Annotated in this window: 46 protein-coding genes (1 of these 46 running past the window's edge); 23 read left to right on the forward strand and 23 right to left on the reverse strand. The window is 67.9% G+C overall.

The window, feature by feature from the left end:
* The 6 genes from PLE19_14395 to PLE19_14420 all read right to left on the reverse strand — a co-directional run.
* The coding region (locus PLE19_14395) for a DUF4175 family protein (protein ID HPD16140.1) at positions 1–1,629 on the reverse strand (1,629 nt) is incomplete at its 3' end.
* A 17-nt stretch (positions 1,630–1,646) separates the two neighbouring features.
* Positions 1,647–4,037 (reverse strand): VWA domain-containing protein, encoded by a 2,391-nt coding sequence (locus tag PLE19_14400; protein ID HPD16141.1) that lies wholly within the window; start codon positions 4,035–4,037, stop codon positions 1,647–1,649.
* A 10-nt stretch (positions 4,038–4,047) separates the two neighbouring features.
* Positions 4,048–6,258 carry a BatA domain-containing protein gene (locus tag PLE19_14405; protein HPD16142.1) on the reverse strand — a complete coding sequence of 737 codons (2,211 nt, stop codon included), beginning with the start codon at positions 6,256–6,258 and terminating at the stop codon, positions 4,048–4,050.
* A gap of 16 nt (positions 6,259–6,274) precedes the next feature.
* Positions 6,275–7,366, reverse strand: coding sequence for a hypothetical protein (locus PLE19_14410; GenBank protein HPD16143.1), 1,092 nt, complete (start codon positions 7,364–7,366; stop codon positions 6,275–6,277).
* A gap of 101 nt (positions 7,367–7,467) precedes the next feature.
* A complete protein-coding gene (locus PLE19_14415) occupies positions 7,468–8,382 on the reverse strand; it encodes a DUF58 domain-containing protein (protein ID HPD16144.1) in 915 nt (304 codons plus the stop codon).
* Positions 8,339–9,415: a MoxR family ATPase gene (locus tag PLE19_14420; GenBank protein HPD16145.1), complete on the reverse strand. Its 1,077-nt coding sequence runs from the start codon at positions 9,413–9,415 to the stop codon at positions 8,339–8,341. Before PLE19_14420 ends, PLE19_14415 begins: the two co-directional genes overlap by 44 nt.
* Before the next feature lie 271 nt (positions 9,416–9,686).
* On the opposite strand from PLE19_14420, the gene PLE19_14425 reads away from it, so the two are divergent.
* Positions 9,687–12,344: a right-handed parallel beta-helix repeat-containing protein gene (locus tag PLE19_14425; protein ID HPD16146.1), complete on the forward strand. Its 2,658-nt coding sequence runs from the start codon at positions 9,687–9,689 to the stop codon at positions 12,342–12,344.
* A 114-nt stretch (positions 12,345–12,458) separates the two neighbouring features.
* Positions 12,459–13,523: a hypothetical protein gene (locus PLE19_14430; protein ID HPD16147.1), complete on the forward strand. Its 1,065-nt coding sequence runs from the start codon at positions 12,459–12,461 to the stop codon at positions 13,521–13,523.
* A 19-nt stretch (positions 13,524–13,542) separates the two neighbouring features.
* Here PLE19_14430 and PLE19_14435 read toward each other — a convergent pair whose 3' ends face one another.
* The 9 genes from PLE19_14435 to PLE19_14475 all read right to left on the reverse strand — a co-directional run bounded on the left by PLE19_14435 (position 13,543) and on the right by PLE19_14475 (position 27,010).
* Positions 13,543–14,766, reverse strand: a complete 1,224-nt coding sequence (locus PLE19_14435) for a geranylgeranyl reductase family protein (GenBank protein HPD16148.1) — start codon at positions 14,764–14,766, stop codon at positions 13,543–13,545.
* The gene (locus PLE19_14440; GenBank protein HPD16149.1) at positions 14,763–16,211 is read right to left on the reverse strand and encodes a sulfatase-like hydrolase/transferase; all 1,449 of its coding nucleotides are present in this window, start codon (positions 16,209–16,211) and stop codon (positions 14,763–14,765) included. Before PLE19_14440 ends, PLE19_14435 begins: the two co-directional genes overlap by 4 nt.
* Positions 16,212–16,220: 9 nt before the next feature.
* Positions 16,221–17,711 carry a sulfatase gene (locus PLE19_14445; protein HPD16150.1) on the reverse strand — a complete coding sequence of 497 codons (1,491 nt, stop codon included), beginning with the start codon at positions 17,709–17,711 and terminating at the stop codon, positions 16,221–16,223.
* Between the two features lie 13 nt (positions 17,712–17,724).
* Positions 17,725–21,456, reverse strand: coding sequence for a hypothetical protein (locus PLE19_14450; GenBank protein ID HPD16151.1), 3,732 nt, complete (start codon positions 21,454–21,456; stop codon positions 17,725–17,727).
* Positions 21,457–21,568: 112 nt separating this feature from the next.
* Positions 21,569–22,183, reverse strand: coding sequence for a DUF1028 domain-containing protein (locus tag PLE19_14455; protein ID HPD16152.1), 615 nt, complete (start codon positions 22,181–22,183; stop codon positions 21,569–21,571).
* A 64-nt stretch (positions 22,184–22,247) separates the two neighbouring features.
* Positions 22,248–22,991: a hypothetical protein gene (locus PLE19_14460; protein ID HPD16153.1), complete on the reverse strand. Its 744-nt coding sequence runs from the start codon at positions 22,989–22,991 to the stop codon at positions 22,248–22,250.
* Positions 22,992–23,089: 98 nt separating this feature from the next.
* Complete coding sequence (locus PLE19_14465) at positions 23,090–23,446, reverse strand: cupin domain-containing protein (GenBank protein HPD16154.1); 357 nt, start codon at positions 23,444–23,446, stop codon at positions 23,090–23,092.
* A gap of 116 nt (positions 23,447–23,562) precedes the next feature.
* Positions 23,563–26,424, reverse strand: a complete 2,862-nt coding sequence (locus PLE19_14470; GenBank protein ID HPD16155.1) for a hypothetical protein — start codon at positions 26,422–26,424, stop codon at positions 23,563–23,565.
* 103 nt (positions 26,425–26,527) lie between these two features.
* Positions 26,528–27,010 (reverse strand): hypothetical protein, encoded by a 483-nt coding sequence (locus tag PLE19_14475; GenBank protein HPD16156.1) that lies wholly within the window; start codon positions 27,008–27,010, stop codon positions 26,528–26,530.
* A gap of 130 nt (positions 27,011–27,140) precedes the next feature.
* Between PLE19_14475 and PLE19_14480 the strand changes: the two genes are divergently transcribed.
* The 4 genes from PLE19_14480 to PLE19_14495 all read left to right on the forward strand — a co-directional run bounded on the left by PLE19_14480 (position 27,141) and on the right by PLE19_14495 (position 30,264).
* Positions 27,141–28,388, forward strand: a complete 1,248-nt coding sequence (locus tag PLE19_14480) for a Tm-1-like ATP-binding domain-containing protein (GenBank protein HPD16157.1) — start codon at positions 27,141–27,143, stop codon at positions 28,386–28,388.
* A gap of 91 nt (positions 28,389–28,479) precedes the next feature.
* Complete coding sequence (locus PLE19_14485; protein ID HPD16158.1) at positions 28,480–28,836, forward strand: hypothetical protein; 357 nt, start codon at positions 28,480–28,482, stop codon at positions 28,834–28,836.
* A gap of 1 nt (position 28,837) precedes the next feature.
* On the forward strand, positions 28,838–29,668 hold the full coding sequence (locus PLE19_14490; GenBank protein ID HPD16159.1) for a phosphoenolpyruvate hydrolase family protein: 831 nt from the start codon (positions 28,838–28,840) through the stop codon (positions 29,666–29,668).
* A 173-nt stretch (positions 29,669–29,841) separates the two neighbouring features.
* On the forward strand, positions 29,842–30,264 hold the full coding sequence (locus PLE19_14495; protein ID HPD16160.1) for a cupin domain-containing protein: 423 nt from the start codon (positions 29,842–29,844) through the stop codon (positions 30,262–30,264).
* 20 nt (positions 30,265–30,284) lie between these two features.
* On the opposite strand, the gene PLE19_14500 is transcribed toward PLE19_14495, so the two are convergent.
* The 3 genes from PLE19_14500 to PLE19_14510 all read right to left on the reverse strand — a co-directional run bounded on the left by PLE19_14500 (position 30,285) and on the right by PLE19_14510 (position 33,251).
* Positions 30,285–31,250, reverse strand: coding sequence for a DUF1080 domain-containing protein (locus PLE19_14500; GenBank protein ID HPD16161.1), 966 nt, complete (start codon positions 31,248–31,250; stop codon positions 30,285–30,287).
* A 63-nt stretch (positions 31,251–31,313) separates the two neighbouring features.
* Entirely contained in the window at positions 31,314–32,384 is a 1,071-nt protein-coding gene (locus tag PLE19_14505; protein ID HPD16162.1) for an aldo/keto reductase, read from the reverse strand.
* Between the two features lie 15 nt (positions 32,385–32,399).
* Complete coding sequence (locus PLE19_14510; GenBank protein HPD16163.1) at positions 32,400–33,251, reverse strand: sugar phosphate isomerase/epimerase family protein; 852 nt, start codon at positions 33,249–33,251, stop codon at positions 32,400–32,402.
* A gap of 1,316 nt (positions 33,252–34,567) precedes the next feature.
* Here PLE19_14510 and rny point away from each other — a divergent pair.
* The 16 genes from rny (at position 34,568) to PLE19_14590 (ending at position 52,362) form a co-directional block, all read left to right on the forward strand.
* Complete coding sequence (gene rny / locus PLE19_14515; protein ID HPD16164.1) at positions 34,568–36,121, forward strand: ribonuclease Y; 1,554 nt, start codon at positions 34,568–34,570, stop codon at positions 36,119–36,121.
* A gap of 53 nt (positions 36,122–36,174) precedes the next feature.
* A complete protein-coding gene (locus PLE19_14520) occupies positions 36,175–36,948 on the forward strand; it encodes a TIGR00282 family metallophosphoesterase (GenBank protein ID HPD16165.1) in 774 nt (257 codons plus the stop codon).
* Positions 36,949–36,964: 16 nt separating this feature from the next.
* On the forward strand, positions 36,965–38,209 hold the full coding sequence (xseA, locus tag PLE19_14525) for an exodeoxyribonuclease VII large subunit (protein HPD16166.1): 1,245 nt from the start codon (positions 36,965–36,967) through the stop codon (positions 38,207–38,209).
* 25 nt (positions 38,210–38,234) lie between these two features.
* A complete protein-coding gene (gene xseB, locus PLE19_14530) occupies positions 38,235–38,489 on the forward strand; it encodes an exodeoxyribonuclease VII small subunit (protein HPD16167.1) in 255 nt (84 codons plus the stop codon).
* Positions 38,486–39,370, forward strand: a complete 885-nt coding sequence (locus PLE19_14535; protein HPD16168.1) for a polyprenyl synthetase family protein — start codon at positions 38,486–38,488, stop codon at positions 39,368–39,370. The genes xseB and PLE19_14535 overlap by 4 nt, the downstream gene beginning before the upstream one ends.
* A 53-nt stretch (positions 39,371–39,423) precedes the next feature.
* On the forward strand, positions 39,424–41,376 hold the full coding sequence (gene dxs / locus PLE19_14540; GenBank protein ID HPD16169.1) for a 1-deoxy-D-xylulose-5-phosphate synthase: 1,953 nt from the start codon (positions 39,424–39,426) through the stop codon (positions 41,374–41,376).
* Positions 41,373–42,221: an NAD(+)/NADH kinase gene (locus tag PLE19_14545; protein HPD16170.1), complete on the forward strand. Its 849-nt coding sequence runs from the start codon at positions 41,373–41,375 to the stop codon at positions 42,219–42,221. The genes dxs and PLE19_14545 overlap by 4 nt, the downstream gene beginning before the upstream one ends.
* Positions 42,187–42,408 (forward strand): 4Fe-4S dicluster domain-containing protein, encoded by a 222-nt coding sequence (locus PLE19_14550; GenBank protein HPD16171.1) that lies wholly within the window; start codon positions 42,187–42,189, stop codon positions 42,406–42,408. Before PLE19_14545 ends, PLE19_14550 begins: the two co-directional genes overlap by 35 nt.
* A 39-nt stretch (positions 42,409–42,447) precedes the next feature.
* Entirely contained in the window at positions 42,448–43,197 is a 750-nt protein-coding gene (locus PLE19_14555; protein HPD16172.1) for a metallophosphoesterase family protein, read from the forward strand.
* Positions 43,198–43,237: 40 nt separating this feature from the next.
* The gene (gene vorB, locus PLE19_14560; protein HPD16173.1) at positions 43,238–44,314 is read left to right on the forward strand and encodes a 3-methyl-2-oxobutanoate dehydrogenase subunit VorB; all 1,077 of its coding nucleotides are present in this window, start codon (positions 43,238–43,240) and stop codon (positions 44,312–44,314) included.
* Positions 44,311–45,060 (forward strand): thiamine pyrophosphate-dependent enzyme, encoded by a 750-nt coding sequence (locus tag PLE19_14565; GenBank protein HPD16174.1) that lies wholly within the window; start codon positions 44,311–44,313, stop codon positions 45,058–45,060. The genes vorB and PLE19_14565 overlap by 4 nt, the downstream gene beginning before the upstream one ends.
* Before the next feature lie 48 nt (positions 45,061–45,108).
* Positions 45,109–45,666, forward strand: coding sequence for a 2-oxoacid:acceptor oxidoreductase family protein (locus tag PLE19_14570; GenBank protein HPD16175.1), 558 nt, complete (start codon positions 45,109–45,111; stop codon positions 45,664–45,666).
* Positions 45,667–45,675: 9 nt separating this feature from the next.
* Positions 45,676–46,836: a glycosyltransferase family 4 protein gene (locus tag PLE19_14575; GenBank protein HPD16176.1), complete on the forward strand. Its 1,161-nt coding sequence runs from the start codon at positions 45,676–45,678 to the stop codon at positions 46,834–46,836.
* Positions 46,823–49,207: a DUF2079 domain-containing protein gene (locus PLE19_14580; protein HPD16177.1), complete on the forward strand. Its 2,385-nt coding sequence runs from the start codon at positions 46,823–46,825 to the stop codon at positions 49,205–49,207. The genes PLE19_14575 and PLE19_14580 overlap by 14 nt, the downstream gene beginning before the upstream one ends.
* A 65-nt stretch (positions 49,208–49,272) precedes the next feature.
* Entirely contained in the window at positions 49,273–50,172 is a 900-nt protein-coding gene (locus PLE19_14585; GenBank protein HPD16178.1) for a DUF58 domain-containing protein, read from the forward strand.
* Complete coding sequence (locus tag PLE19_14590; GenBank protein HPD16179.1) at positions 50,173–52,362, forward strand: BatA domain-containing protein; 2,190 nt, start codon at positions 50,173–50,175, stop codon at positions 52,360–52,362.
* A gap of 18 nt (positions 52,363–52,380) precedes the next feature.
* On the opposite strand, the gene acpP is transcribed toward PLE19_14590, so the two are convergent.
* The 5 genes from acpP to nagB are packed head-to-tail and all read right to left on the reverse strand — an operon-like array spanning position 52,381 to position 56,953.
* On the reverse strand, positions 52,381–52,629 hold the full coding sequence (acpP, locus tag PLE19_14595; protein HPD16180.1) for an acyl carrier protein: 249 nt from the start codon (positions 52,627–52,629) through the stop codon (positions 52,381–52,383).
* 47 nt (positions 52,630–52,676) lie between these two features.
* Positions 52,677–53,963: a putative sugar nucleotidyl transferase gene (locus PLE19_14600; protein HPD16181.1), complete on the reverse strand. Its 1,287-nt coding sequence runs from the start codon at positions 53,961–53,963 to the stop codon at positions 52,677–52,679.
* Positions 53,960–55,168, reverse strand: a complete 1,209-nt coding sequence (locus PLE19_14605; protein HPD16182.1) for an acetate kinase — start codon at positions 55,166–55,168, stop codon at positions 53,960–53,962. The genes PLE19_14600 and PLE19_14605 overlap by 4 nt, the downstream gene beginning before the upstream one ends.
* A gap of 7 nt (positions 55,169–55,175) precedes the next feature.
* Entirely contained in the window at positions 55,176–56,174 is a 999-nt protein-coding gene (gene pta / locus PLE19_14610; protein HPD16183.1) for a phosphate acetyltransferase, read from the reverse strand.
* Between the two features lie 35 nt (positions 56,175–56,209).
* Entirely contained in the window at positions 56,210–56,953 is a 744-nt protein-coding gene (gene nagB, locus PLE19_14615) for a glucosamine-6-phosphate deaminase (GenBank protein ID HPD16184.1), read from the reverse strand.
* 161 nt (positions 56,954–57,114) lie between these two features.
* Here nagB and PLE19_14620 point away from each other — a divergent pair, with 161 nt between their 5' ends.
* Positions 57,115–57,671 carry the 5' portion of an alcohol dehydrogenase catalytic domain-containing protein gene (locus tag PLE19_14620; GenBank protein ID HPD16185.1) on the forward strand. It continues 490 nt past the right edge of the window, so only the first 557 of its 1,047 coding nucleotides appear in the window; its start codon is at positions 57,115–57,117; its stop codon lies beyond the right edge, outside the window.

The following is a 57,671-nucleotide window of genomic DNA, read 5'->3' on the forward strand; positions in this document are numbered from 1 at the left end:
GGTGGCCTCGGTTTCCTGCTGGTGCATGGTGCGAATGTCGCCGACGAGCTTGCGGCGGCGCTCGGCGAGGTAGCGCAGATACTCGTCCACGCTGACGATGTAGAGGCGGCGGCCCTGCGAGCGGCTCCTGAAGGCGCCATCGGCGCCGCTGTGGTTGTCGGCCACCTCGATGAGGTACGTCACCACGTCGCCCTCCTTGAGGGCGGGGATGCTCTGCTTGAGCACCCAGGTGGCCTCCTTCTCGACGAGACGGCCCTTGAGCGCACCGAGCGGGGCGCGCTGCTCCTCGCCGTCGTTGACGGTGTAGACGATGGCCGCGTCGGCCAGACCGTAGTCGTCGCGGGCCTGGAACTGGACGGTCAGGCTTTTGCGCGTGGTGGCCTTCTCGTCCTCGAGCGGGCGCAGGATCTCGACCTGCGGGGCGCTGTCGGGGATGACCTGGACGAAGTAGCGGACCTCGTCCTTGTACTCGTAGCCGTGCTCCTTCTCGCTCCAGTGGAACGAGTAGTCGAAGGATTCGGTGGCCACGGCCTCGAAGCGGGCGAGGCGCCCGCCGTCCTCGAGCTGCATGGGGATCGGCTGGGCGCCCTCGCGCAGCACGGCGGCGGAGGCGAGGGCCTGGTCGCAGCGCAGCTCCCAGAGGAGTCTGGTGCCCTCGGGGACCTCGAGGTTGAGGATGTCGAGCGTCTGAGGGGCGAGGCCGGTGTACGCGGGGTACTCGAGCCGCACGCTGGTGCCCACGATGCGCGGCGGGGGGACGACGGTGATCTGGTACTCCTCGGACGACACGTCGCCGAGCCGGATGCGGTAGCGGAAGGACTGATAGACCTCGCTGAACTCGTAGGAGTAGGTGTCGTCGGCAGCCTGGCTCCTGGGGAACGGGACGGTCTCCCAGGCGCCGGCCTCGGGGCGGACGTAGAGGGTGCCGTCGCGCGGGAGGAGCCCCGCGGCCCTGGCCTCGAGGGTCACTTTGGCGCCCTGCTGAATGGTCTGGCTGCCGGTGACGGCGAGCAGGCGGGTGCGTGTGGGGTAGCCGAGGCGGGCCTCGGGGTTGAGCAGGCGGTAGAAGAGCACGCGGAGGTGCTGGGACCAGTTGACGCTCACGACGCCGAAAAAGGCGACGACGAGGGCGGAGACGAGGAAGATGCGCTTGAGCTCGCGGTAGCTGATGATCTCGCGGAAATCAATCGGCTGCGTGTATTCGATGGTCTGGCGGCGCAGGGCGCGCACCAGGCTGGGCGAGATGTGGCTGCCCTCGGCGTGTCCCTCGCCGAACTGCACGAAGGAGACGAGGAGGCTCTGGAGCTCGGGGTGGCGGCGCTCGACCTGGAGGGCCGTGCGCACGGCGTCGTAGCGCCGCAGGTGGCGCAGCCAGTGATGCCACGCGACCCAACCGATGACGCCCACGTTCACCGCCACAAGGGCGAGCCGCCAATAGCCCGGCACACGGAACAGGAAGTCCACCAGGAGATCCAGCAGCACCATGGCCAGGGCCCAGAGCACGAGATAGCACAGGCCGCGGGTGTGGTGGAATCGGCGCTCCTTGCGCCAGGCGCGGTGGAGCTTGTCGGTGACGAAGTGCGCGCCGGGAAGCTCGGGCTCGGATTGTGCCGCGCTTATCGAGGCCATACTCTCACCATTCGACCTCAGATGAGGTCATACCTCCGTCTGAAGAACCATTCGGTCGCCGCGCACAGGAGGAGCAGGACGAAGATCGCGGGGAGGTCCCAGAGCTCCTTCTCGCGGCGGATGACGGTCGTCTGCACCTCCTGGCGCAAGGTATCGGGCAGCTCGGGCAGGTCGCGGATGGCGAAGTAGCGGCCGCCCGAGATCTCGGCGAGCTTCCGCAGGGCGTCCTCCTGCATCGCCGGCTCGAGCTGCTCGAGCGGCGTCGTGGCGACCTGGAGTTCCACGGTGTTCGAGTAGTCGCGGTCGGCGGGTGCCGTGCGCAGCAGGTAGCGGCCTTCGAGCTCGGGTGTGAAGAAGCCCTGGTAGAGGCCGGGCACGTCTTTCACAGGGTCGAGCTTGATCTGCGTGGTCTCGGCCTGGCCCTCGGGGCGCTCGACGTAGATGCTGTAGCTGGCGAGGTTGACCGGTTCGTACGCCTCGCTGAGCACGTTAGCATAGAGCTGCACGCGCTCGCCGGTGCGGAAGCTGCGGCGGCCGGTCTCGATCTGGATGCGCTTGTTCTCGCCGAGCAGGCGCGAGAGGGTGAGGAACTGGATCACCTGGCCCCAGTAGCGCGCGTGGTACTGGTCGCCCACCTTGAAGCGCACGCGCCAGAGCTGGTCGGTGCCGACGAACATGGCCTTGCCACGCCCGTAGCGCTGCCAGCAGATGAGCGGGTAGGGCTCGCGGCGACGCGGGGCGTCGGACAGCGTGGCGAGCACGGTGGCGGCGGGCTTGGCGCCGGCGAGGGCGGGCACCTGGTAGAGGGGGCGCACGTGCGCCCAGCGTGCCGTGTTGCGCTCCTCGGGCATCTCGAGAGTCACCACGGTCATCTCGTCGCCCTTCGAGGTGGGCGTGGGGTAGACCGTCTCGTCCACGGACTCCCAGGCTTCGGGCTGAAGGCGCACGGGCAGCACGCCCTCGATCGGTGTGCCAAGGTAGGTGGTGAGCGGGTTCTGATGCCCAGGCAGCACCAGCAGCGAGCCGCCGCGCTCGCGCACCAGTTGCTCCATGCGGGAGAGCTGCGCGGGGGTGAAGTACGAGGCCGGCACGTCGCCCAGGATCACGAGGTCGAAGACAAATGCCTCGCCGGCCACCTCGGGGAAGCGGTCGAGGTAACGCTCGGAGGCCTTGGCCAGATCGCGGTCGCCCTGGGTCATCAGGAACTTGACGTCGAGCCGATGGTCGCGGAGGAGCACGGCGCGCAGATAGCGGTACTCCCAGCGCGGCTTGCCCTCGACGTAGAGGACCTTGATCTTCTCGTCAATCACGCGGAGGTCGCGGGACAGCCGGTTGTTGTCGGCCACCACCTCGCCGGGGAGCGGGGCGGCTGCGACCTCGAGCTTCAGTGTGCCCGCCGTCTCGTCGGGGAGGAAACTCAACTCCTCGAACTGCGGCTCGCCGGTCAGCACGACGTCCTTGCGGGCGATCTCTTTGCCGTTGACCGTCACCGTGACGTCCACGTGTCGGTTCGTGAAGCCCTTCGAGGTGATGCGGAAGCGGACAGGCACGCGGTCCTTCGCGAAAACGGTGTCCTGCACCACCAGGCCCTCGAGGCGCACGTCGGGCGGGTCGGGCACGCCGATGCCCACGGGGAAGAGCGGAATGCCGCGGTCCTTCATCTTGCGGGCCACCTCGAGCGGCTCGAGGCCCTCGTTCGAGGCGCCATCGGTGAGCAGGACCACGCCGGCGATTGGCTGGCCGCTGTAGCGCGAGACCACATCGTCAATCGCCGTGCCGAGGCGGGTGGACTTGCCCTTGGGCTCGAGCTTGCGGAGCGAGGCAGCGAGCGCATCGCCCTCGCCACTGGTGGGCTGCACGGCGTCTCCGAAAGAGAAGTAGCGCAGGCGGAAGTCCCTTGCGAGTCTGGCGAAGATGTCGAGATGGGGATTCTCGAGGATGCCCTTGGCCAGATCGAGGCGGACCGCGGACGAGGCGTCGGCGCGGGTCCTGGCATCCATCACCTGCGGCACGGCCTTGTCGAAGGAGAGCCTGCCCAGGGCCATGGCGGCGTCTTCGAGTTCGCGCTCCTTCTTGCGTGCGTCGCGGATGGCCATGCTCTCCGAGTTGTCCACGAGCACGAGCAGGCTCTCGCGGAGCTTCACCGACATTTCCAGCCCGAACACGGGCTCGAAGAGCAGCAGGATGACGAGCGTGTAGAGGACCGCGCGCAGAGTGCCCAGGAAGATGCGCCGGCCGCGCGAGATGCCACGCTCGCGATAGTACAGCCAGACGGCGAACCCCACGGCCGCCAGGATGCAGGCGAGCACGATCACGCTGGGCCACGGGTGGCGCAGGAACCACTCGAAGTAGGTCACAGGCCCCACTTCCTCCAGGCCGAGCAGCTTGGTGAACCAGCGTCGGAGCATCCGGCTCTTCCTATCCCTTCACCTCGGCGGCCCGGCCGCCGAGCAGTTCGTCTTTGGTGGCCGCGCGGGCCGCCGCGCCGACCATGCGCCGCGAGAAATACCAGGCCAGGAACGACTCGAGGCCCAGCATCGCGAGGCCGAGGATCATCAGCGTGCGCCAAAGCTCGTGGCCCACACGCCCCGTCCTGATCGCCATTTCCAGGTCGTCGCCCCAGTCCACGAGGCGCACCGGCGTGCCCAGGAAGGCTTTGGCGAGATCGCGGCCGAGGAGGCTGCGAACGTCGCTCTCCGCGGGCTCGACGTTCACGGCGACGACGATCGGGGGCATGCCGGCGGCATAACGCGCCTCGTAGAAGCCGGGCAACTCGGGTCGCGCGAGCGTGATGGCGCGCTGGCCGTTCCGCTCGCTCACCTGGAGGGGGAAGTCCTTCCCGGCCGGGTCGCGGATGAGGACGTTCGCCTGCACGTTCGCCCTGGGCAGCGTGAGCGTGATCGGCTCGGCGATGGCGAACGAACGTTCGTGCTCCTGGCGTGAGAGGTAGGTCACAGCCTGGTGCAGCACGATGGGGTAAACGGGGTTGACCACGAAATTGGTCCAGTCGCGGTCGGCGGTGCTGGTGCACAGGAGCACGCGGCCGCGGCCGAGGCTCTTTTCGGCGAGCAGGGGGTCGTCGGTGCCCGCGAACTTGAGGATGGTGCGGCCGCCGTCGAGCAGTTCGGCCTTGACGTATTGGGTGAAGCGCGCGGCGCCCAGGAGCTCAGGCGGCAGGCCCTCGAGCGCGCTGGCCACGGGGTGGCCCGGCATCGCCACCTCGAGCGACACGCCGTCGGGCTCCTTCGGGCTGGCGAGCGCGGTGAGTCGGGCGGGGAGAAGCGACTTCTCGCCCAGGGCCATGCGCGCGTTGAAGAGGCGCGGAATGGTCTTGTCGCCCAGGAAGACGATGAGGCCGCCGCCCTGCTGCACGTAGGTGTGGAGCGCCGCGGCCTGGTCCTTACGGACGTCGGGCAGGTTGGCCAGGATGACGACTTGGTAGTCGGAGAGCCGCTCGGCGGGCAGGGAGAGCCAGGGGATGACTTTGACGGCGAGGGCCGCGGCGGCCGGCCCGCCGCGGCGCGGCGACAGGGCGGTGGCCAGGAAATCGGTCTCGCTCTTGTACGGCTCGTCGCTGGGCGCCCCGTCCACCGCGAGCACGCGCACTTGTTCGGCCACGTGGGTGACCGCGTAGCGCAGGTTGTCGGTCGTCAGCGGGTCGGGGCCGAGCTGGGCGGCGAGACGCGTGTCGCCCGCGGCGTCGAGGCGGGCGAAGAGCGGGATGGTCTTGGCCTGGCCCGCCGGGATACGGTCTATGACCCGCTGGTCTACCGCCTTGCCCTCGATGGTGAGGGTGACGCCCACGCGCTCCTGGGGCTGGCGGCCGAAGTTGGTCACCTCGGCCACGTAGCGGGCGATCGCGCCCCGACGCAACGTGCCCGAAGCCACGGCGAAGTGGGTGATCGCCAGGTTCTCGGCGCTGTCGCTGGCGACGGACAGCGCGAATATCCTGGCGACCTGGCTCATCTCGCGGAGCGAGATCTTCACCTTGTCGGAGAGCTCTTCCCACGAGGTCGCCTGCGCATCGGTGACGAGGTAGCACTCGCGCATGGGCGCGCGGACCTCCCGGACGAGTTTCTCGATCTCCTCCAGGCACAGCTCGAGGTTCAGGCGCTCCGGCACGGGCGCCGCCTCGGCGAGGGCGGCCTCCACGCGCGCGGCGTCGTACCCCACGTCGCGCAGCAGGATGCGCGGCGTGCTGCCCATCAGCACCAGGCTGACCGGGTCGCCCGGCTCCAACGTGCTCAGCACCTTGCGCACGCGCGTGAGCGCCCGCTCGAAGCGCGTGTTCACGCCAGGCCGGTGGGCCATGCTGAACGAGGCGTCCAAGGCGATGACCACGCCCACGCGCGCCTCGGCGCCGAACCACTTGGCCCCCGCCGTGGTGAGCGTGGGCCGGGCCATGGCGAGCGCCAAGAGCAGCACCGCCAGGCAGCGCAGCACGAGGACGAGGATGTCCTCGATCCGAATCTGCCGCGCGCGGATCACCAGAGCGCGCCGCAAGAGCTCCATCGCCGCCCAGTCAATCCGCTTGTGCCGGTACCGGTTCAGCAGATGGATCAGGATCGGCACGGCGATCGCCAGCGTGCCCCAGAGCATCGGTTTGTAGAGAAAGTCCAGAAAGCCCATACAGACCTCTATCCGGTCACTGTCCCACCACCATGGGGTCCCCGATCAGCACACCGCAGGGGAACCGCATGAGGGGGCCGAAATCCACCTCGACGGCCAACTCGGCGTCCGGCGGCACCTCGACGGCGACCGCCTCGCGCTTCGAGGCCGGCCCGATCTCGCGCTCGAGCAGCGTCTTGCCCGCCGCCACGAGCCGCAGCTTCACGTCGCCGCGCATCCCCTCAATCGGGGCCAGCGTGGCACGGAGCGTGAGGCGCGGCCCCTGAACCCTCGGCACCCGCCAGCTCGCCGAGCACTTCGGCTCGATGCGGATGCCGCGGATGGCCACCAACTCGCCCGGCCAGGCCCTCGAATCGCCCTGTGTCACGTACTCGAGGACCTCCGGCGGCACCCCCCTGGCCACCAGTGGCACCGCGTCCACCCTGGCCGGCGCCTGCTCGGCCACGTAGACGACCGATGCCGGGCGCCGTAGGACGGAGCGGAGCAGGCGATCAGGCACAGGGATGCGCCCGAGGACCGCGTGCTCCAACTCCAGGACGCCTTTGCCTGGCGTTGCCTTGCCGCGGAGGACCGAGCCATCCACCAGGCTCACCTCGTCCTCGGTGCCGGGCGAAGGCTTCGGCCCGCTCCTGAAGAGGTAACGGGCCAGGCCCTCGCGCGACAGCGTGAGCACGCCGAGGGGGCTGTCAATGGCCACCCGCTGCTCATCCACCCACATCAGGCGGCCGGGCACGGGCTCCCCCTTGACGCGGTAGAGCGTGCCCGGCTTGTCGGCGGCCTCGGGTGGCGGCAGCGCGGGCAGGAAGTCGAGCGCTCGCAGGGCCGCGACATCCAGCTCGCGCTCGCCCACGAGCGGGAGCCGAACCTTCAGCCTGCCTGCCGTGAGGCTGGCGACGTTGCACAGCCACACTTCGCCGCTCGCCATCCGCAGCGCCTCGGGTGGGCGGATCGAGCGCGTGTCGCTCGCTCGAATGACAAAGAGCACATCGCCCCAGGCGACAGGCTTGCCCGCTACCTGAAGCGCGCCGTCGGCGAACGCCACCTGGCCCTCGATGCGGTCGCCGGGCGTCTGCACCACGTCGGCCAGACCCGGCAGCGAAGCCACCATCAGGGCGGCCACAACCCCTCGGAGCCGGCTGCCACAGGTCCGACCTGTCGGACGCGTCGGACTCGTCGGACTCGTCTGGCTTGCCGGACCCATGGGCGCCGCTATCTCACATGCACGCTTCGAATCCGGCCGATGAGATACCCCGACAGCACGGCATCCACCGGGCGCGAGGTGTCCACCAGCGTGTAATCCACATGTGCCCGTTCGCAGGCCCGCCGAATCTCCTGGAGGAACTTGCGCAGTTCCTCCAGATAGGCCGCGCGAATACGCTTGGGCTGCGTGACGACCTCGCCGTCCTCCTCCAGGCCGATGAACTTGCACGAGCCGTCGTAAGGGAACTGGAGCTCGTGCGGGTCGAGCACGTGGAAGACGGCCACGTTGTGTCCCTTGAAGCGCAGGTGCTCGATGCCCTGCACGAACTCGGCCACGTGGTCGAACAGGTCGCTGAAGAGCATCACGAAGCCGCGCCTCGGAATGCGGTTGGCGAACTCGTGAAGGATCGCCGCCACGTTGGTGCGCGGCAGGCCCTCGACCTTCTCCAACTCCTCGGCAATCGTGCGCACGACGCCCATGGTGGTCTTGGGCTCGATGTAAGAGCGGAGTTGATTGTCGAACACCGCAAGGCCCGCCGAATCGCGCTGCCGCACACACAGGTAGGCCATGCTGGCGGCCATGAACTTGGCGTACTCCAGCTTCGTGACCGCGTGGGAGCCGAAGTGCATGGACGAGCTGGCGTCGAGCAGCAGGTTGGCCGTGAAGTTGGTCTCGGCCTCGAAGAGCTTCAGGTAGTAGCGCTCGGTGCGCGCGTAGACTCGCCAATCCAAATGTCGGGTCTCGTCGCCCGGCACATACTGGCGATGGTGCGAGAACTCCGTGGAGAAGCCCTTCAGCGGGCTCTTATGCATGCCGACATGCAGCCCCTCGACCACCTCGCGGGCCACCAGCTCCAACGGGCCGATCCGCTGGAGAGTCTCAGGATCGAGATACCGCAGCTTGTGCTGTCTTGGACTTGCCATCGTAGAGCCGCTCGTCTGCTGGGACGGCCTCGAGGAGTTTGTTCACGATGTCGTCGCTCTTGAGCCCTTCGGACTGGGCGGCGAAGTTGGGGATGATGCGATGACGCAGGATGGGCAGGGCGACGGCGCGCACGTCATCGGTCGAGGCCGCGAAGCGGCCGTGGAGGACAGCGCGGGCCTTGGCGGCGAGCACCAGGAAGATGCTGGCGCGCGGCCCCGCGCCCCAGGTGATCCAGTTGTGGATGAAGTCCGGCGCCTCGGGGTCGCTTGGGCGCGTGGCGCGGGCCAACTTGGCCGCATAGTTGCAGATGTGCGGGGCGGCCGGGACGCGGCGGACCAGACCCTGGAGCGCCAGAATCTCATCGCGCGAGATCACCTCGGCCAGTCGGTCGGGCATGGTGCCCGTCACCCGATCAATGATCGCGATCTCCTCGTCCCAGGTCGGGTAGTCCACCAGAATGTTGAAGAAGAAGCGGTCGAGCTGGGCCTCGGGCAGGGGATAGGTGCCTTCCTGCTCGATGGGGTTCTGCGTGGCCAGCACGAAGAAGGGGTCGGGAACCGGATAGTCCTCGCCGCCCATCGAGACCTTCTTCTCTTGCATGGACTCGAGCAGCGCGGCCTGCGTTTTGGGCGGCGTGCGGTTGATCTCATCGGCGAGGATGATGTTCGAGAAGATCGGGCCCTTCATGAACTTGAACGCGCGCTGGCCCGTCTGAGGGTCGTCCTGGAGAATCTCGGTGCCCGTGATGTCGCTCGGCATCAGGTCGGGCGTGAACTGGATGCGTCGGAACGACAGCGACAGGGTCTGGGCGAGCGAGCTGACGAGGAGCGTCTTCGCCAGACCCGGCACGCCCACCAGCAGGCAATGGCCGCGGCAGAAGATGGCGATCATCATCTCGTCAATCACCTGGTCAAGGCCGACGATGATCCGCCGAAGCTCGGCCAGAATCTTGTCGCGGCCAGCACGCAGATGCTCGACAGCCTTCTCGTCGTCCTGGGTGATGCCAACGTTCGGTGTTCCTGGCGCTGCCATGGCGTTCTCCTAGACAAGGTGACGCGCCACGATAGCAAGTCGGTGCCGGGGAGTCAAGCTCGATTCCGGGGCGCTTGCGCGCCCGCGTGCTTTGTGCTAGATCGCTCTCAGCGATTCGGCGTCTTTCGCATGACCAGCCGCCTGAAGGGGGCACTCCGGGCTCGGGGTGTCCCGGTTGTGAGTGCCGCCTCTGGACGGGCTTGCCGCTCCGCAAGGCACCACGCCGAATCGTCGAAAGCCACTTAGCCTCGCGCCCATGAAGGAGGCCCGCATGAAGACCATCTCGTTAGCTTGGATAATCCTGGCGACGACCCCGACCTTGGCGGTGACCCTGCACGTGTCGCCGGGCGGACGGCTCAAGTCCCTGGAGGAAGCCCGCGACGCGATCCGGGCGCGGCGGGCCGCAGGCGCGCTGGCCGAGCCGGTGCGCGTGGCCATTGCCGATGGCGAGTACGCGCTATCACGGCCCTTCGTGCTCACGCCGGAGGACAGCGGCTCCGAGTCATGCCCGATCACGTACGAGGCGGAGCGAGGGGCGAAGCCTGTGTTCACCGGGGGCCGCCGCATCACGGGCATCAAGGCAGGGCAGGACGGGCTGTGGAGCGCGCACGTGGCCGAGGTGAGGGACGGCAAGTGGTACTTCGAGCAACTCTGGGTGAACGGCCGCAGGGCCATCCGCGCCCGCTTGCCCAACAAGTTTTACTTCCACATGCTTCGCCCGCTCCCCACAGGCATTGACCCACAGACGGGGAGGGACGCGGACCTGTCGAAGCGGGCCTTCCTCGGGCGGCCGGCCGACCTCCAGCCGCTGTTCGCCATTCCCAAGGACCGCGTCCGCGATGTGACGCTCGTGGCCTACCACGCCTGGGAGACCTCGCGGCATCGCCTCGCGGCGGTGGACGAGAAGACTGGCGCCGTCATCACGACCGGGAATGCGCCCTGGAAGTTCCTCGATTGGGAGCACGCGCAGCGCTATCACCTGGAGAACTTCCGCGCGGCGCTCGACGAGCCTGGCGAGTGGTTCCTCGACCGCGACGGCACGCTCCTCTACAAGCCGCGGCCCGGTGAGGACCCTGCGACGGCGGAGGTGATCGCTCCCATCACCGAGACCTTCGTGAGATTCGCGGGCGAAGCCGCCCTCGGTCTCGCGGTGGAGCACGTGACGCTGCGCGGCCTGACGTTCCGCCATTCCCAGTACATCCTGCCACCGACCGGTCACGCCGACGCCCAAGCCGAGGTCACCGTGCCCGCGGTCATCATGGCCAACGGCGCCCGGCACATTGCAATCGAGGATTGCGAGATCAGCCGCATCGGCACCTACGCGGTCTGGTTCCACGACGGGTGCCGCGACTGCCGCGTTGTCCGCTGCCTCTTCGAGGACCTGGGCGCGGGCGGCGTGAAGATCGGCCACGGCTGGGAGCGGGACAACCCGGCCCCGCCCTATCTCACGAGCCACATCACCGTGGACAACTGCATCATTCGGGAAGGCGCCCGGATTCACACCGGTGCCCATGGCGTGTGGATCGGCCACAGCCCCGACAACCGCGTGACGCACAACGACATCGCCGACTTCTTCTACACCGGCATCTCGGTCGGCTGGCGCTGGGGCTACGCGCCCAGCGTCGCCAAGCGCAACACCATCGAGTTCAACCACATCCACCACCTCGGTTGGGGCGTGCTCTCCGACATGGGCGGCGTCTACACCCTCGGCCCCTCCGAGGGCACCACCGTTTCCAACAATCACATCCACGACGTCTATTCCTACAGCTACGGCGGCTGGGGCCTCTACAATGACGAGGGAAGCTCGAACATCGTGATGGAGAACAACCTCGTCTACCACACGAAGACCGGCAACTACCACCAGCACTACGGCAGGGAGCAGGTCGTCCGTAACAACATCCTCGCGAACAGCCGGGAAGGCCAGATTCAGCGCTCCCGCGTCGAGCCGCACCTGTCATTCACCTTCGAACACAACATCGTCTACTGGAAGGGCGGCCCGCTCTTCACCGGCAGCGGGGCGAGGGACGACAAGGTGGTGCTGCGGAGCAACCTCTACTGGGAGACCTCGGGCCAGCCCATCTCGTTCAGCGGCCTGCCCTGGGAGGAGTGGCAGAAGCTGGGCAAGGACCAAGGCAGCCTCATCGCGGACCCGATGTTCGTGGACCCCGAGAAGGGAGACTTTCGCCTCAAGCCAGATTCGCCAGCGCGGAAGATCGGCTTCAAGCCATTCGACTACACGAAGGCGGGCGTCTACGGCGACCCCGCGTGGGTGAAGCTGGCGGCGAGCGTCGAGTACCCCAACGTCGAGTTCGCCCCGCCGCCACCCCCGCCTCCGCCGGTAGTGTTCCGCGAGGACTTCGAAACGGTGCCCATCGGCGCCCCGCCGCCGCTGGCGAAGTGCTACACCGAGAAGAAGGGCGATGCCCTCGCCGTGACCGAGGAGGCCGCTGCGGGCGGCAAGCGGAGCCTGAAGGTGCTCGACGCCCCCGGCCTCCAGCACGCCTACAACCCACACTTCTTCTACGTGCCGCACCACCGCGAGGGCGTGACGAAGTTCGCCTTCGAGATGCGCATCGAGGCCGGCACCCAGATGTATGTCGAATGGCGCGACGACGCGAACCCCTACAACGTCGGCCCCACGATGTCGGTCTCCGGCGGCAAGCTCCACGTCAAGGACCAGCCGCCGCTCGACATTCCCGCTGGCCAATGGGTCCGCTACGAGATGAGCGCCGGCCTTGGCCCGCAGTCCACGAGCACATGGGAATTGGTGGTCACACAGCCCGGCCAGCAGCCGAGGGTGTTCAAGGCCATTCCGTTTGCCAAGCCAGGCCTCAGGAAACTCGATTGGCTGGGCTTCTCGAGCACGGCGAATGAGAAGGCGGTGTTCCTTCTCGACAACGTCGAGCTGACGAACTCGGCGGCCCGGTGAGGGTCCCGCTGTTCCGTCAGCCCCATTCGTCCTGTCTGTCCCACATCCCCTGTGGGCGTGACAGGACAGACAGGATGGACGGGACCGATACGACACAAGAGAAGGAGGTGCGCCATGCGGCGGCATCTGCTGGCTGTTTTGCTGGGCATCATCGCTCTGGCCCTCGGCTGCGCGCGGCAGGTTACGGTGGCGCAATCCAAGTCCCCGTGGCGGGTCGTGCCTGTGGCCGGTGTCACGGCCACGCTCGATGTGCTGGACGCCGGCCAGGGTAGCCAGCAGGCGTTACGCCTGACGTTCAGAAAGGCCGGCGCGGAGCGGCGGTTCATCGCCATCGAGGGCCGGCCCTCCGGCGACCCTGCGGGGGCAAAGGCCCTGTCGGTGATGTACCGTCTCGCCCTAGCCGAGGGAACCGCCCCGAAGCTGGCGCTTCTGGTCTTCGAACAGGATGGCGGAGCGTGGCTGAAGGTGGGCGGCGCGTCGCTCGTGGCCGATGCATCGCTCGAAGCGCGGCTGCCGCTCGAGGGCCTGAGCCGGGCGGAGTTCGCCCAGGATGCGGACGCCGAGCCACGCCTCGAGCAGGCCACGCGCTTTCAAGTGGGGCTCGTGGTGGACGGCCCCGCCGAAGGCACCCTTGAGTTCGGCCGCATCGCGTTCACCTCCGAACCGTACAAGCCGTCCGCGCCGCTGCCGGTGGCCTACGGCAGCCCGGCGGTCTGGGCCATTGGCAAGGACCCTGCCGTCGAAGCGAAACTCACCGTGACCAACGACGGGCCGGGCGGCAAGCCCGCGGTGCGGTTCGACTTCACCTTCCCGGGCGGACGGCACATGTACGTCACCCCGGCCGTCTCGGTGCAGGACATGGAGGCCGAGGGCTATCGCGGCTTCCGGTTCGCCTACAAGACGAGTCTGCCCGCTGGGATCAACGGCTTGCTGGTGTGCGCGAGCGAGCGCGGCGACCACGCGCAATACGTCGCCGAGCCGCCCCCGCCGGCAAGCAGCGAGTGGGTGACCGTCCAGATCGCCTTCGACCATCTGAGGCTCGGGGCCTGGTCGAAGGACGAGAACGACCGGCTCGATATTGGCGAGATCGCGCAGTTGATCATCGGCCTGCACGGCACGGCCGCCGAGCCGAAGGCCAGCGGCTGGATCGTGGTGTCGGAGATCGAGCTTGTGCCGTAGAGGCTGCCCGCGCGCCGATTCAGCCGCGCAGCTTGCGCCCAGCGAACCGGGCGGCACCGCGGAAGACATGCCGCAAGACGCGGAAGGAAGGGGAGGCAGGCTCGGGCGACAGCGCGGACATGCCCAGGCGGTGCAGCCAGCTTCCCTGCCTCGAATGGCGCGCGAAGAAGTCGTTGAGCCAGCACCGTGAGGCCGCCCGCTCGGCCAGCGCATAGGCCATGTGACGCGGCCGCAGGAGCCTCTCGATCTGGCGGGGGTACTCCACCGCGGCCTGCGGCTCATCGCGCACAAGGGCCTCGTGCAACGCGGCAGCCGCCAACTCGGCGGTGCGCATGGCCGGCGAGATGCCCTCGCCCGTGAAGTGCAGCGTCGAGCCCGCGGCCTCGCCGATTGCCAGGACACGCCCGGCAACCACCCTGCGGGTCCCATCGAAGCCGCACCGCACCATCGCGCCGCCGAGCGGCGACACGCTCGTAGCGGCGGCGAACAGGTCGCGAGCGATGGGCAGCTCGGCGATTGCTCCGTCGAGGGCCGCCTTGAGATTCCCCCGCCAGCCGCCGCCCGCGCGGCGCAGGATGCAGCAGCCGACGTTGTACTCGCCGCCGCCCATTGGGAAGAGCCACAGGTACCCCGGCGAGATGGCCCGTGGGAAGAAGACCACCACCGCGTCGAGGCGATAGGCCGAGCGCACGTAGCAGCGCACGCCCACGGCGGTCGGGGGCTCGTTGTGGACCATCCCCAGGCGCCGGAGAAGCGCGACACGCGTGCCCGTGGCCAGCACCGCGAAACGCGACGTGAGAGGCTCGCCGCGGCCCGCCACGTGGAGGGACACCAAGGGGCTCCCCGGGTCTATCCCCGTCACCTCGCCGCAACCAAAGGTCGCGCCCGCCGCCTCCGCGTGCTCGGCCAGGAGCGCGTCGAATCTCGTCCGCCGGAGGGTGAGGAGGCGGGCTGGCATGACTGCCTCGTACTGTGACGGGCTGAAGCCGCGCACCCCGCGCACCTCGTGGGCTTCGGCCAACACCCCCGCGGCCAGGTTGAGGCGCTCAAGGATGGCGATGGACGCCTCGGTGAGGCCGTCGCCGCACACTTTGTCGCGGGGGAAGCGGTGCCGGTCGAGGAGCAGCACCCGGTGACCGCAGCGGGCCAGCAGCAGAGCCGTCACCGAGCCGGCCGGCCCGGCGCCCACCACCGTCACGTCCCACCCGCAGGAGGGGAGACTGGCCGCGTCCTGGTGGCTCATGACCCGAACGCCTCGGCAGGGCCGTAGGGAGCCACACCCACGGTGACGTAGCCGTTGATCGCCGTGTCGTTCTCCCGATGGGCGAACCGCCAGAGCTTGCGGACGAGCTGGCGCTTCGCGTCGGCATATGCAGGGTCGGAGGCGACGTTGCGCAACTCGTGCGGGTCGCTCCGCAGGTCATACAACTCGTCGTCGTCGAAGCCGTTGAACACGTACTTGAACTCCCGGGTGGTCACAGAGCGTTGCGTGTAGTAGAGCTCGACCCCGTTGCACTGGGTGAAGATGGCGTCGCGCCACGCGGCGGGGGCTTCGCCGCGCAGGAAGGGCACGAGGCTTGCTCCGGTCAGGTCGGTTGGAGCCTTGCCTGCCGCCAGCTCGGTGAACGTGGGGCCGAAGTCGGCGAGCGAGACAAACTGCCCGACGCGGCTGCCCGGCTTGCGGATGCCGGCCGGCCACCGGATGACGGCAGGGACGTGGTAGGCTCCTCTGAAGCAGGGGATGCCTTTGGCGAAGAGGCCGTGGTCGCCGCAGTAGTCGCCGTGGTCGGCGGTGAAGAGGACGAGGGTGTCGTTGGCCTGACCCGTGGCATCAAGGACGGCGAGCACCTTGCCGAAGAGATCGTCGAGATAGGTGCAATAGGCCCAGAAATGGCGGATGCCCTCTCGAATCTCGCGCTCGGTCATCTGGTCCCACACGGTGCGACGCATGCGGCGGTAGATGCGCGGCTTGTCATCGAGCGTGTCGGCGAAGCTGGGCGGCAGCCGCACATCGTCCAGCTTGTAGAGGTCGAGGAAGCGCTTCGGCACGAAGTAGGGGTCGTGCGGCCCCGTGAGGCTGACGTAGAGGCACCAGGGCTTGCCGCGCCTGGCGAGGTCGGGCAGGGCCTCGATGGCGAGCTTGACCGCCTTCTCGTCGTGGGGGTTGCCGGTCTCGCGGGTGCCGTACATCGTGTAGGTGCCGTAGCCGGGGCGGAAGGCCTGGCCCTCGCCGCGTTGGGTCGGCTCGGGCTGCTGGGCGAGTTTCTGGTAGTGCTGCCACTGGGTCTCGTGCTCGGCCGGCTTGTGGCCGCTGACGAAGAGCTCCTCGTGCCAGCCGCGCTTGGCGGGCGTTTCCTCCACGCTCACGTGCCACTTGCCGCTCCAGGCGAGATGGTAGCCGGCGCCCGCAAGGTCCTCGCTCCAGAGGCGCACGCCGGGCTTGAGGCCGCGGCTGATGGCCTGCGCGTTGCAGACGTTGTTCCACACCCCGTGCCGCGAGGGGTACAGCCCCGAATGGAAGGTTGCGCGAGACGGGCAGCAGTGGGGCGAGGGACAATAGGCCTCGGTGAACGTGACCCCCTGCTGGGCGAACTTGTTGAGGTTGGGTGTCAGGCAGGGATGCTCGGCGAGCGCCGTGTCGCCCCGCTGGTGGTCGGTCATGAAGATGAGGATATTCGGCGTTGCCACGGGGTCTCCTCAGATCGGGTAACGTCCGGGGTGGTAGCGGTTGAGGCGCCGCTTCAGCTCCGCCGCCTGCGGGCCGCGGCCGGTCTTCTCCAGGCGCTCGAACATGCGCTCGGGGCTGTAATAGGGGAAGACGCCCTGGGAGATCATCTGTTCCATTGGGTCGCACGGGGCTCCTTTCTGGAACTGCTCCTGCCGCCAGTCGGCCAGCATCGCGGAGAGCTGCCCGACGACATCGGGGCGCTCGGAGGCGAGATTGGCCGACTGGTGGGGGTCGTTCCGCATGTCGTGGAGGAGCGCAGGCTCGTCGTATGGGTAGAGGCCGGGATGCAGGACGCGCATCATCAGCCAGTCGGGCGTGCGGACCGTGCGGGTGAGGGTGTAGATGCCGTGGTCCCACACCTGATAGGGCCAGCCGGCGAAGCCCTCGCCGCGGAGAGCAGGGGCGAAGGAGCGGCCATCCCAGCGTGAGGGGACAGGGAAGCCGAGCAGTTCGCACAGGGTGGGGCACAGGTCGAGATTGTAGATCATTGCCTCGCTGCGGCCGGGCCGTGTGGTGACCCCAGGCCAGCGGACGATCATGGGGATGTTGTGCACAGCCTCGTTGGCGATGCCGTGGTCCATGTACTGGCCATGCTCACCGAAGGAATCGCCGTGGTCGGCGCTGACGATGATGGCGGTGCAATCCAGGACGCCGGCCTCATCGAGAGCGTCGAGCACCTGCCCCACGTGCCAGTCGGCGTAGGCGAGCGAGGCGTCGTAGCCGTCCACCAGCAGCTTCAGGTCGTCGGTCGTGCGGATGGCGTCGGGCATGTACTCGACGGGGCGAGCGTAGCCGCCGCCTTTGCCGCCCTCGTAGCCGGTGTAGAGGTCCACCGCTGTGCGTGGGCCGTAGAACGCCTGGTGGCGGTCAATCGTCGCCTGGTCGGGCCAGGGGGGACCGGGAAGGCGGCGGAACTTCTCCACCCACTCGGCGGGCGTGCGGTAGTGGCTATGGATGTCCCAGTAGTGGAGGTGGACGAACCAGTTGTCTTCGCGCGCCTGCTGTCGGAGCCACGGGAGGAAGGCGGCGTTCACCTCGTCGGCGCGTTCCTGGCCCCGCTTGCGGGTGAAGGCGTGCACCTCCTCCCAGCCGGCGTTGAACCACCAGGCGTTGTGGCGGTCGGCGAAGCAACTGAATGTGACGGTCTTCATCCCCTGCTGCCAGAGGTGCATGGCGAGCATCGGGCGGGTGTTGTCGCGCCCGTGGCAGTTGTAGAGATCGTGGTAGCGGAAGTCCTCGCCCGTGCCGTGGTGGGTCACGACGCCGTTGTTGAAGCCGAAGCGCCCGCTGAACAGCGCCGCCCGCGAGGGGAGGCAGGGCGAGTTCGCGCAGTAGCAGTGCGTGAACGTCACCCCCTCGGCGGCGATCCCGTCGAGGTTCGGGCTTGTCGGCCGTTGATACCCATTGCAGCCCAGGTGATCGGCACGGCAACAATCGAGGTCAATGTACAACACACGCACCTACGGTTCTCCTTCAATCAGGCCAGGCTTGCCAGTTCCGCCAGATGGGCGGTGGGTCGAGGGCGCGGATCTCGAAGGTGTACTCGCCGGGGAGAATGGGGACGATGAGGGTGTCGCCCGCGGTGCCAGGGGCAAAGGTCTGGCCGTCAATGACGAGCATGGGCAGACGGTCGAGACCCTCTGGGCGCGTGAGGTAGAGGAAGCGGCCCAGGCCGCCCGTCTTGCCCTTGATGCGGTCAGGGCCGAATGCGACCTCATAGGGGCCGTCGCAGCCCCACGCGCGGAGCTTGTCGCTGCCGCCGACGACTATCTTCTTCTCGCGGTCGAAGGCGGCCGGCACCTCGATGGTGGCCGGCTTCGCCAGGTCGGCCACGGGGATGATGCAGTGGGCGGGGATGGGGCTGCGAAGAGTGGTGCCCTTGAAGGACACGCTCCCAGGTCCTTCGGCGATGATGAGGTGAACCTCGCTGGGGTAGACACGAAGAGCGCCCGCGATGCCTTCGAAAGCGCTATCGCCCTGGCTGAACTTGATGGGCTTGGCCGAGGCGAAGACGTAGTCGGTGCCCTCGCTCGTGGTGAGGCGGGCGACGCCATCGGCGAGGGGCTCGCACTTGGGCGGCGCCTCGTCGGGCGCCTGGGGGTAGAGCATCACCAGGATGTCCTTGCCCGCCCCGACGGGGCCGAAGGCCGTGACGGAGATGGTCTCCTCGACCTGGATGCTGGTTTCGCTGCCCTTGAGCACGGGCGAGCCGGCCTTCTGCCAGCAGAGGGCGGGACGGTTGTACATCGGGCCGGCCTGCGTGGCGTCGCGGGTCTCGGCGGCGACGCTCGTCGGCTGGAGGAAGCGGGCGTGGAGCTTGGGGCCGAAGGGGCTTGTGTAGTCGAGACCGCTTTCGCTCGTCTTCACCAGGTCCTTCTTGCCCGGCGTGCGGAGATACCACCACTTGGCCTGAAGCGTCTTGGCGTCGCCCTCCGGCTCCTTAACCTCCCGCGGGTCTTGGAATTCGCGGGAGGTCGGAGCGAAGCTGTCGCGGAGGACGAAGTAATTGGGGCCTTCGGCCGCCTTGCCCTTGAGGAAGAGCACCTGGCGGGTCCAGCGCTGCGGCCCGTAGTCGCCCTCGCCGCGGAGATAGTCCACGGACGGCGTGAAGCTGTGGGCGTGGAGCTGGGAGATGGGCCCACCGCCTGGCCAGCCGCCGTCGTCGGTTCGGGCGCCGAAGCGGACGCGGTTGTGCCAGCCGAACTCCTTGCTGAGCTTTGCGAATGGCCCCTCGCCGTGAATGGCGTAGCCGAAGAGGCTGAGGGTGGAGAAGGGCGCGCCCTTGGCGTGAATGATGAAGTCCCCCTGATTCGCGTCGCAGTGGCTCGTGAGATACCCCTGGCGGAGGGCGAAGAAGGTCTCGTTCGGGTCGCCCGCATGGGCGCGGAGGACGGCGCCGAAGCCAGGGAGCCAGGTGCTCGCCAGCTCCTTCGGCACGTAGCCTGCGGGGAGCTGCGAGAGGAGGTCGGCGTTGGCTATGACGCGCTCGGCGAAGCCGGCGTCGTGGTGCTGCTCCATCGGGCGGCCCGTCTGGTCCCACGCCCAGGCGAGAGCTTTCGCTAGCTCCGGGTCCAAATCGCGCATCAGGCCGGCGGCGACGAGCCAGTGGGTGCACAGGTCAATCCCCTCGTGGCCCCAGTTGGGGAGCGAGCGTGCGCCGAAGCGGGGGTCTTTGGGGGCGAGGAGTTGGAGGGTGAAGCGGGCGGGCATGGCGGCAAGGCGGGCCGTAGACTCGTCGAGGCGGCCCGTGCGGCCGAGGACGGTTGCCGCCTGCATGATGTGCGGGGCGCTCGCGCCGAAGTAGGTGAGGAGTTCGCTCCAGGCGCCCGTGGGGCCGGTGTTCATCGCCAGCTTGTAGCGAAGGTATTTCGCCGCCACGTCGAGCCATTCTCTTGCCCTTGGGTGGTCGGGGATGAGGGCGGCGGCGAAAGCGAGGCCCATGAAGCGGTTGATCGGCATGTTCGGGTTGCCCAGGTGCATCATCGCGCCGCGTGGATTGAAGTCGGGCTCGGAGAGCAGGCTACACACGGCGGCGAGGTGGCAGCGGAGGGTCCTCCGCTGCTCGTCGGTCAGCCTGGGGCTGGAGAGGAGCTCATCCATCCGTCCCGCCCAGCCGGCCATCTGGGTCTGGCGGTAGCTCGAGACCCAGGTGGTGTCGCGTGCGTCGCCGCCGCGGGAGAGGCCGGCGAGGGTCTGGCCGAGGGGGCTCGACCATTCGCCCGGGTGGGTCAGGCTCTTCCACAGCTCCTCGCGGCGCTTGTCGTCGTCGCTGAAGTAGAGGAACTTGCCGAGGACGTCGCCACCGGGGGTCGTGGCGAGGTTGGGCTTGAGGCGTTCGACGTCCTCCTTGCTGAAGACCAGGCGGGGATACGTCACCTTCGGGTCGGCGGGCCAGTCGAGCACCCAGTCCTTGTAGTCGTCGAGATTCACGTAGCCCTCCTCGGCGCGGAAGGAGTGAAGGGTGTCGTGGTATTGGAGCGGCCCGGCCACGAGCGCCCACTGGCGTCGGACGAAGCTCAGGGGCAGCGCGGGATCGTACTCGCCTGTGTGGAGCAGCGTGTTCGGGTGCGGCTCGGCCACGAGGGGCCAGCGAAGCTCGACCTTGTTGCCCCGCCGCGTGTAGAGCGACGATGTCTGGAATTGCTGGTGGGCGCTCCGCCAGTTGCCCGCGTGGAGCGGCACCACGGCGAAGAACCCGACCTCCCGCGGGTTCTGGAACCCGCGGGAGGTTTCGACCAGACCGAAGTAGTGGGCCGCGGGATGCCAGGGATACCAGACGGCCACATCGAAGACCTTGTCGAGGTCCTTGTGGAACGAGAGCTTCCGGCTGCCGAATGTGTTGCCCGCATAGGGCTTCGTCTGGAAGCCGGCCGCTGCAAGCTGCGCCTCGAACGCCTCGTCGTGTCCCGTCTCGCGTCCCTGGGGCGCATGCCAGAAGACGTGGGTTGGCGACCAGTTCTCGTTGAGGACGAAGGCCACTTGCAGCGCTTTGCCCGAGCCGACTCGCTTCATATCGAACTGCTCGTCAATCCGCACGGCGGGGTCGCCGGCGATGATGCGCGCCGTAAGCTGATAGAAGCCGCCGTTGTCGAATGTATAGCGCACGGTGCCTTCGGCGAAAAGCGGGCCGTCCGCCGTGAAGGCGGATGTGTATCCCGTGACCCTCGGTGCCTCCTCGGGCCTCTCTGCCCAGAAGTAGCTGCCGCCGGTCGTGGCCCTGTTCGCCGCGGTCACCTCGCGGAGAGGGCCAACGGTGCCCAGAGGCGCGGGCTTCGCCAATCTGCGCTCGCCCTTCTTCTCCAACTCAACCGTCACGAGGCCGTTGGTCAGAACCTGTCGCCGGTTGAGCACTCCGCCGGTCGGTGCGATCTCCGCAGCCATCGCCCGAGTCTTTGGCAGGTTCGGCTTCTCGGGCAGGAGGCGGTAGCGGAAGCTGCCGCCCTTCTTGAGTTCGGCCATGAAGGAGAGGCGGGCGGTGGCAATCGAGCCGTCGGGATGGAGCTTCACGTCCCAGAGCTGGCAGAGGGTCTCCAGCCCCGCGTCGTCCACGAGGCGCACCTGGCCGGGGCGCGCCTTGCCGGGGTCGAGCTTGAGGGGGTAGGTGAGCATCGTCCGCCGCCAGTCGCGGCCCAGGCGCTCGACGCACTCGAACGTCGCCAGCGGCTCGGCGCCGAGGGCGGGGGAGGGGAGAAGGAGGCTTGCCATAGAGAGCACAGAGAACGCTGAGAGGATAAGCCGGAGAGAGGCCCGTTCCGCGTGCAAGTATGCACGCCCTGCACCGTGCTGTTTCATCTCAGTGTCCTCCGTGTCTCTGTGGCTAGTTCGCCTTCTTGTAGAGGCGGGCGAGGTCGTTCACCGCATCGTTGCTCTTGTCCACTTGGAGTTCGAGCGAATAGCCTGGGACGCCCACCTTGGCAATGCGGATGCCCGCCCCGAGGCGGCCGCGGTGGTCGCCGCCCACGCGATCGGCGGCGACGAGGGATGCGATGAGGCGGCCTGCGAGGGGGCCGTTGGTCTCCTCGAAGGCGCGGGCCATCTCGGTGATGACCTCGCGGCCTGCGAGGGTGTTGCCCTGGCAGGCGTAGTTGCGGCCTGCCATCGAGCCCCACCAGACGCCCGAGGGGTCGGCGTCCCAGCAGTTGCGGTTGGCCGCGCGGCCCTTCATGTCGATGATGCCGAGCTGGCGCTTGCCGGGCTTCGGGTCGTCGCGGAGCAGGATGCCGAGGACTTCTTCGGGCAGCTTGCCCAGGGCGAGGAGGTCGAGGGCCTTCTCGCCCCAGGCGGGCTCGGCGTGGTGTTGGGTGCAGAAGGCCCCGACGCCGGCCCGCACGTAGGGCACGACGCGCCCCACGGCTGGATACTTACTGGCCACCGCCGCCCCGCACTCGCCCGCCTGCGGGTCCACGGCGACGATGGAGAACGTTGCGGTCACTTCCCCGGGGCATGATAGGGCGTGCATACATGCACGCGGAAGATGGTGCGCAGGTGTGCACGCCTTACGCTGCGGCATTTGGCTCTCTCCGAATATCGCGTCTGCGGGTGATGCCGTGGATGGCGAGGGTCCAGAGGACGATTGCGATGAGGGTCATCAGCACGCCGAAGACGGCCGCGGTCTGCGCGGAGCGGCGCTGGTCGGCGGGGGTGGCGCCGACGGCGAGGACCCGCACCTGCTCTTTCGGGGCGACGCCCAGGCGCTCCTCGGCGAGTTGTTGAAGCGGTGTTCCGCTGCCCGCGAGTTGGGGGTCGGTGTACTTGTCGGCGTCGAAGATGCGGCCGCTCAGTTGCCATGTGGCGTCGAATTCGCCGGCGGCCCACGGCTGGCCCTTCAGCGTCGGGCGGTGGCGATAGATGGCTTGGGCCAGAGGATGCTTGGCTCGGCAGTGGAGCACGAGGCGCGGCGCACCGCGGAGCACGAGCAGAACGTCCTGCTCCCGCCCCGGCCCCATGCCGTAGAGGGGGACGATGCGCGACGGGTCGGGCCGGCCGGCAACTGTGGCGAACGACCCGGACGGCACCGCCTGGGCGTCGAGGGCCTGCTCGGCGGTCACCGTGCCTGCGTCCAGGGGGGCCTCCTGGTCGTTGAAGGCGGTTCCCCAGAGCACGAGACCGGCGACCAGGGTGACCATGACGGCGGCGACGAAGAGTTCCGAGGCGCGCGGCTGTTCGGCGCCAGGGAGAGACTCGAGCGGTTGCGCGGCAGGACCGGCCAGCACCTTGGTTTCCTCGCTGCTCACGCTCAAGCTGCTTGCACCTTTCTGCGGCCTCTGGGTGTGGGCCACCCAAGATAGCAGATTTCAGGGGCAAAGCAACCTGAGCGACCGAGCGAGGCGAGGAGCGCTTAGCCCTTCGCGTAGTTCAGCATGCCCGAAATGTCCACGACGACCACCGGCTCGTCGCCGACGACCCAGGCGTCGTGGCCGGGTGGCAGCGCGGAGACCTCGCCGGGGCCGAACTCCGCCTCGTCGCCGTCGTCCATCACAACGTGGAGGCGGCCGGCGATGTGGTACTGGAGGTGCGGCGCTTCGCAGCTCTTGGTCTTGGCGATCGGCTTCACGCAGGTGGACCAGCGCCAGCCTGGCTCCAGGGTGGCGCGGCCGAACGTCACGCCGTTGAGCTTCACGAGCTCGAGCTGCCCCTTCTCGAAGACGCGTCGCTCATCGGGTTGCGACAGGTTCTTGCTCTGCATCTTCGCCATGGGGGTTCCCCCTTACGCAGCAGGAAGCCCGCCGCCCGCTCTGTAGTCCCCTCATCATGGAGTCTACACCATGCTCCGTACCCGCGAAAGAGGTGGCCCTGTTCTTCTGTGTACACTCAGTTGGCCTGGGGCATAGCGGCGAAGCGAAGGCCCGGGATGGGCTGGCGGTCGAGGGCGACGAGGCGGAATTGTGCGCGCCACTCGCCGCCGGGGCACTCGACCTTGAGGAGGATGCGGTTCCAGCCCTTGCCCAGCTTGCCGAGGCCGCGGACGGCGTCGGGCTTGAAGCCGCCGTGGTTCTCGTGGTGGCTGATGACCCGCTCGGCGTTCACCCACGCCTGCACGCCGCCCTGGTGCCCCGCGAGAAGGTAGACCTCCTGCTCCTGGGGCGACCAGACGAACTGCTGGACGTAGGCCAGGAGCATCCAGGGCGACTGGCCTTCTTCAAGGAGGGCCTTCCTGAGGTCAATGGTGCGGCCTTTGGCGAGCTTGGCCTGCTTCCAGGCGACGGGGCCGCGGAAGCCCTCATAGGAAGCCCCAGACTTGACCTCCTTCTCGGGCGGATAGGCGGTGTCGGCGATCTCGCTGTCGTTGCGGTTGGAGAACGGGCCGATGACGGCGACGGGCGTCTCGTCCTGTTCGGCGAGAATCGCATCGGGATTGGCAAGCTGCCGCGGCTCGACGGAGTCGGCCCAGTGGACGCTGCACCCGTAGCTGAGGGTCTGGTTGGCCTCGCGGCCGGGGACGCGGGAGCCGAAATCGCCCTCAATCGTGCCGAAGTGGCGATGCCAGTCGCCCTTCGGAGCTTTGGGCATCGGCCAGCGGCCCCACAGCGGCTCGAGCTTGAGGCCGCCGTAGCATATCTGCGCCGTCGTCTGGTGCTCCTCCGGCCCGCTCCGCTGAAGGCCAAGGACGGCGGGGGAGGGGGCAACGTCCTTCGGCACGAGGCGTTCGTGCTTCACGGGCGCCATCGAGCGGAGGTAGGCATAGGCGACGGCGATGCGGCCCGGCCCGCCGACGCCCTTGTAGTTGTCCAGCGGCACCACCTTGTTCAGCGCCTCATAGGGCTCGCCGAGGACGAAGGAGCGGACGCGCGCCAGGCTGGTCATGATGTGCGCGTCGTCCTTGGTGAACCAATTCTTGTAGTTGTGGATGTTGAAGACGGCCTTGTTGTCCTGGCGGCCGGCGTCGGCGTACCATTCAAGCTCCTTGCGGACCGGGTTGGCGAGGTGGTCGCAGTAGAAGCGGCCGAGGTCGGGGTCGTGGAAGCGCACCCAGCGGTTGGCGCTCTGGTGCTCGCCATCGCCCCAGATGGGGCCATCCACCTGCCAGCCGAGAGTGCTGCCCCAGAGGTTGGTGGGGTAGATGTGAGGCGGCATGGCCGAGAGGCGGTTGTAGGGCTGGTTCTCGTAGAAGAGCTGGCCGCCGAGTTGCTTGACGTAGTGGTGGACGAGTTCGCGGGCGAACATGTAGCAGCCGAAGAGGTATTCGTCGTGGTCGCCGAGCGCCCAGGCCATGCGTGCGTAGGCGGAGCAAGGGGGCGCCTCGTCGCCCATCTCGGCGATGGCGGCGCGGCCGAAGAAGGCCCAGTTCGCCTCCTCTGGCGTGATGAAGTAGCGCTTGATGAGGTCCCAGCGGTCACGGAGCAGCGCCCAGTCGCCGCTGTAGTGGCCGTAGGCCCAGATGGCCTGAAGGGCGTTGGCGGAGAACTTCCCGGCATCGCCCCAGGTGCCCCAGGAGCCAATGCCTGGGCCGTGGAGGAGATACTTGCCGTGGAATGGGGAGTAGGGTACGAGGACGTCGCCGGCCATGTACGCCCACAGGCTGGACTTCGCAGTGGTTCGCAGCTCTTCGGGCACGAAGGGAAGGGCCTTTGAGTACCAGACGTCGGCCACGATGTTCCAGCAGTAGTTGCCGCGGTCGCCGTGGTCGTAGAAGAATTGCCAGGGGCTGCGGAACTTGCCCTTCATCGCGCTCACGATCATCTCAAGCGCCTTCTGCTGCTCCGGGCCGGGCGAGGCGGGCACATCGAGCCGTTCCAGCTCGTTCGTGTGCTGGAGCACCTTCATCGTGATGTCGAGGCTGTCGGTGTCGTGGGCGCCCACGTAGGGGCCGAAGGCGGTGAAGTAGTCGGGATCGTGGATGTCCGCCGAGAGCTTCATCGGGAAACCAGGATACTTCCACGCGATGCCGAGGGTGGGGGAGAGGGGAGCGAAGCGGAGCGGCTTCGTGCCCCAGTCGTCCCTGGCGGTCAGCCAGCGGTGGTCGTAGTGGAAGGTAATTTCGTCGGTCGCGGGATTGACGCTGAAGCTCTCCTGGAAGCCGACGGGGAAGGCCTTGGCGGCGGCGGCCCACCAGTCGCACCGCTCGACGACGCTCTTCGGCACGGCCTTGCGCCACTCCCAGGGGCGGATGCCCTTGGACGGGAGGTTGTGTTTCGCCGCGAAGTCGTTCCCCTCTTGCGGCGGCTTGTAGTAGCCGTAAAGCGGCATTGAGAAGATGTGCCCAGTGTCCTTCGCGGCAAACTCGACCCGCAAGCCGTCCCTTGTGAGGATGAGTTGCTTCGGGCGTTTCTCGAAGGAGAGGAACCAGGGGACATCGAACTGCTCCCAGCCCTTCGCCCCTTGGAAGGAGGCGACGAGCCAGGAAGCAGCCATCTGCTCGCCCGTGGCCGCCTGGTCACGGCCGAACGCCTTTGCGCCGCCGGGCGTCTTGATGGCAAAGAACGTCGGCGGCTCGGCTCCGAACGCATCCAGCCCGCCGAAGAAGCGGAGCGACGAGCTCTTCATTCGCAGCAGAACGCCAGGCGTCAGCATCGAACGCAGGGAGTAGACCTCGTGTCCCTCCCACGAGGCGCGCCCGACGAGCGGGTCCTTCAGTTCGCCAGCCACGTGCTTCAGCCCCTTCCACCCGGGCGCTGGGACGGCGGCGAAAGCCTGGCCAAGCAGCGCCGCCGCGAGCATGAGCGTTCGTGTCATGACGGGTCCCTTCACAGCAAGAGGACACGCACAGACACGGACGCCGTCCGTGTCTGTCTGTGTGTGTCCGTGTCTTGAGCTTTCGCGCGCTGGTGTGCACGCCCTACCTCTTCTTGGGCGGCTTGATGGTCTCGTTGGAGGGATCAATGTAGCGAATCTTGACTTCGGCCACGTCGGCGCCCTTAAGAGGGATTCGCTTCGATTCTGCGATGGCCTCGTCGAGCGTTCTTTCGCCCGCGGCTGGGGCGGCGGTGGGCGGCGCCGCATCCAGTTCAAGCGTGTCCCAAAGGCGCTTCAGCAGCCCGGTCCACGACGGCGTGCGAAGGACGTAGAGGCTCAGCTTCTCGTCCCAGATGATCTCCTGCGACCAGTCGCGCTTCGCGAAGTCGGGCAACCGTTCGAAGCGCACGGTCACGGCCTTGCCGTCGGCGGTCAGCGCATCAAAGCTCGCCCGCTTCTCGGGCAGATAGCCCTTGACGACACTCCTGCCGTCGCGCAGCCTGGCCTCCAGGCAGAAGTGGCCAGCCGAGGTCGCACCGGACGCCATCAAAGCAAGCAGGACACAGGGGGGCAGGAATCGCTTCATGGATTCTCTCCTGGTTGAGCGTGCGCGCCATACTGTAACCGTCCACCCAGCGCTTTTCAACCCTGCCGTGCCCCTTGATGTGCGCCTGCCCGCGGGCTATACTCGCGCCGGGCTCGAGCTGGAGCAGCCGATGGGAAAGACAATCGCGGTGATCGGGGCGCTGGACACGAAGGGTGCGGACTTCGCGTTCGTGAAGGGCGAGATCGAGCGGCGAGGGCGCAGGGCGCTCGTGATTGACGTGAGCGTCATGGGCAAGCCCGCCTTCCGGCCCGACGTCTCGGCTGCCGAGGTGGCCAAGGCGGGGGGAGTGCCGCTCAAAGAGCTCCAGAAGAAGGCCGACAAGGCGCTCGCCATGACCACGATGACAAAGGGCATCGCGGTCGTGGTCAAGAGGCTCTACGACAAGGGGAGAATCCACGGCGTGCTCTCAATGGGCGGCGGCGCTGGGACGGTCATCGGCACCGCCGCCATGCGCGCGCTCCCCATCGGCTTCCCAAAGCTCATGGTCAGCACCATCGCCTCCGGCGACACCTCGGCATACGTGGGCACGAAGGACATCGTGATGATGCCCTCGGTGGTGGATGTGGCGGGGGTGAACCGCATCAGCGCTCCAATCTACGCGAACGCCGTGGGCGCAATCGTGGGGATGGTTGAGGCGCGGCCGCCGAAGATCAAGGCCAAGCCGCTTCTCGCCGCCTCCATGTTCGGCAACACCACCCCCATCGTCACCCGCTGTGTCGCCAAGATGGCTGAGCACGGCTACGAGACCGTCGTCTTCCACGCCACGGGCACCGGCGGCAGGACGATGGAGAGCCTGATTGATGAGGGGCTGATTGAGGGCGTGCTGGACATCACGACCACCGAGTGGGCCGACGAGCTCTGCGGCGGAGTCCTCACCGCCGGCCCCACCCGCGGCGACGCCGCGGCCCGCCGCGGCATCCCACAGGTCATCTGCCCCGGCTGCCTGGACATGGTGAACTTCTGGGCGCCGGAGACCGTGCCCGCCAAGTACCAGGGTCGCCGCTTCTACCGCTGGAACCCAAACATCACGCTGATGCGCACGACGCCAGAGGAGAACGCGGCTCTGGGCCGCATCCTCGCCGAGAAGGCCAACGCCTCGAAGGGGATGGTCGCCTTCTTCCTCCCGCTCCGGGGCGTCTCCATGCTCGACGCCCCTGGCAAGGACTTCTGGTGGCCCGAGGCCGACGCCGCCCTCTTCGACGCGATCAAGCAGCATGTCAAACCTGGCATCCCGGTGATTCAGCTCGACAACAACATCAACGACGACGCCTTCGCCGACGCCGTGGCGGCGAAGCTGTTCGAGTTCCTTTCACAGAAGGTTGCCCTCCCGAGGGTTCCAATACCTTCGGGAGGGTAGAGACCCGCGGCTGATGGTTCCTCTAACAGCGAGGGTATTGGGACCTCAGGGCTCGCCCAGGACGATTGAGCAGGGACAAGGGGGTGAAGCGATGCTTGGTGGATTGCTCGGAACGCTGGCGTTGTTCGCTGTTCCCATAGGGTACGTGTTTCTTCTGAGCTACTGCTTTCACCGCAGGTATCTGCGATGCGCCGGCCTTCTCTTGTCGGCCGTTGGCCTCTTCCTTCTATGGCTGTGCGATAGCAAGAGCAAGGAGGGGCCATACCTGGCGGCGCTCGGCATTGCGCTGGGGCTGGGGGGAATCCACGCGTACCTGACCGGGATGGCCGACGACATCGTCGCCTCGGTCGAGGATGCTCAGAATGACCTCAATGTTCGACTGATCGCGCTTGAGACCAAGCTGCTCGAGCGTGCCGACGACAACCAGGGAGGAAAGGAGGAACCCTGACATGCCCTTCATTCCACGCGAAGAGGCGCTGAAGCGACTGCGGGGCCAGGTGGCCGCGGGCCGGCCCATCCTCGGCTGCGGGGCGGGGACGGGGATTTCGGCGAAGTTTGCGGAACGCGGCGGGGCAGACCTCATTATCATCTACAACTCGGGCCGCTATCGCATGGCGGGCCGCGGCTCGCTGGCGGGGCTGATGCCCTACGGCGATGCCAACGCCATCGTGATGGAGATGGCCGCCGAGGTGCTGCCCGTGGTCAAGGACACGCCCGTGCTGGCCGGCGTGTGCGGCACCGACCCTTTCCGCCTGATGCCTGTGTTCCTGCGGCAGCTCAAGGACATGGGCTTTGACGGGGTGCAGAACTTTCCCACCGTCGGCCTCATTGACGGCACGCTCCGCATCGGGCTTGAGGAGACAGGGATGGGCTATGGGCTGGAGGTGGAGATGATCCGCCTCGCCCGCGAGTTGGACATGCTCACCTGCCCCTACGTCTTCGACGAGGAATCGGCCATGGCGATGGCGAAGGCCGGGGCCGACGTGCTGGTGCCCCACATGGGCCTCACGACGAAGGGCAGCATCGGCGCGCACACCGCCCTCACGCTCGAACAGGCCGCGAAGAGGGTCCAGGCCATGCACGACGCCGCGAAGGCCGTGAACCCCGACATCCTGGTCCTCTGCCACGGCGGCCCGATCGCCGAGCCGGAGGATGTGAAGTTCATCCTTCAGCACACAGAGGGCGTCGCCGGCTTCTTTGGGGCTTCCAGCGTCGAGCGACTGGCGGTGGAGCCTGCCATCGAGACCCAGGCTCGGCTCTTCAAGGAACTGAGCGTGTGAGCGCTGAGAGTCCGATTACCCTCCCGAAGGTATTGGAACCTTCGGGAGGGGCAGCCCACGGAGTGGGCGACCCAGCCGTAGCCCAGGGCGACCGAAGGGAGCCCTGGGAACCGTGACCGACCCACAGTCCCAAGCCCCCGAAGGGGGGCGCTTCACGGACCAGGAGCAGAACCGTGGATAAGCTTGGCAAGGGTGCAGTTGTCAGACCAACCGATGTTGAGACCCTCGTGTATGACTGGGGCACGATCCGGCTGCTGAGCGAGCCGAACCTCACGGGGGCGAAGAAGATGACGTGCGGCCTGGTGGAACTCGCCCCCGGCAGCGGCCATAGCCGCCATAATCACCCGGGCACCGAGGAGATCATCTACTGCATTTCGGGCCACGGCGAGCAGATGGTGGATGACGCCGGGACGGTGAAGGTGGGGCCGGGGGCGAGCATCTTCGTGCCCACGGGCGCGTATCATTCGACGCTGAACACGGGCAAGCGCACGATGCGGTTGCTGGTTGTCTACTGCCCGACGGGGGCAGAGAAGGCGCTGCGCGCCATCCCAGGCGTAAAGACGCTTGCCCCGGGCAGAAAGGCCAAGACCGCCTGAAGGCGGGACTCCGAACGGGGTCAGTTCTTGACGGTGTGGCTCCCGTGGCAGTCGGTGCAGACGGGGTTGGGCGGCGGGGGGCCGTTGCCATCCTTGCGCTTGGTTTCGGTCTTGTGCGGAATGTGGCACTGGAGGCAGGCAGCTTTGACCTCGCCGCGCGTGTACATCACGTCGGGCGGGGTCACATTGTCCTCGTCGGAGCGGTGGTCGAAGCAGGGGCCGTGGCAGCCGGCGCAGCCGGCCTTCTTCGGCCTGTCCTTGGGCGGGCGAAGGTGTTCTTCGTCCTCCTCGCGGGCCAGCTTGTCGGCCTTGGAGTCGGCGTGCTTCTTGGCGATCTTCTCGCCCTCGAAGTTGGCGTGGCAGACGAAGCAGGCAGAGTCGGGGGAGGGGACATTGGCGTGCTTCTCGCGGTTGAGCGGGCGGGCGCGGAGGAGCTTGACTTCGAAGGGCCGGCCCTTGGCGACGAGGCAGATGGCGCCCTTGTGAGGGCACGCCGTGTCCTTCCCCTCGGCCACGTGCTTGCCGTCGAGCGAGACGGTGAAGACGCCTTTGGAGACAACGAGGCTGACCTCGCGCCAGCCGTCGGTCTTCGCGCCAGTGCCTTTGGCGACCACGCGGCCTCCGTCGGCGCGGAGGGTGCCGTCGGTCACGTCGAGCCAGTAGCCCGGCTGCGCGGGGTCGGGAATGGTGGAGTAGCGGCAGCGAATCTCGCCCTCGCCCCTGCACAGGGCGGTGAGCTCGAAGTCGGCCCATTGCCAGTAGTTGACGATCTCGCCCTTCGTGGCGGTGAGGAGGGCGTCTTTGAGCGCCCAGTCGGCGCTCTTACTCACCTTCCAGCGCGAGAGGTCGGAGCCGTCGAAGAGGGTCAGCCAGCCGTCCCGTCCCGGCTCGAAGGGCCTGTCGGCGGCAATGCCGGCGGTGGTGAGGAGCAGCGCACCGACAGCGCTGATGCGTGATGCGTGACGCGTGATGCGTGAGCTGAGCATGCGGACTCCTGGTGGGTCTTTTCTGTCAATCGGCAATTGGAGATCGGCAACCGGAGATGCGGCTCACACCCACTCCCAGTCTTTGAGCCACTGGTAGCCCCTGGGCAGGCGCTGCCACATCCTGTCTGTGGCGGCTGCGAGCTCCTGGTTGTCGAGGACGGCGGGGCGGGCGGCCAGGTCCTCCTTGCGGCGCTCCTCGATGGCCTTCAGGCAGTTCTCGACGTGGTGGGGGAAGATGAGGCCTGGGATGGGCGCGGTGAGGACGTCGCAGCAGAGCACGTACCGCAGGGCGAGGCGGGCGATGCGGTCGTCCTCCTCGCGGTGCTCGTCGTCGGGCGCGCTGCCGCCCTTGAAGATGGAGTTGGAGGCGAACGGCTTGATGCCGAAGAAGCCGATGTCGTGCTTGCGGAGCGTGTCGAAGAAGCTGCCGGTCGGCTTCTCCTTGGTCTTGGCGGTGTAGGGGGTGACGACGAAGGAGACGAGGGGGAACTCGCGGATCATCATCTCGATCCAGCGTCGGTCGTGGGAGGAGAAGCCGAACCAGCGGACCTTGCCGTCCTTGACGGCCTGTTCGCCGGCGGCGACCATTTCGCACGACTCGTTGAAGGTGTGGAGGCCGCCCGGCTCGTGGCAGGTGGGGCGCCAGAAGTCCACGACGTCGAGGCCCACCTCCTTCATCTTGGTTTCGAGCGACTCCATCAGCTTGGCCTTGGTGCGCCAGTCGGCGAAACGCATCTCCTGGCCGCCGTTGGAGAAGCCGAAGTAGATGTCGTTGCGTCGCCCGAGCGTCTTGAGCGCCTTGGCGTAGGCCGTGATCTCGTTGCCCCAGCAGGCATCCACGTAGTTGATGCCGGAGTCGAGGCACTTTGCCAGGATCTCGGCGCGGTTCTTGTCGAAGTCCTCGCCCTTGAAGGGGCAGCGCTTCCAGTGTCCCCCGAGGCTGATGGCGGAGATCCACTGGTCGGTCTTGCCCAGGCGGCGGTACTCCATCTTGTCGTTGTAGCTGCGGATCTTGTCTTTGGGCGGCATCGGCGGGGCATCGGCCGCCAAGGCCCGCGCGGCAACCAATCCCGCGCCGGCGGCCGCGGCGCCCTTCCCGAGGAACTCGCGTCGGTTCACGTCTTTGTCGCTCATCGTTCCTTCTCCTGGTCAGGCCTCTGCGGCCATCTTCTTGAGGAAGGCCAAGCCATCCTTGGCCAGCTTGTCGGCGCTGTCGTAAATGGGGCGCCAGATGCAGGCGGCAGCGCACAGGTCGAGGATGCCGGTCGCAAAGCTCTCGATGGTCACCCAACGTTCATACTTGATGTCCTTCAGGGCGGCGAACACGTCCTTCCACGGCACGTGGCCTGTGCCGGGGGTGCCGCGGTCGTTCTCGCAGGCGTGGAAGTGGCCGACCAGAGGGCCGCAGGCGCGAATCGAGGCCGCCGTGTCGCGCTCCTCGATGTTCGCGTGGAACGTGTCCACCTGCACCTTCAGGCGCGGGTGGTCCACCGTCTTGCACATTTTCACGGCGTCGCCAATGGTGGTGATCACGTAGGTCTCGAAACGGTTGAGGGGCTCGATGGCCACGTTGATCTTCGCCTTGTCTGCGTGCTCGGCGGCGGTGCGGAGAGCGTCGGCGCACCACTTCTTCTCGTCGTCGGTGGGCGCCTTGCCCGTGAGCTCGCGAACGGGGGCATAGAGCGGCCCGGCGATGGCCTCTCCGCCCATCTCGGCGCAGAGGTCCACCATCTGCTTGAGCCGCTCGACGGCGGCCTTGCGCACCTCGGGCTTCGGGCTGCACGGGTTGGCCTCGGGTACCATCACGCAGCAGGCGGTGAGGCCCATCCTGGCCTCTTCGCAGGCCTTGCGGGTCGCCTTGGGGTCGAGAATCCCGAGATCGGCGAACAGGACCTCCACGCCGTCGTACCCCATGTCGGCCACCTTCTTGATCAGGTGAACGTCATCCTTTGTGAAGGCGGCGCTATAGACGAGGAGGTTGAGGCCGAACTTCACCTTCATGGGTCGGGTCTCCTGAGTGGGCTGTTGGGCGCCTGAGGCAGCGGTCGCAAGGCCGGCGGCCAGCGCAGACGCGCCCAGGAAGTCTCGCCTGCTCACGCGGGTCTGTCCCATCGGGTTCCTCCGTCTGGGTCGGGTTCTGAATCCGCTCTCGTCTCTACGTTATACGTCACTCGGCGGGGGTCTGTCAAAGGGTTTCTGGTTCCTGAGTGTCTGGCGATCCTGACTCGACTGGCCTGGGGGAGGGTGGGGCATTGCCGATCGTTGCGGGCCTGGCGGTTCCTCGGGAGGGCGCAGCAGAGCGTCTGGCGGGCGCAGCCTGCCCATGCTGTATCAACCCTGAGAGGTGGGAAGTGATACAGCATGGGTAGAATGGCGAGGATTGGCGATTCTCGCGGCTCAAGCCATACTCGCTCATCTGCGCGATGAGCAAGCATGTGAGCGGGAATGCCGGAGGACGTAAGGCAGTGCGGCATATGTGGTTATGTGGCGAAGACCGCTGGATGTGCGACACGAGGCCGACGGTTCTCAAGGGCAGCTACGTAAGGATCTCTGAGCGCCGATGGGGCTGAAGCCCTCTGCCCGCAGTTGTGGCAGCCGGCGTATGTCTCAGGTGGGTGCCGCCGCCGAGGGCTGGGTGTTGGCCTCGCGCTGCCGCGGCGCGCAGGACATGGCGATGCGCTGCCGTGGTGTGCGGGGCAAGATTATGCTTGACTTACCCACAGCATGGAATATAATCAAGAGGTGAGCGAAGGGGAGCAGGCAAGTGGGAGGGTGAGCGAGTGCACAACCCGGGCATCGTGCTGGAAGGGCAGCGCGTGGCTTGGGATAGTGTGGGCAGATAGAGCTGTTCCTGTAAGACCGGTGGCCGCGAGACCCGCATCGGCGATGGCGTGGGTGGCCGTCCGCGGGTAAGCTAGGCCGCTGTTACGAGCTACACGTGGAGAGGCCCAAGACCTCGTGGGTGCACAGACCTGGCGACCTGAAGGCAGCTTGATGAAAGACTGGCAGGGGACACGCGATAGTCGGGCGGACCATCCAGCCCGGCGAGCGGTGCAGCCTCAGGAATCCAGGCAACTTGTGCCTCGAGGGCCGCAGTTGAGCCTCCTCGTTTCAGTGGCGTGCGGCGCCGTCTAGAGCGAACGCATCCTCCGCGTCGGGGCGAGCCTCGCGCAGCGCGTTCGGCAGGCACCTTCCGCCCGCCTTCTCATCCCGTGCCGCAATTCCAGAGTGTATACACATAGGGGCTAGCGCCTCGTTGCGCCCGTCTGGCGCCCGTTGCATTGGGGCCTCAGGCGGAAGGGATCGAGAGGTGGTCCGTGGTTTCTGGACCTGTTGCCGTTCTGCTCTGCGTGATCGGTCTGGGCGTGGGCTACGGCGCCAGTGAACTGGTGAGCTACATCCTCAAGCGCAATGCCCGCAGGAAGGCGGACGAGCTCCTCGCCGCCGCCCGTGCCGAGGCCGATGAGACCCGTCGCCAAGCTGAGGTGGACGCCAAGGAGGAGGTCCTCCGCCGGCGCGAGGAGTTCGAGCGGGAGACAAGGGAGGCCCGCACCGAGCTCAAACTCCTCGAGAAGCGCTTGGTGAAGCGCGAGGACGGCCTGGAGCGCAAGGCCGAACTCACCAGCAAACGCGAAAAGTATATCGAAAACCTTGAACGGGAGCTCTCCACCCGCCAAGAGAATGTTCTGAACAAGGAGAAGGAACTCACCGAGGCCCTCGACAAGCAGAAGGAGGCCCTCTACCGCATCTCCGGGCTCAGCCCCCAGGATGCCCGAGCGCAGCTCTTCGAACGGCTCGAGCGCGACTTCGAGCGCGAGGCGGCTGTCCTGCTCGAGCGGAAGGTCGAACAGGCCAAGGAGACGGCGGATCAGAAGGCCCGGGAAATCCTGGCCACCGCGATCCAGCGGTGCGCGGTCGAGCACACCAACGAGAGCGTCGTGTCCACCATCGATCTCCCCAGCGACGAGATGAAGGGGCGGATCATCGGGCGCGAGGGGCGCAACATCCGGGCGTTCGAGAAGGCCACCGGCGTGGACGTCATCGTGGATGATACGCCGGGGGTGGTGGTGCTGTCGGCCTTCGACAGCGTGCGCCGCGAGATGGCACGCCGGGCGATGGAGGAACTGGTCGCGGACGGGCGCATTCATCCCTCCCGCATCGAGGAGGTGATCGACCGCGCGAAGCGCAAGACCGAGGAGACCATCCTCCAGATCGGCAAGCAGGTGCTCTTCGACATGGGCGTGCACTCGAACAACCAGAAGCTCGCCTACCTGCTTGGGCGCCTGAAGTACCGGACCAGCTACGGCCAGAACGTGCTCCAGCACTCGATCGAGGTGGCCCACCTGTGCGCCACGATGGCCGGAGAACTGCGGCTCGACCCTGCTCTCGCGCGGCGGATCGGCCTGCTTCACGACATCGGCAAGGCGGTGGACCACGAGCTCGAGGGCGGCCACCCTGAGATCGGAGCGCTGATCGGCAAGAGAATTGACGAAGACGCCATCGTGATCAACGCCATCGCCGCGCACCACGAGGGCGCACCACCCGAAACCGTCTATGCCGTGCTGGTGCAGGCCGCCGACGCCATCTCCGCCTCCCGGCCCGGCGCCCGCCGCGAGACGCTGGAGAAGTACATCAAACGGCTCGAACGTCTCGAGGAGGTCGCCAGCTCGTTCGAGGGGGTGGACACCGCGTACGCAATCCAGGCCGGGCGCGAGGTGCGCGTGATCGTGAAGGCTGACAAAGTTGACGACCGGATGACCACCAAGCTCGCTCGGGACATCGCCAAGGAGATCGAGCAGGAGCTCGACTACCCGGGCGAGATTCGAGTCACGCTGATCCGGGAAACCCGGTCGGTGGACTACGCCCGCTAGCGCGGCCCCATCGTGCCTGGTCCCACTGCCTTCCGAAGGGCGCGCCCGTGACCATCCGGATTCTGGCCATCGGCGACATCGTCGGCCGCCCGGGGCGGCATTTCGTGCGCGACCGCCTGCGCGGGATCGCTGCGCGCGAAGGCGTGGACCTGGTGATCGCCAACGGCGAGAACGCGGCGGGCGGGCTCGGCATCACACGAGCCATCGCCGCCGAGTTGCACGAGGCCGGCGTTCACGTGATCACAAGCGGCGATCACATCTGGCGCCGGCGCGACATCGCCCAAGCTCTCACCCAAGACAACCGCCTTCTACGGCCGCAGAACTACCCTCCCGGCGCGCCGGGCGCGGGCATGGTGACCGTGGCCACCCGCACGGGCGTTGCCGTGCGCGTGATCAATCTGCTCGGGCGCATCTTCCTCGAGCCGTTGGACTGCCCGTTCGAGTGCATCGAACGGGTGCTGGCACACACGCCGGGGCCTCCAGTGACGATCGTGGACTTCCACGCCGAGGCGACCTCAGAGAAGGCAGCCATGGCCTGGTTCCTGGACGGGAGGGTGAGCGCCGTGCTGGGCACGCACACGCACGTGCAGACGGCCGACGAGCGCCTGCTGGAGCGCGGCACGGCCTTCATCTCGGACCTCGGGATGACGGGGCCCTACCGCTCGATCCTCGGGCGCCGTGTAGAGCAGGTGATCCAGCGCCTCCGTTCGCGCCTCTACGTTCCGATGGAGGTCGCCAATGGCCCCGTGATGATGTGCGGAGCCATCGTCTCTGTGGATGCGGAGACGGGGCGGGCCACAGGGATCCGCCGCGTGGCCGAGACCTAGCAGCGAAGGGCACGCCGTGGAGCCATCTCCAGCCGAAGAAGTCCTCACTGTCTCTGAGCTCACGCGGCGCATTCGCCGGTCGCTGGAGGACGAGTTTCCCCATGTCTGCGTGGTTGGCGAGGTGTCGAATCTCGCGCGGCCCAAGTCGGGGCACGTCTACCTGACCCTCAAGGACGGCGGCGCGCAGGTCTCCGCCGTGCTCTGGCGCAGCGCGGCGGTGCGCCTGCGCTTCGACCTCGAAGACGGGATGGAGGTCATTGTCACAGGCTCGCTGAGCGTCTACGAGCCGCGCGGGAGCTACCAGATCACCATCTCCTCCATCAAGCCCAAGGGCCTGGGCGCCCTCCAGCTCGCCTTTCTCCGACTCAAGGACAAGCTGGAGAAGGAGGGACTGTTCCGCCCCGAGCACAAGAGACCGCTGCCGTACCTGCCGGAGTGCGTCGGCGTCGTGACCTCGCCCACTGGCGCCGCCATCCATGACATCCTCACTGTGATCGCCCGGCGGTTTCCGCCGGCTCACGTGGTGCTTCGGCCCGTGCGGGTGCAGGGCGAAGGGGCCGCCGCCGAGATCGCGCAGGCGATCGAGGACTTCAACACCTGGGGCGGGGCGGACGTGCTGATCGTCGGGCGCGGCGGGGGGAGCTTGGAGGACCTCTGGGCGTTCAACGAGGAGATCGTGGCGCGCGCCATCTACGCATCCCGAATCCCCATCATCTCGGCGGTGGGGCATGAGATTGACGTCACGATCTCCGACCTGGTCGCCGACCGCCGCGCGCTGACGCCAACCGAGGCGGCCGAGATCGTGCTGCCCGAGTTCCGCGAACTCGTGGGGCGCCTGGACGATGCCCGAGGCCGTCTGGCCGCGGCCCTCCGGGGGCAGGTGGGGCTGGCGCGCGCCCGGCTCGAGCAAGTCCGGGGCGCCTACGGATTCCGCGTGCCGTCGGAAATGGTGCGGCGTCACGAGCAGAGGCTCGACGACCTGTGCGCCGCGGCGGCTCTCGCCACGCGACGCCGGCTGGAGGCGGCCCGCGACCGCCTGGCCGCCGCGGCCGGCCGCCTGGAGGCCCTGAGCCCGCTGGGCGTGCTGCGCCGGGGATACTCGATCACCCGCATCGCCGGCACGCGGACCGTGCTGCGCGACGCCGCCCAGGTGCACAAGGGGCAAAGCATCGAGACGCTGCTCCATGCCGGGCGGCTCGTGTCGCAGGTGCAGGAAGCCGAGAGCCATGACGCGGGCGGCGGCGAGGCCCCGCGGCGCTGAACGACGCCACAGGAGGAGACTGGCCATGGGCAAACGCCCGCCATTCGAGAAGAGCCTGGAGGCTCTCGAAGAAATCGTCGCCGAGCTGGAGAGCGGGCAGCTCACGCTCGACGAGGCCCTGGACCGCTATGAGCGCGGCGTCGCCATCCACAAGGCCTGCACCGAGATGCTCGCCGCCGCCGAGAAGCGCATCGAGGTGTTGCTGAAAGGCAGCGACGGCGAACTGACGACCAGCCCTCTGAAGGCCGACGAAGAGCCCCCACGCGAGGACGAGTCGTGAGCACCGAGCGACTGGCGAGGTACCTGGACGAGAGCCGCTTGTGGGTGGATGCCGCCCTGGATGCCCGCCTGCCGCAGCCCGAGGGCCCCGCGGGGCGCCTGGCCGAGGCCATGCGCTACAGCGTGTTCGCGGGGGGCAAACGGGTGCGGCCGGCGCTCGTGCGGCTCGCCAGCGAACTGTGCGGCGGCGCGCCCGATTGCGCGCTGGCGGCGGCCTGCGCCATCGAGCTGGTCCACACCTACTCGCTGATCCACGACGATCTGCCTGCGATGGACGATGACGACCTTCGCCGCGGGCGGCCCTCGTGCCACAGGGCCTTCGACGAAGCCACCGCCATCCTGGCGGGGGATGCGCTGCTGACATTGGCCTTCGAGGTGCTGGCCGACGGATCGGCCGGCCCCCAGGGGCTTGCGATGGTGGCCGAACTGGCGCGCGGCGCGGGGCTGCGCGGCATGGTCGGCGGCCAGTTGGCCGACATGGTCCTGGCGACGACCGCGCCCACGCCGGAGGCGGTCGAGTTCATCCACTGGCACAAGACGGCGGCCTTGATGGGCACGTCGCTCCGCCTCGGCGCCCTGGCGGCCGGCGCCGCCTGGGACCACGTGACCAGGCTGGGACGCTACGGCGAACTCCTCGGCCTGGCCTTCCAGGCGACCGACGACGCCCTCGACGTGGCGGCGACCACGGAGGCCCTCGGCAAGACGGCTGGCAAGGACGCGGCGTCGGGCAAGATCACATGCCCTGCCGTCTTCGGCCTCGAGGCGACGCGCGAGCGCGCCCGCGCACTCGGCGAGCGGGCCATCGCCGAACTGGAGCCCTTCGGCGACGCCGCGGCAGTCCTCCGCGACCTCGCTCACTATGTGGTGAGCCGGAGTGCCTAGCGCTCTTGCGCCGAGACCGGGCGGCGGTTAGAATAGGGCAAGCGAGTACCTCAATGGGACCGATCCTGTCAAGAATCAACGAGCCGGCGGACCTTCAGGGGCTCGGCCTGGCCGAACTGGAGCAGCTCGCGCTCGAAGTGCGCGAGGAGATCGGGCGCGTGGTCGCGGCCAACGGCGGCCACCTGGCTTCCAACCTCGGCACGGTGGAACTCACCATTGCCCTCCATCGCTGCCTCGACCTGGCGAAAGACGCTCTCGTCTGGGATGTGGGGCACCAGGCCTACACCCACAAGCTCCTGACGGGGCGGCGCGAACGCTTCAGCACCCTGCGGAAGCAGGGCGGCCTGAGCGGCTTTCCCAACCGCGACGAGAGCCCCTACGACCTCTTCACCACGGGCCACGCGGGAACGGCCATCTCCTCTGCCGTGGGCCTGGTGTGCGCCGATGCCCTGTGCGGCCGGCAGCGCCGGGTCGTGGCCGTGGTGGGGGATGGCAGCCTGACCAATGGCGTGGCCCTCGAGGCCCTCAACCACGCCGGCGCCCTCGGCAAGAACCTGCTCGTGGTACTCAACGACAACAGCATGTCGATCAGCAAGACGGTCGGCGGCATCTCGCAGTACCTGGACCGGTTCCGCTCGGCGCCCTTCTACAACCGGGCCAAAGTGGAGATCCGCCGGTTCGTGCGCCGCCTGCCCGGCATCGGCGGCGCGGCCGAAACCGCCCTCGGCCATCTCAAAGAGGGGATCAAGGTGGCCGTCGGCTCCGAGACGCTCTTCGACCAGATCGGCTTTCGCATGTTCGGCCCCGTGGACGGACACCGCATCGCCGATCTGATCGAGATGCTGGAGGCGGTGCGCGACCTTCCCGGCCCCATTCTGCTCCACGTGATGACCCAAAAGGGCAGGGGACATGCCGAGGCCGTGAGCAATCCGAGCCGGTTCCACAGCGCCGGTCCGACGCATCCGACCGCGTGCCTCGTCGAGCCCGAGCCGGGCTCCGCGGCCGCGGCGCCGAGCTATACCTCGGTGTTCTCGGAGGCCCTGTGCCGGCTGGCCGTGGAGAGGCCCGACATCGTGGCGATCACCGCCGCCATGGAGGACGGGACGGGGCTGGCCGATTTCGCCCGGCAGTTCACGGGCCGCTTCTTCGATGTGGGCATCTGCGAGGAGCACGCCGTCGCGCTGGCCGGCGGGGTGTCCACCGCGGGCTGCAAGCCGGTGGTCGCCATCTACTCGACCTTCCTGCAACGCGCCTACGACCAAGTGTTCCACGACCTGTGCCTCCAGCGGGCTGCCGGGGTGGTCTGCATGGACCGCGCCGGCCTCGTGGGCGCCGACGGGCCGACGCACCACGGGCTGTACGACATCGCGTTCCTGCGCCACCTCCCGGGCATCATCCTGGCGGCGCCCAGAGACGGCGCAGAGCTGGGGCGGATGTTGGCCATGGCCGTGGCCGACAACCGGTTGTGGGCGATCCGATTCCCGCGGAGTTCCGTTCCGTCGTGCGACTGGCTGGACGAGCCGCATCTGGAAGTGGGGCAGGGCGAGGTGCTCCGGGAGGGTTCGGAGGCGGCCCTCGTGGCCTACGGCTCCATGGTCGCGCCCGCCTGGGAGGCCGCCGCTCTTCTGGCCAAGGACGGCATCGAGGTGGCCGTGATCAACGCGCGCTTCGCCAAGCCTCTGGACGCCACTCTCCTGGCCTCCGTGGCCGCCCGGGTCCCCGTGCTCTTCACCCTGGAGGAGCACTCGGTGCTCGGCGGGTTCGGGTCGGCGGTCCTGGAATCCCTGGCCGCGCACGGCGCTATCCCGTGCCGGGTCGAGATGGTGGGGGTTCCCGACCGCTTCATCGAGCACGGCAGCCGCGAGGCATTGCTGGACGCCTTGGACCTCAGCGCGCGCGGCATCGCGGCCCGCGTCAGGGAGGCCGTGCACGCGTGTCCCCTCCGCCGGCCCGGTGTGACACGCGTGCGGGAACTCGTGGGCAAGCCAGGCCTGGTGGGCACATGAAGCGGATCATCCTGTCGGGCGACACTCGCAAGCCGGGCGTGGCGGCCGCCGTGGGCGACCTCCTGCCCTGGCTCCGGGAGCGGGTGGAGGTGGTGGCCCTCGACCTGGCGATGGACCGCGAGCTGGAGCACGTGGAGGCCGACTTCGTGGTCGTGCTGGGAGGCGATGGTGCGATCCTCTCGACCGCGCGGCGGCTCGGGCGCAACCAGTTGCCCGTCCTGGGCGTCAACCACGGCAAGTTCGGCTTCCTGGCCGAGCTGTCGCCCGAGCAACTGCGCGAGCGCTTCGACGAGGTGCTCGCGGGCAGCTACCGGGTCTCGTCGCGCATGCGCCTGTGGTGCTCGCTGCTGCGGGGCCACGAGAAGATCGCCGAGCACGTGGCCCTCAACGACGCGGTGATCTCCCGCGGCGCGCTCTCGCGCCTCGTGACGATGGGGCTGATGGTTGACGGGACGCGGGCGACGACCTACAATGGGGACGGCGTGATCGTCGCGACCCCCACGGGTTCGACGGCGCACTCTCTGTCGGCTGGCGGCCCCGTGGTGGACCCCGGGCTGGAGGCATTCGTGATCACCCCGATCTGCCCCCACACGCTCACCAACCGGCCCGTGGTCATGCCCGCGCGGTACTGCATCGAGCTGCTGGCAGACGCGACGCCCGTGGACGTGGGGCTGACGATTGACGGCCAGGTGTACCAGCCGATCGCCCGCGGAGACCGCCTGGTGATCCGGCGCGCGGCGAGCGACTTTCAACTGATTGACCTCGGGCTTCGGACCTACTATGACACACTACGCGAGAAGCTCCAGTGGAGTGGCAGCGCGCTCCACAGTCGCCGTCGAGATTGATGAGGGCCTGTGCAAGGGCTGCGGCCTCTGCGTCGCCTGGTGCCGCGAGCACGCGCTCGAACTGTCGCCGACCCCCAACGCGCGCGGCGCCTACATCGCCCGTGTGATCGCGGGGACGGCGTGCTGTGCCTGCCGTCACTGCGCGCTCATGTGCCCGGAGGCCGCCATCCACCTCCACCGAACCTGAGGACCTGGGGGCGGCCGCTGCGCCGCCGCGCTGAACACCATGTCGTCGCACGCGTCACGCTACGGAGTCATCACCGACCTGCACTCGAACCTTGCCGCAGTGCGCGCCGTGCTCGACGCCCTGCGCCGCGACGAGGTGGGCACGGTGCTGTGCCTCGGGGATATCGTGGGCTACGGGCCCAGCCCGTGCGAGGTGATTGATGCCCTGGGCAATCTGCCGCTCAAGTGCATCCGCGGCAACCACGACCGCTACGCGCTAGGCGAGAACTCCGACCAGATCCGCATGGCCACCGCCGAGGCGGTGGAGTACACCCGCCAGTGCCTCAGGCCCTCCGACCGGGCTTTCCTGGAAGCGCTCGAAGACTCGATGCTCTACGAGAACCGCATCCTGCTCGTGCACGGCTCGCTGCGCGACCGCGATGAGTACATCCTCTCGCAGGAGGCCGCCGTGGCCAACTACCGGGCGCTTCGCACGGAGTTCGCCGGGGTATACCTGTGCCTGTTCGGACACACCCACCTGCCCACGGCCATTGGCGACGGCAAGGTGCTCTATGAGGTGGAGCCTGGTCACGTCCTCAAGCTCAAGCCGCTGACCCCCTACCTGGTCAACCCGGGCAGCGTGGGGCAGCCACGCGACGGCAATCCCGACGCGGCCTACGGGGTCGTGGACCTGGCCGAGCGGACGTTGACATTCAAGCGCGTGGCCTACGATGTCGAGGACACGTGCCGCCGCGTAGCCGAGGCCGGCCTGCAACGCCACCTGGGCGACAGGCTCCGCGTGGGCAAGTGAAGGCTCCTGCGGCTGGCGGCGAGTGGAGAGAAGGGCTGCCATGGGCGCGAAGGTCCTGATGGCCGGCAACGAGGCCGCCGCAGAAGGGGCCATCCTGGCCGGGTGCGACGCCTACTTCGGCTACCCGATCACCCCCCAGAACGAGTTCACCGCCTACATGGCCCGCCGAATGCCCGAACTGGGGCGGGTGTTCATCCAGGCCGAGAGCGAACTGGCCGCCATCAACATGGTCTACGGCGCCAGCGCCGCCGGCAAACGCGCGATGACCTCGTCGTCCAGCCCCGGCGTCAGCCTCAAGCAGGAGGGGCTCTCCTACATCGCGGGGTCCGAACTGCCCGCCGTGGTCGTCAACGTCCAGCGTGGCGGCCCGGGGCTCGGCAACATCGGTCCCTCCCAGGGCGACTACTGGCAGGCGACCCGCGGGGGCGGCCACGGCGATTACCGCTCCATCGTCCTCACCCCCGACAGCGCCCAGGAGATGCTCGATCTGACGGCGAAGGCCTTTGACCTGGCCGACCGATACCGCATGGCCGCCATCGTGCTGTCGGATGCCTATCTCGGGCAGATGATGGAGCCGGTCGTGCTGCCCACGGAGCCGCTGCCTCCCCCGCCGCCCAAGCCCTGGGCCCTCACGGGTTGCGAGGGACGCGCACCGAACACCGTCCGCTCGCTGCTGCTGGGCGATGGAGAGCTCGAACAACACAACTACAAGCTCTTCGAGAAGTACCGCGTCGTGGAGCGGGACGAAGCCCGGTGGGAGGCGTTGGCCGCCGACGATGCCGTGGTGGTGCTGGTGGCCTATGGAATCTGCGCGCGCGTGTGCCGGGAAGTGGTGGCGCGCGCGCGCGGCCGGGGATTGCCGCTGGGGCTGATACGCCCCATCACGGTCTGGCCCTTCCCCAAGGAGGCCCTGGCCGTGGCGGCCGCCGGAGCCGCCCGCGCGTTCCTCGTGGTGGAGATGAGCATGGGGCAGATGGCGCAGGATGTCCGCCTGGCGCTCGAGGGGCGGCGCGAGGTGGCGTTGCTCGGACGCCCGGCGTTTCTCCCCACGGTCGAGGACGTCCTGGAGTGCGCGACCGCCCTGCTGAAGGGGCGGCGAGAGGGGAACGGGCGATGAAGTCCCTCTACGATCGTCCCGAGACACTGGAGCGTTGCCTGACCCACTACTGCGCGGGATGTGGTCACGGCATCGTGCATCGCCTGATTGCCGAGGCGATTGACGAGCTGGGGATCGGCGGCCGCACGGTAGGGGCGGCTCCTGTGGGCTGTGCGGTCCTGGCGCACCAGTACCTCAGAGTGGACATGTGCGAACCTGCCCACGGGCGCACCGCCGCTGTGGCGGCGGCGATCAAGCGCGTGCGTCCGGAATGCGTCGTCTTCTCGTACCAGGGCGATGGCGACCTGGCCGCCATCGGGGCCGCCGAGACCCTCCACGCCGCGAACCGTGGCGACCCCATCACCGTCTTCTTCGTGAACAACGCCGTGTATGGAATGACCGGGGGGCAGATGGCTCCCACGACGATGCTCGCGCAGCGCACAAGCACCACGCCGTCGGGACGCGACGCCGGCTACCACGGCAACCCGATCCGTGTGTGCGAGTTGCTGGCCACGCTCGACGGGCCTGCCTATCTGGAGCGGGTGGCGCTGAGCGGGCCCGAGAGCATCCGGCGGGCCGCCCGAGCCGTGCGCAAGGCATTCCTCACCCAGATCGAGCAGAACGGGTACGCCCTGGTGGAGTTCCTATCCCCCTGCCCAACCTACTGGCGAATGAGTCCTGTTGAAGCCATGAAGTTCATCGAGGAAGGAATGAGCCGCGTCTTCCCTCCGGGAGTTTTCCGGGACTGGGAGACCGCGCGCGAGTAATCCGTCGCCTCGCCGCATCGTGCGGCAGGCGGGACCGAGGGCAAGCCTGTGGTCGAGCGCGTCATCATCGGGGGCTTCGGCGGCCAAGGCGTCATTTTCCTGGGCAAGCTGCTGACGCAGGCCATGATGGACGAGGGGCTCAACGTCACCTACTTTCCGGCCTACGGCCCCGAGGTCCGCGGCGGGCGCGCCAACTGCCACGTGATCATCGCCTCCGAGCCCATCCTGTGCCCCGTCATCGCCCGGCCGGACGCCCTGCTGATCATGAACCAGATCACCTGGGACTACTACGCGCCTTGGCTCCGTCCGGGGGGGCTTGCCGTGATGAATGCCAGCATGGTCGTTGGCCCCCCTGCCGATTCATCTCACCGCATCGTCCGCATCCCGGCCACCGAGATCGCGAATGATCTGGGCGATGTGCGCTCGACCAACATGGTCATGCTCGGCGCCTACAACCAGGTGCGCGGGCTCCTCCCCCTCGACAACCTGCTCGCGCACCTGCGTTCCGCTCTGGGAGGCGCGAAGGCCGGCCTGTTCGAGTTGAACTGCAAGGCAGTGCTGCGCGGAAGCGAGGCCGTGGCGGCCGCCCCCGAGCGCTCCCCCTGAGCCCCGGCAATGAAGCTTCTGTTTCTCGACCACACGACGGATCTGGGCGGCGCACAGGTCAGCCTGCTCGGACTCCTCGAAACGCTGGACCGCTCCCGCTATGCCGCGACACTCTCGTGCCCGCCGGGACGCCTGGCGGAGCGCGCCGAGGCGCTGGGGGTCCCCATCGTGGAGTCGCACCTGCCCAAGGCGCGAGCGGGCAGGAATCCTTTCGCCATCGCACGGCGCCTTGCCGCAGGACGGGCAGGCGTCCGCTCTCTGACCTCCAGCCGGCGCTGGGACCTTGTCCACGCCAACACCCTGCGTACTGCCTTATACGCGAGCCTTGTGCCCTTGCCCGCCCGGCCGCCCCTTGTGTGGCACGTCCGCGACGCAGCCATCCCCGTCCTCGCCCGGCGATGGCTCCTGCACCGATGCGACGCAGCGATCGCGCCGTCGGAGTACATCGCGGGCCTCCTAGGTCCCAGTGGAAAGGTCCGCATCGTGCCCAATGGGCTCGACGTCAGGAGTGTGCCGGAGAAGGGAGCCGGCTTGGCCTTCCGACGCGAGTTCGGGATCGGGCCGGATACCCCTGTGGTAGGGTGTCTGGGCAGGCTTCTGCGCTGGAAGGGTCAGCACTTCTTCCTCGACGTCGCCGCGCGGCTGGCCCCTCGGGTGCCCGAGGCCGTCTTTCTCGTCGTCGGGTCAGATCTGTATTCGGACCCTCGCGACGACTATGCACGCGAGTTGCGGCGCCTGGCCCAGGGGCTTGGCATCGAGGGCCGGGTGCTCTTCACCGGACAACGCGAGGACCCCATGGCCGCCGCGAGCGCGATGGACGTGGTGGTGAACTGCTCGAAAGACGAGCCGTTCGGGCGGGTGCTCATCGAGGCCATGGCCTGTGGGCGGCCGGTCGTAGCATTCCGTTCGGGGGCGGTGCCGGAGATCGTCCACGAGGGGGTGAGCGGCTTGCTGGTGAGGTTCGGCGACACGGCGGGCATGGCCGAGGCCGTCCTCGGCCTTCTGCGCGACAGGGAGCGAGGCGCGGCCTATGGGGAGGCAGGCCGCACGCGGGTGGCGGCGCGATTCTCGCTTCAGGCGGCAACGCGTGGCGTGGAGGCCGTCTATGCGGAGCTTGCGGGAGAGCCCCGACCCGAAGGCGGAGGGAGGGGGCAGAATGGGCGAGAGTGAGAATCCCGCGGCGAGAGCGCCTGAATCGGCTCGGACAAACCTCTTTCTGCCTTCCTGCCTGGTGCTGGTTGCGGCCGCGTCGGCGGCGTTAGCGTTTTCGTTCTACTTCCGCGGTCCGAACGGCGACTACAATCTCTACTACATCACCATTCCCGAAGCGCACGTCAACGAATACATCCCATCCGATGCCAGCCGCACGCTGGCCTTCCCTGGCCTGCTCGCGTGGTCCTGCCTGTGGGGTCTCCTCGTGGTTGGGGGATGGCTGCTCGTGGGCGGAGCGATGGCTCGGGCCCAGCGTCTGCCACGGCGTGCCGCCCTGGCGCGGTCGGCAGCGGCCTTCGCACCCCTGGTGCTGCTGCTGGCGGTGCCCGGGCACTACTGGCTCGGCCTGCCGATGACCATCGGACCCGTGTTCCTGATGATTGCCTGCATTGCCTCGTGCGCCGTGGTGATTGCCCACCTCCTGCGCCCGCGTTGCGATGGGAAAGTCGTGGCGGCCCTCTGTTCGATGCGTGGCATCCTCCTTCTCTGTGCGGCTTACTCTATCGTGTTCTCGTGGCTGAGCCTTCGACAGTACTACGGACTGCACCTGGGCTATGTGGACTCTGGGCTGTTCGCGGAGGGCCTGGACCATGCCGCCCGGGGCGGGGCGCTGCGGACGAACTGGGTGGACGCCGCGGACCCCGAGTTCACCGCGCTCTGGGGTGATACGGGGCTGTGCTTCAGTTGGCACTGCTTCTTCCTCCTTTCGCCCTTGAGCTGCCTCTACCGCCTCTGGCCCGCGCACGAGATGCTGCTGATCCTGCAATCGGTGGCGCTGGGGGTCGCCGGGGTTGCCGTGTATCTGCTGGCGAACGCCGTGCTGCATCATCGGTTCGCCGCATGGTGCCTGGCGGTCGCATGGTGGATCGCGCCCACGACGGCCTTCGTGAACCTGCCCTCGTCGTACGGGTTCCGCCCCGAGTCTCTCATTCCTGCCAGTGTGCTGTGGGGGCTCTACGCCCTGGAGCGCCGGCGGTTTGGCTGGTTTGTTCTGTGCCTGATCGTGGCGCTCCTGATCAAGGAGACGGTGGTGCCGATCGTCGTCATGGCGGGCGGGTTCATGGCGCTCGGCCGGCGGCTCTGGCTTGCTGGCGCGCTCACCGCGCTCCTTGGCGTGGGCTACTACGCCCTGGCCACGCAGGTGGCGATCCCCTATGTCTTCGGCCGCCCCTATGCCTTCAGCCCCCTGCTCCGCCAGTTCGGCGGCAGCGCGAGCGAGGTGGTGGCGAACGTGATTGGGCACCCCCTGGACTTCATCGCTTGCATCCTCGGCACGAAGACGAAGGTCTTCTTCCTCCTGCACATGGTCGTGCCCGTGCTGTTTCTGCCGGTTCTAAGCCCGACAGCGGCGCTTGTCGGTGCGGCGAGCTTTGCCATGCTGGCTATGGCCAGCTACTACAGCAAGTACATCATCCCCTTCGGTCAGCAGGTGGAAATCCTGGCGGGGCTCTATCTGGCGGCAATCTGCGGGCTCAGGAACGCGTGCGAGCGCCCGACGGCCATCCACAAGTGGCTCTTGCGTTCCCACGTTTTCCGCGACCGCGCCAGGGTGCTGGTGTCGGCAGGCGTTGGGCTTCTGGTCGCGGGCGCGCTGGCCAACTACTTCTTCTTCGTGCGGTCGGTCGAGTGGAGGCAGTTCCGCCCGGCCCGCCGGGCGCGAGCGGTTGCGGAACTGAGGCAGGGGACCCGCCGGACCGGCTCGCTCTGCGCCAGCTATCGGCTCGCCTCGCACTTCACGGACCAGGAGGAACTGTATGTGGCTCCCATCGGCCTCCTTCAGGCCGACCAGGCGGTCCTCGACCTCTACGATAGCTTCGTGCCGCTGGCGACGATGGCGGACTACCGCGCGCGGCTCCTCCGATCGCCCCGGTACGGGCTCGTCTACGCGCGGGACGGATTCCTGATCTTCAAGAGGGGGGCGAGCGACCCGGGCGTCGCCGGGCGATTCAGGATCACACGCGACGTCCGGCCCCGATTCACCGCAGGCGAGCCAGCGAGCGAGTTCGCCACCCTGCTCGGCTATGACGCCACGGAGTCAGATGGCTCTCTGGAACTCACGCTCTTCTGGCGCTGCGAGCGCGAGACCGTCGCCGACTGCGCCGCTGTCCTGCTGTTCCGTTCCGACGGCGAGAGGCGGGCGATGCGGCACCTGCCCACACACGGCGTCCTGCCCACCTGGGCCTGGCGGCCCGGGGAGGTGATTCGAGACCCCGTCTCGGTGCCTTGGGTCTTCGGGGGTGGAGGCGATTCGCCTCCGCTGGTGAGCGTGCGGCTCGAGCCACTTCCAGAGGCCGGCGGGCGGGCGACGGTTCGGGCCGGCCCGCCGTAGGCGCGGGAATCTTCGCCCCGATTGTGCTACAATGTGCCCGGGAGCTGGGTGGAGAAGGTGTCGGCATGGGCGACCCACGACAGTACCTGGACCCGAAGATCCTCTCGAGACTGGAGAGTCTGGATCTGAAAGCGCGCCTGATCGTCGAGGGTTTCATTTCGGGCCTGCACAAGAGCCCGTTCCACGGCTTCAGCGTCGAGTTCGCCCAGCATCGCGAGTATGCGCCTGGCGACGACCTGCGCCGCATTGACTGGAAGGTGTACGCGCGGAGCGACCGCCACTACATCAAGGAGTACGAGGAGGAGACGAACCTCGTGGCGTACGTGCTCCTGGATGTCAGCGAGTCGATGCGATACGCCTCGGGCGGGCTGTCGAAGCTGGAGTATGGCTCCTACATCGCGGCCTCGCTGATCTACCTCATGCTGAATCAGCGCGATTCGGTGGGGCTGGCCCTCTTCGACGAAAACGTGCGGCGGCTCATCGCTGACTCGAGCAACCCCGGGCACCGTGCCGAGCTGATTGACGCCCTCGAGAACATCCGGCCTGCGGGGAGGACCGAGCTGGGGCAGGTGCTTCATCACATGGTCGGCCAGGTGCGCCGCCGCGGCATGCTCATCGTGATCTCGGACCTGCTGACGAACGCGGAGCGCCTGCTGGCCGGCCTCAAACACGCACGCCACCGGCGCCACGAGGTGATCGTCTTCCACGTCCTGGACGAGGCCGAGCTGACCTTCCCCTTCGAGCAGCTCACGCTGTTCCGGGGAATGGAGGGGTACCCGCAGCTTTTCGCCGAGCCGCGATCGCTGCGCGAGCAGTACCTGCGAGAGCTGGAGGGCTTCGTGACCCGCGTGCGCGACGAGTGCGTAGCGCACCGGATTGACTACCAGCAACTGAGCACGTCGGCGCCGCTCGATGTGGCGTTGTCGAGCTATCTTGCCACTCGAATGGGAACGACGAGGACCTAGATGCTCGGCTTCGAGAACCTCCCCGCCCTTTGGGGGCTGCTGCTGGCCAGCGCACCCATCATCATCCACCTGCTGAACCGCCGGCGGTTCCGCGTGGTGGAATGGGCGGCCATGGAGTTCCTGCTGGCCTCGAGCCGCAAGAACAACCGCCGCGTGCGGATCGAGCAGCTCATCCTTCTCGCTCTGCGGGTGCTCATGATCGCCGTGCTGGTGCTCCTGGTGGCCCAGCCGTCGGTGAAGCGCGGAGCGTTGGCCGCCCTGGCGGAGCGACGCCGGTTCGTGCTTCTGGTCTTCGACACCTCGATGAGCATGGGCTATCGGGACGGCTCGGCCACGTCGTATGAGCGGGGACTGGCCTTCGCGGAGGAACTGATGGGGTCGCTGCGCGAGGGCGACGCGTGGGCGCTGGTGGCCGCCGCGGGAAGCGGCCAGGCCATGGCGCAGGAGCCGAGCTTCGATCTCGAGGCTGCGCGGGCCGCCGTGGCGCGGGACCGCTTGCCGCTCTCCGACGCCAGTAGCAGCATGCCGCGGGCGCTGGAGGCGGCCGAGGAGGTGCTCGCCCGAGCCGAGGGGCCGGTCAAGGAGGTGTACCTTGTGACGGATCTCCAGCGCGTGAGCTGGCTCGGGGCGGGAGCGTCCCTCGCCGCCGAGGACGCCGACCGAGCGAAGCGGCTGAGCCAACTGGCGCGCTTCGTGCTGGTGGACACGGGAGCTCTGGAACCCGCCAACCTGGCCGTGACTCGCGTGGCGGCCGAGGGGGCGCTGATGGTCGCCGGAGGCGAAGCGGCGCTCCGCGCGGAGATTGCGAACTACGGCCCGGACACGGCCAGCGGCGTGACCGTGCACTTCCTGGTGGACGGGTTCCGCCAGCAGCGGACCACCCTGGCCGCCATCGCCCCCGGGGGCACGGCGCAGTGCGAGTTCCGCCACGTGTTCCGTGCGGCGGGAGTCCACACGGTCAGCGTCGAGCTGGAAGGCGACAACCTGCCGAAGGATGATCGGCGGGTTCTGGCGCTCGCCACCCGGGAGAGCGTGCGGGTGCTTCTGGTGGACGGCGAGCCGGGCGGCGAGGCATTCTCGGGCGAGACGGACTATCTACGCCGCGCGCTACGCCCGGGCAATGAGGGAGAGCTCTCGCTGTTCCTGCCCGAGGTGGTGACCGCGGAGGGGCTCAGCGGTGCGGACCTGCCCGCCTACGACGCCGTGGTGTTGGCCAATGTGGAGCGGCTTGGAGAGGCGACGGTGGCGGCGCTCGACGGCTATGTTCGCCGTGGCGGCGCGCTGCTGGTATTCCCAGGCGATCGGGTAGACAGGGCGTTCTACAAGGAGGTGCTCTACCGGGACGGCCGGGGGCTGCTTCCCTGCTCGCTGGGGAACCCTGTGGGCGACGCCAACGACCGGAAGCAGGCGGTCCATATCAGTGATGAGGTGAGCGATCACCCCTTCGTGCGCCTGTTCCGCGAGCAGAAGGCCGTTCGCCTGTCCTCTCCGTTCTTCTTCCGCTATTGCCGGCTGGAGGGCCTTGACGAGGGGGCGGGAGCCCGGATCGTGTGCAAGTTCGCCGAGGGCGCTCCCGCCATCGTCGAGCGGGGCTATGGAAAGGGGCGCGTCGTCGTCTTCGCGTCCACAGCGGACGATGCGTGGAACGACATGCCCTCGTGGCCGGCTTATCTCGCGCTGATGCAGGAGGTGATGGCGCAGGTGGCGCGCGACCCGTCGTCGAGCAGGAACCTCACGGTGGGCGAGCCGCTGATCTGCCAGGTGTCTCCGCGGCAGTTCGGCAAGCCCGCGTTCGTGCAGCGCCCCGGCGAGAGCCGGCCGGTGACTGTCGAGCCCACCTCGGTTGCGGGTCTCCTGGCCGTGGTGTACGAGCAGACGGACAGGGCGGGGGTCTACGAGGTCACGTTGCCGGGCGCAGACGATCGAGCCAAAGCCGATGGCACGGAAGAACGGAGGCAGGACTTCTTCGCGGTGAACGTGCCGGCACACGAGAGCGACACACGGCGTATCGCAGAACCTGAGCTGCGCAGGCTCCTGCCGGGCTTCGAGTTCGATTATCAGCGGGGCGGCGTGCGAACGCACGAGTCTTCGGGCGCCGGCGAAAGCGGGCAGCTCTGGCGCTCGCTGGCCTACACGCTGCTGGCGCTGGTGCTGATCGAATCCATCCTGGCGCAGCGCTTCGGCCGCTGAGCGCGACTCGGCTGGCGGCTAGCCGTGCTGCTCGGCGATGACTTTCTCGATGAACGTGATGGCATCGCCGACCGTCTTCACCGAGAGGGCCTCATCCTGGTCCATCTCGATATTGAACTCCTCCTCGAAGGCCGCCACCAGCTCGATGCTCTGAATGGATTCCGCGCCGAGGTCCCGGACGAAATGGGACTCGGGCTTGACGTCCGCGAGGTCCACCTTCAGCAGGCGCGCAGTCACCTTCCTCACGCGTTCGGCTACGTCGGACATGTCGCATTCTCCTGAATGGGGCGGGCGAGAGCGTGTCCCACAGGCGGCTAGTCGGTCAAGCCACGCTCGCGTGCCAGCAGCTTGCGCGAGCGGCGCACCAGGTCGTCGCGCTCGGCCTTGGTGAGGCCCACCGCGCTTTCCAGGGCAGCGACCTCGGCCTCGGTGAGCTGCCGCTTGCGGCGGCTCATGGCGGTGCGTGCGGTCTCGAGAGTCTTCTTGAACGGGATATTGTACATCTTATTGTCGAGGAACATCGTGAAGGAGGGGATGAACTTGGGCGTCACCCCGCCGCTGGCCATGATGTTGCACATGACCCCGACGACGGTGCCGGTGTTGAGGATGGTGCCGATGCTGGTCTTCGTGTGGTCGCCGATGAAGCTGCCGACTTTGGTGTCGCCGGTATCTACCAGCTCGCCCTTGAAGTAGACCTGGACGCTGGAGTAGTCGTTCTTGAGGTCGCTATTGGTGGTGAGAGCGCCCAGGTTGACCCACTCACACACGTAGGCGTGGCCGAGGAAGCCATCGTGGTACTTGTTGCTGTAGCCGTGGATGATGGACTCCTCGACCTCGCCGCCGACGCGGCAGACGGGGCCGATCGAGCAGCCCTCGCGAATCTTGCCGCCGACCAGGATGCTGCCGTGGCCGATGTAGCACGGCCCTTCGACTCGGGTGTGGGGGTGGACCACGGCGCCATCGTCAATGGTGACCGGACCGTGGGTGGTGTCAATGCACACGAAGGGCTGCACCTCCGCCGTGGGTGCGACGAAGACCTGCTCCTTGCTCCCCCACACGGTGGCGTGGTCGGAGAAGGTGCCCACGATGCCTGCCCTGCCTGCCGCCTTGAAATCCGCCACGATCGCCGCGGCGTTGTGGTGGATCAGTTCCCAGGGGAAGCGGAGGAGAATGGCGCCGACCTCGCGGGCGGGAGCGGCGGGCGGCAGCGCGCCCAGAAGGTCCTTCGGTGTCGCCGCCGCGGCGGCCTCGGCGGTGGCCCGGCGCACGCGGGCCCCGAGGAGAGCGCCGGAGCAGGTCAAAGTCTCCTCCGGACCCTCGACGGGGAGTTGTGCCGCGTCCAGCAGCAGGCAACGGCCGTTGATGAGGAGCAGGTCGTCGCCCCGCAGGCTGGCGGGATCGTTCACGGGGGCACGGAGCCGCTGGCGAAGCACGGGGGCCAGCACGTCGCGGGTGAAGTAGGCCACCTGCGCGTAGGGCGCGGCCCGGTGGATCTTCTCGGCCAGGGTGGTGGCGCCGCAGCGCAGCTCGAAGGCTGCCCGCAGGTAGGTGAGCGGGTAGAAATTGTCGAACGTATCGTCCTCGAAGATGATCAGTCTCATGGGGTTCCCCTCTTCAGTGCCTGGGTGATCGCCAGCGTGTCGCGCGCAATCATCAGTTCCTCATTGGTCGGCACGACGAGGACGCGGATGCGCGAGGTCGGCTTGCTGATGGTGGCCTCCCGGGCGCGGATTTCGTTTGCAGCGGCGTCCAGCTCGATGCCCAGGGCGTCGAGCCCCTCGAGGATCTGGCGTCGGAGGACGATGCCATTCTCGCCGATGCCGCCGGTGAACACGATGGCGTCGGCGCGCCCGAGAACGGCGAGATAGGCGCCAATGTACTTGCGGATGCGGTAGCAGAAGACGTCGAGGGCGAGGCGTGCCCTCGGATTGCTGGGGGCCGCCTCGATAAGGGCGCGGCAGTCGTTGCTCAGCCCGGAGAGCCCCAGGAGGCCGCTCTTCTTGTTCAGCAGGGCGTCAATCGCGTCGAGGCTCATGCCCTCGTTGCGGGCGAGGTGGAAGATGATCGCGGGGTCAAGGTCGCCGCTTCGGGTGCCCATGACGAGCCCCTCGAGCGGGGTGAGGCCCATGGTGGTGTCCACGGAGCGTCCGTTGGCCACGGCGGCCATGCTGCACCCGTTGCCGAGGTGGCAGGTGATTCCGCTGAAGCGGTCGGGCGCGAGGTCCAGCAGTTGGGCGGCGCGGGCGGCCACATAGCGGTGCGAGGTGCCGTGGAAGCCATAGCGTCGGATGCGGCCCCTCTCGTAGAACTCGTAGGGGAGGGCGTACACGAAGCTGTGCCGGGGCATGGTCTGATGAAAGGCCGTGTCGAAGACGGCTATGTGCGGCTTCCCGGGGAAGGCCCTCGCGGCGCTGCGGATTCCCACCAGGTTGGGCGGGTTGTGCAGCGGCGCGAGCGCGGAGTACTCCTCGAGGGTGGCGATCACCTCGTCGTTGATGAGGGTGGACTGGACGAAGGCTTCGCCGCCGTGGACCACCCTGTGGCCGATGGCGTCGAGGTCGTCGGGGGAACGGAGGACGCCGTCCGAGGGGGCCATCAGCGCCCTGCGGATATGGTGAAACGCCTGTTCGTGGTCAGGGATTGGAGCATCGTAACGGACCTCCTTGCCCCCGGTGGCGTGTCGGACCGTAGAGGTGCCTTCCCCGATCTTCTCGACGATTCCCTTGGCCAGCAGGCCCTCGGCGGGCATCTCGAAGAGCTGGTACTTGACCGAGGAACTGCCGCAGTTGATGACCAGGATCTTCATTCGCCTCCTAACGGCCTTGCGCCATCACGGCGATGAACGCGGCGACCGTGACGATGTCGTCGGTGGTGGCCCCGCGCGAGAGGTCCGAGATCGGCTTGGCGAAGCCCTGGAGCAGCGGCCCATAGGCCCTGGCGCGGCCGTGGTACTGTGTGAGCTTGTAGGCGATGTTGCCCGAGTCGAGGTCGGGGAAGATGAGCACATTGGCGCGGCCCGCGATCCGGCTCTCGGGGCACTTGTAGCGCGCGACGCGCGGCACGAGGGCCGCGTCGGCCTGGAACTCGCCCTCGATGAGCAGATCGGGCGCCTTGCGTTGCGCGAGCCGGGTCGCTTGCACGACCCTGTCAATGCGCGGGTGCACCGCGCTGCCCTTCGTGGAACACGAGAGCATGGCCACGCGCGGCTCGATGCCCAGGGTGCGCTGCGCCGTGCGGGCGGTGGTGACGGCGATGTCGGCAAGCTGCTCCGGCGTCGGGTCAATGTTCACGCCCGCGTCGGCGTAGAACAGCAGGCGCTCGTCCTCGGGCCAGGAGTCGGGCAGGACCATGATGAAGATGCTGGAAGGGACGGAGACGCCGGGCGCCAGGCCGATGGCGAGGGCGCCGGCCTCGATGACGCGGGCAGTGGGGCAGGTGGCGCCCGCCACCATGCCATCGGCGCCGCCGGTGCTGACCATCATTGCCCCGAAGAGGAGCTTGCGTCGCAGGATGTGATGGGCCGTGGCATCGTCCACGTTCGGCCGCCGTTCGGTGTAGGCGTGGGCGTAGCGGTCCAGCGCGAGCTGCTCGGTGGGGTTGCGCAGCTCTACGCCATCGAGCGAGAGCCCGGCATCCTTCGCCGCGGCTTGCAGCTCATCGGGAACGCCCAGGACGATGGGCTCGCAGATGCGGTGCGAGGCGCAGACGGCCGCGGCCTCGAGGATTCGCGTGTCGCCGCCCTCGGGGAAGACGATGCGTTTAGGGACCTCACGAGCGAGCGCGCGAAAGCGCTCTGCAATGTCCGTATGCATGGGCGTGCATCCGAAGGCAGTGGGGACACTCGGGTTCAGCGGCGGAACTTGAGGGTGAGCCCTGTGGCAGCGTCCTTGGTGACGATGAAGACGACGTTGGGGTGAAGCTGGAGAGCGCTGGCCGGGCACTTGACGGAGACCGGACCTTCGAGCGCGGCGGCGACGGCGGCGGCCTTCTTCGGCCCGGTGGCCAGCATGATGATGCTTTCCGCCTCGAGGATGGTGCCGATGCCCATCGTGATGGCGCGCTTCGGCACCTCGTCTATGCTCGCGAACATGCGCGAGTTGGCCTCGATGGTGTCGTCCGTGAGGTCCACGGCCCGCGTGCGCGAGGCCAGCGACGAGCCGGGCTCGTTGAAGCCGATGTGCCCGTTGCGGCCGATGCCGAGGACCTGGCAATCAATGCCGCCCACGTCTTCGATGGTGGCCTCGTAGATCATGCAGTGCGTCTCGATGTCGGCGGCCATGCCGTCGGGGACGTGGGTGTTGGCCTTGGCGATGTTGATGTGGTTGAAGAGCTCGTGGTCCATGAAGTACCGGTAGCTCTGGTCGTGTTCGCCCGGCAGCCCGATGTATTCGTCCAGGTTGAAGGTCACGGTGGTCGAAAAATCGAGGTCTTCTTCCTTGTGGAGGCGGATGAGCTGCCGGTAAACGGGCTTGGGGGTGTCTCCCGTGGCGAGACCCAGCACGTAGTGTGGCTTGGCGCGCATGCCGTCCGCAATGATGGCCGCCGCCTCTTTGCCCATGTCCTCGGGCGTATCCACCACGATGACCCTCATGCCGTTCTCCTTCTGCGATGGTGATGGCAGGAGCCGCCTGGACTCCCGCAGGGAACTGCCGGTATTATCCAGAAAAGGCCCTTGCAGTCAAGGGCCAGTTGACGGGCGATTCCTGGGCCGCTAGAATCGGTTGTCGTTCCGTCACTTTCGAGGCGTGGATGATGAAGGCGATTGTGTACGGCGGCCCGGGCAGATTCGACCTGCGCGATGTGCCGGAGCCGCGTCTCGAGCCGGGAGGCCTGCTCGCCCGCGTGGAGTGCTGCGGCATCTGCGGCACCGACTACAAGCTCTACTTCAGCGAGAACCCGCGGTTCCCTCCCGGCTCGATCCTGGGGCATGAGTTCGTGGCCAGGGTGGAACAGGTGTCGGCAGGGGCGGGGGCCTTCCGCGTCGGCGACCGGGTGACGATGGCCACCACGGTGCCGTGCGGCGCCTGCGACCTGTGCCGGCGCGGCCTGCCGAATCTGTGTCCGTCGGCCCACTGTGTGGGGGCGGCCTATCAGGGGGCTTTCGCCGAGGTGATCCCGATCGCCGCCCACGCGATCCGCATGGGCAACGTGCTGAAGGTGCCCGACGGGCTCTCGAGCCGAGCCGCGGCGCTCACGGAGCCCTTGAGTTGCGTGGTGAACGCGCAGGAGATCGCTCAGGTGGGGGAGGGGCACTGCGTAGTGGTGGTGGGGGCGGGGCCGTTGGGGTGCCTGCATGTGCAGGTGGCACG

It is taken from the genome of Planctomycetota bacterium (assembly GCA_035384565.1).
Taxonomy (GTDB): Bacteria; Planctomycetota; PUPC01; order DSUN01; family DSUN01; genus DAOOIT01.

Excerpts from the sequence above, each read along its gene's own strand:
- PLE19_14400 (HPD16141.1), bottom strand. The coding sequence starts at position 4,037 with ATGCTCCGACGCTGGTTCACCAAGCTGCTCGGCCTGGAGGAAGTGGGG.
- PLE19_14405 (HPD16142.1), bottom strand. The coding sequence starts at position 6,258 with ATGGGCTTTCTGGACTTTCTCTACAAACCGATGCTCTGGGGCACGCTG.
- PLE19_14410 (HPD16143.1), bottom strand. The coding sequence starts at position 7,366 with ATGGTGGCTTCGCTGCCGGGTCTGGCCGACGTGGTGCAGACGCCCGGC.
- PLE19_14415 (HPD16144.1), bottom strand. The coding sequence starts at position 8,382 with ATGGCAAGTCCAAGACAGCACAAGCTGCGGTATCTCGATCCTGAGACT.
- PLE19_14420 (HPD16145.1), bottom strand. The coding sequence starts at position 9,415 with ATGGCAGCGCCAGGAACACCGAACGTTGGCATCACCCAGGACGACGAG.
- PLE19_14425 (HPD16146.1), top strand. The coding sequence starts at position 9,687 with ATGAAGACCATCTCGTTAGCTTGGATAATCCTGGCGACGACCCCGACC.
- PLE19_14430 (HPD16147.1), top strand. The coding sequence starts at position 12,459 with ATGCGGCGGCATCTGCTGGCTGTTTTGCTGGGCATCATCGCTCTGGCC.
- PLE19_14435 (HPD16148.1), bottom strand. The coding sequence starts at position 14,766 with ATGAGCCACCAGGACGCGGCCAGTCTCCCCTCCTGCGGGTGGGACGTG.
- PLE19_14450 (HPD16151.1), bottom strand. The coding sequence starts at position 21,456 with ATGGCAAGCCTCCTTCTCCCCTCCCCCGCCCTCGGCGCCGAGCCGCTG.
- PLE19_14465 (HPD16154.1), bottom strand. The coding sequence starts at position 23,446 with ATGGCGAAGATGCAGAGCAAGAACCTGTCGCAACCCGATGAGCGACGC.
- PLE19_14470 (HPD16155.1), bottom strand. The coding sequence starts at position 26,424 with ATGACACGAACGCTCATGCTCGCGGCGGCGCTGCTTGGCCAGGCTTTC.
- PLE19_14475 (HPD16156.1), bottom strand. The coding sequence starts at position 27,010 with ATGAAGCGATTCCTGCCCCCCTGTGTCCTGCTTGCTTTGATGGCGTCC.
- PLE19_14480 (HPD16157.1), top strand. The coding sequence starts at position 27,141 with ATGGGAAAGACAATCGCGGTGATCGGGGCGCTGGACACGAAGGGTGCG.
- PLE19_14485 (HPD16158.1), top strand. The coding sequence starts at position 28,480 with ATGCTTGGTGGATTGCTCGGAACGCTGGCGTTGTTCGCTGTTCCCATA.
- PLE19_14490 (HPD16159.1), top strand. The coding sequence starts at position 28,838 with ATGCCCTTCATTCCACGCGAAGAGGCGCTGAAGCGACTGCGGGGCCAG.
- PLE19_14500 (HPD16161.1), bottom strand. The coding sequence starts at position 31,250 with ATGCTCAGCTCACGCATCACGCGTCACGCATCACGCATCAGCGCTGTC.
- PLE19_14505 (HPD16162.1), bottom strand. The coding sequence starts at position 32,384 with ATGAGCGACAAAGACGTGAACCGACGCGAGTTCCTCGGGAAGGGCGCC.
- PLE19_14510 (HPD16163.1), bottom strand. The coding sequence starts at position 33,251 with ATGAAGGTGAAGTTCGGCCTCAACCTCCTCGTCTATAGCGCCGCCTTC.
- xseB (HPD16167.1), top strand. The coding sequence starts at position 38,235 with ATGGGCAAACGCCCGCCATTCGAGAAGAGCCTGGAGGCTCTCGAAGAA.
- dxs (HPD16169.1), top strand. The coding sequence starts at position 39,424 with ATGGGACCGATCCTGTCAAGAATCAACGAGCCGGCGGACCTTCAGGGG.
- PLE19_14545 (HPD16170.1), top strand. The coding sequence starts at position 41,373 with ATGAAGCGGATCATCCTGTCGGGCGACACTCGCAAGCCGGGCGTGGCG.
- PLE19_14555 (HPD16172.1), top strand. The coding sequence starts at position 42,448 with ATGTCGTCGCACGCGTCACGCTACGGAGTCATCACCGACCTGCACTCG.
- vorB (HPD16173.1), top strand. The coding sequence starts at position 43,238 with ATGGGCGCGAAGGTCCTGATGGCCGGCAACGAGGCCGCCGCAGAAGGG.
- PLE19_14565 (HPD16174.1), top strand. The coding sequence starts at position 44,311 with ATGAAGTCCCTCTACGATCGTCCCGAGACACTGGAGCGTTGCCTGACC.
- PLE19_14575 (HPD16176.1), top strand. The coding sequence starts at position 45,676 with ATGAAGCTTCTGTTTCTCGACCACACGACGGATCTGGGCGGCGCACAG.
- PLE19_14580 (HPD16177.1), top strand. The coding sequence starts at position 46,823 with ATGGGCGAGAGTGAGAATCCCGCGGCGAGAGCGCCTGAATCGGCTCGG.
- PLE19_14585 (HPD16178.1), top strand. The coding sequence starts at position 49,273 with ATGGGCGACCCACGACAGTACCTGGACCCGAAGATCCTCTCGAGACTG.
- PLE19_14590 (HPD16179.1), top strand. The coding sequence starts at position 50,173 with ATGCTCGGCTTCGAGAACCTCCCCGCCCTTTGGGGGCTGCTGCTGGCC.
- acpP (HPD16180.1), bottom strand. The coding sequence starts at position 52,629 with ATGTCCGACGTAGCCGAACGCGTGAGGAAGGTGACTGCGCGCCTGCTG.
- PLE19_14600 (HPD16181.1), bottom strand. The coding sequence starts at position 53,963 with ATGAGACTGATCATCTTCGAGGACGATACGTTCGACAATTTCTACCCG.
- PLE19_14605 (HPD16182.1), bottom strand. The coding sequence starts at position 55,168 with ATGAAGATCCTGGTCATCAACTGCGGCAGTTCCTCGGTCAAGTACCAG.
- pta (HPD16183.1), bottom strand. The coding sequence starts at position 56,174 with ATGCATACGGACATTGCAGAGCGCTTTCGCGCGCTCGCTCGTGAGGTC.
- nagB (HPD16184.1), bottom strand. The coding sequence starts at position 56,953 with ATGAGGGTCATCGTGGTGGATACGCCCGAGGACATGGGCAAAGAGGCG.